Origin of the sequence: Staphylococcus sp. FSL W8-1207 (genome assembly GCF_038003745.1) — a bacterium.
Classification (GTDB): Bacteria; Bacillota; Bacilli; order Staphylococcales; family Staphylococcaceae; genus Staphylococcus; species Staphylococcus equorum.
The window spans coordinates 173,015-230,685 of the sequence record NZ_JBBOPU010000002.1; the positions used below are offsets into that span (position 1 = coordinate 173,015).

Consider the following 57,671-nt stretch of genomic DNA (forward strand, 5'->3'; position numbering starts at 1 on the left):
CACTTAACGACTCACTTTCACTTATTGATTGGCTCTCACTTAACGACTCACTTTCACTTATTGACTCACTTTCACTTATTGATTCGCTCTCGCTTAATGACTCGCTTTCGCTTAACGACTCACTTTCACTTATTGATTGGCTCTCACTTAACGACTCACTTTCACTTATTGATTCGCTCTCGCTTAATGACTCACTTTCACTTATTGATTCACTCTCGCTCACTGACTCTGAGTCACTTATTGACGTACTTTCACTCAATGATTCGCTTTCGCTGATTGACTCGCTCTCACTTAATGACTCACTTTCGCTAATTGATTCGCTCTCACTTAACGATTCGCTCTCACTCAATGATTCACTCTCACTTAACGACTCACTTTCACTTATTGATTCACTCTCGCTCACTGACTCTGAGTCACTTATTGACGTACTTTCACTCAATGATTCGCTTTCGCTGATCGACTCGCTCTCGCTTAATGACTCACTTTCGCTAATTGATTCACTCTCGCTTAATGACTCGCTTTCGCTTACTGACTCAGAGTCACTTATTGACGTACTTTCACTCAATGATTCACTTTCACTAATTGATTCTGATTCTTCTTCACCTTCGCCTTCTGCCGAATTGTCTGTTAATTTGATAAAATTATAGTAATTTACATAATTATAAACACCATATTGACTTGTAGAATACATATCTACTGACTGTATTAAATCTTTTTTAAGTGATTCATTTTCCATAGATACTACTTTAATTACATAAGAATGTCCAAATAAATTACCAAAATCAATTCCAACTGCATTAAGATATTCTGTGAATTTAAATTGATTAGTTACATCTATAAGATTTGCTTCATCATTGTAGTAACTGTCATTTAAAGTAACTCCATTTCTTACTTTATAAATTTTAATCTGCGTATTTCTATTTATTTGAGCTGAACTATCACCTAATTTATCTTTGTAACCTTTAATAAGAACTTTTGAATTATACGCTGTTTTTTTCTTAGGATTAATATAAATAGTTTGTTCATATTTTTTTGTTTCACTATTATAATGTGTAAATGCTGAGCCAATATTCGATGATGCTTGCTCTTCATAGCCACTATCATAGATAACACTTATATTTTGTGAAACAATTTTGTCACCAAATGTATAAGTAATTCTTTCATTTGAACTATTACGAACCGTATCTCTATCAATATACTGTGAAAGTTTTATATTACAGCTGATATTCTTTTTGTTGTCTGCAAAATCAGTAAAAGTATATGTATACTCTTTTGTTTTTGGATTATACACACCTAAGGCAATGATATTACCATCCTTATCTTTAATTGTTGGTGCGCTTGTATTGCCATGATTTAAATCATCACTGATGGTATTATAAGAACCTTTAAATTTAAAATAATCACCTGATTTAATTGCTGTTTTAGTTTTAAAAGAAATGGTTAATTTAAAACTTTCAGCATCAATAGGTCTAATTTTATTATTTTTTACGCTTATTGTTGTATTTGTAAAATCCACTTGATTGGTTACATCATTACCAGTGATTTTAGAATTCAAAATTTTTCTTGGTTTTGTATTTGAATCAGCTCTTTCAGTAGATCTTGCCGTTGCGATTGGTTTAGTTTTCTCTTAGAATATTATATCTCAACGCAAGCGCTAAAATTTGTTTTTTCACTTCTTCTGATGATAAATCATAGATATTTTCTGGTAAATATTTATTAAGCTTCTTTTGATCATTTTTTTCAATGTTATTCTCTATATAAAAATCATTTACTATTTTTTCATTTCTTTTAGTATTTTGAGGAATTGTTGCTTTCTTTGGTTTTAGTTGCTCTACATTAAATTGTTTGTTTTTAAGCTCTTTAGTTAATCTATTTTCCTCATTTTCATTATTTCTTGTATTGGACTGTTTTTTCAAATTCGTTTCTTCGTTCTTCTCTGATATAATTTTATCATTATATTCTGGTTGTTCTTTTGGTACTTCATTCGGAATTTCATTTGCTGAGCGTTTATCTCTTACATCATTTTTTTCTACTGGTGCTTCTTCTTTTACTTCATTTTTTTCTACTGGTGCTCCTTCTCTTACTTCACTGTTTTCTGCTGGTACTTCTTCTTTTACTTCACTGTTTTCTGTTGGTACTTCTTCTTTTACTTCACTGTTTTCTGTTGGTACTTCTTCTTTTACTTCACTGTTTTCTGTTGGTACTTCTTCTTTTACTTCACTGTTTTCTGTTGGTACTTCTTCTTTTACTTCACTGTTTTCTGTTGGTACTTCTTCTTTTACTTCACTGTTTTCTGTTGGTACTTCTTCTTTTACTTCACTGTTTTCTGTTGGTACTTCTTCTTTTACTTCACTGTTTTCTGTTGGTACTTCTTCTTTTACTTCACTGTTTTCTGTTGGTACTTCTTCTTTTACTTCGCTGTTTTCTACTTTTAATTCATTACTCATCATTTTTCGAGAAACATTAGCTACTTCACTTTCTCCACCATGCTTTAATTGAAGATTAGATTTACCTGTTTCACTAGTTTTATTAGCATTGTTGAATGATATTTCATTAGTAGTATTATTTTCCTCTGCGTCTGCTTCATGATTAACTATCCCAAAAATCAAAGTTGCTCCCAATAATATTGAAGTAGTACCCACACTCATTCTTCTTATTGAATATTTATTTTGCCTATTCGGTAAAAAATCGAACTTTTTCTTCATAAAATCCCACCTTAATATTTTATAAAATGATATTACCATAATACAAGACATTAATAAATATTTTTCATTATTTTTAGGTTATTTCATTGAACACCATATAGTTGCAATATTCTAATTAAACAGAATATTATTAGTATATATTATTCAATGTTTTATTTTACTAATCGAAATGATCATTTTGTCTTAATAATACAAAAAACCAAATGAGAAATCTTCTCTCATTTGGCTACAACTTATATTTAATTGATCATATAATAATGACCTACATAATCCTCTAATTAGAAAGTTTAAATTGTTCACATTATGGCTACATCCAAAGGTATAATTGATTGCTTATTATCTTAAGTCCACCACTTAATTGTACATTTGTTATAGTTACTTTATATATTTGATACAAAATAATACAAAAAGAATTTACTACTATTTTAAAAATAGAGTCATGTAAAGTATGTTTCGAAATAAAAAGTCGTTTAAAAATCATTAAAACATCAACCTTATATTGATAACTTACCAGAATCACATAGTATAGCTAACAGATCAATAGATAGGAGAGATCCAAATAACAGATGATAGACCTCATACTATCAACAAAGACCTAAATAACTTTAAACTGCCCTATTAGAATTATCATTTAATCATAATATCAAAGTTTTAGCCCTTTAATATACTCTTCAATTTCTGCTTTCATTCCACTGTCTTTCAAGGCAAATTCAATTGTTGTTTTAACAAATCCTATTTTTTCCCCTACATCATAACGTTCTCCTTCAAAATCATAAGAGTATACTTTATCATCTTTGTTTAAACGTTCAATAGCATCTGTAAGTTGAACTTCTCCGCCGCTACCAATTGTTTGGTTCTCTAGATAATCAAAAATACGTGGAGATAACACATACCTCCCCATAATCGCAAGATTAGATGGGGCACTACCCTGTTTCGGTTTTTCAACGAATTTTTCAACTTCATATAATGAATTTTCTTTTGATTTAGGGGAAATTATTCCATACCTATGAGTTTCACTGTCTTTAACAGTTTGCACACCTATAACAGACTTTTCCTTTTCTTCATAAATATCCATTAACTGTCGTATTGCTGGAGTTTCTGACTCGACAATATCATCACCTAATAATACTGCGAATGGTTCATTTCCTATGAATTGTTTAGCCGTATAAATTGCATGACCTAATCCTTTTTGTTCTTTTTGTCTCACATAAAAAATATTTGCTAAATCTGTTGAATATTTAACTTTATCTAGTAACTCCAATTTATTTTTTTCAAACAAATTATCTTCTAATTCTTTTTGTATATCAAAATGATCCTCAATAGCACGTTTGTGTTTCCCTGTTACGATTATTATATCTTCTATTCCAGCCTTTGCTGCTTCTTCAACAATATATTGAATTGTTGGTTTATCGAGTATTGGTAGCATTTCTTTTGGCATCGCTTTAGTAGCTGGTAAAAACCTAGTTCCTAAACCAGCTGCTGGTATTATAGCTTTTTTCACCTTGTTCATTTTATTTCTCCTTTTTATAGTTTTTGTATTTTAATTAACATTAATATTGAAATCTTTATAAAATATATTTCCATTTCTAAAAAGTATAGGTACAATTTTCAAATAATTACCGTCCAAGATAATAGTTTCATATTCAATATCCATCCATTCATCAAGTTGGTATTCTTTTAGTTGCATATACATATATTGATTTGCATCATTTTGTTTATATTTACTCTTTTGATCAAAAGATCGAACAGCAAGAATTCTTTTATCATCTAATTTTATTTTTGAGTCTATATATAATTTGAATTTTATTTTTATCGTTGTAAAAGGTGAAATATCAACAGGAATACTTGCGCATTGTTGATACTGATTATTCAAATTCCCTTCACTTTTAATATTTAAAATTCCTTTATCAAGTATTTGAACCTTATTAATAATTTGCCAATCTTTTATCCCTAAATTTTTAGATACTTCTTTTTCATTATTTTTTCTTTCATCATAGTCGTTAAGTTCACTTTTTATGATAATTTCATCTAATTTGTTTTTAAAATCAATATAGTATTGTTTTTCAAAGTGTACATAATGACTTCCCCATATATGATCTGGATCTAATTTATAATTATTTCTTTGGTCAATAAATAATACTTTATAATTATTAATAATATACTTATTCATATGATCCCATATTTCATTAAGAAAATTCACATCTTTATCTATTCCAATTTCATCTTTTATAAAATTAGTTACATTCCCTATTTTAAAACTATCAACGAATTCAGATTGATGTAGTATCAAATTAGTGTTTGGTAAATTAGTTTTAATGAAATCAAAAAAGCTATCAATTGATTCTTTCCATATTTTATAATAACTCTTTAAATTATTCTCAAATGATAAGGTTTGTCCCTTCTCTATATTATTGTTGAAAATATTTGTTCTTGAAAAAAGCCATCTTTTATTAGTTAAATAACCACCATTTATATCTTTAACGATACCAAAAAATAAATCTCCATAAAAATCGATTAATATATATTCTGGTTGATTTTCAATCAACTCATTTAATATACTTTTATTCATTTCTGTTTGAATTTGGTTAATTGAAAAATCATCCATATTTTTATATTCTGCATGCTTTTTATCATACTCAATCGGCCTACTCATTAAAGATGGAAAGGTTATTTGAGATTGATAAGATAAAACCTCGTAATTGCTTTTCCAATTTGTTACATGTTTGCTATTAAAAACATCTCTTGTTATACAACTTCCAATAATACTTAACGTTATCATCTAAATTCTCCTTATAGATTATTTAATAATAACATTATTAAAATAATCTATAATGTCATTATTATATGCATTAAAATCAAAATTTTTAAAGGGTATTTGAGCATGAATAAACTTATACATACCTATGTATATGTCATCAATATTAGTATTAATAAGCAGCCCATTTTCATTGCTAATTATTGATTTGATTCCCGTAACATCAGTAGCAATTATCGGCTTACGTAAGACTCTTGCTTCTAATAGAACCATACACTGACCTTCATAAATTGAAGGCATTATAACACAATTAGCGTCATTCATAAGTTTGAATGGATCATCTATAAAACCTAATAATAATACTTTGTACTCTAACTTCAAATCTTTGATACAGCTAATCAATTCTTCAAGTAGTGGTCCTTCGCCAATTATATATAATTTTACATTTTTATCTGATTGAATTAATTTATTAAAAGCTACGATTAACGCTTTTTGATTTTTTTCAGGTGACAACCTTCCTAAATTAATAAATGTAGTTACTTTTTTCTCTATGCTAACATTACTTTTAGTTACAAAATCATAATATACTTTCTCATGCCCTTGTGAAGCCTTTTCTAAAACATTATCTCCATCAATTATATTACTCAAAGTAAACATTTTTTTATAATCGTCAATATATGTTGGATATAAAAACTTTTTATTAACACTAGTTGCACTTTCAGAAACTGATATAATTTTATGAAATTTATTTAGGACTTCAAATGATATTTTCAAATTTGATTGGTGCTTATACTTGTTATCAATTATTTCGCCGATTGTAAAATTAAGCTAGACACATAAGAAAAGCCACTCGTGATACACTCAAAATGAATTTCCAACCAAAGAAATCATAGGAGTGATCACGAATGACCTACACCCATCTTAGCACGGATGAATTGATAATAATAGAAGCCTATTTCCATCAAAATAGCTCTGTCACAAAGATTTCAAGACAGATGGGCCGGGCCCGTCAAACAGTGCACAATGTGGTGACTTTTCTGAAAGACGGGCACACGGCACTGGATTATTACAAGCGCTATAAGCAGAACAAGAAACGCTGTGGTAGAAAACAGACTGTACTACCCGCCGATCAACATCTCTATGTTGAAGAAAAAGTCGCTCAGGGCTGGACCCCCGATGTGATTACTGGTCGCGAGGAACACCCAATTAATTGTTCGGGACGGACACTGTACCGGCTATTCAAACGTCAGCAGTTTGATATTTCTACACTGCCGATGAAAGGCAAGCGAAAACCAAACGGTCATAAGGAACGCCGGGGCAGACAGACATTCAAACGGAACATTTCTGAAAGAGAGACGGATTATCCGGCATTCAACGAAGAATTTGGTCATCTTGAAGGCGACACGATTGTCGGTGTCCACCATAAAAGTGCCATCATTACATTGGTTGAACGCCTGTCAAAAGCCATCATCACGCTAAAACCCGAAGGCAGAACAGCGAAGGATATCGAAACCACGCTCAACACATGGTGTCATCAGGTGCCCAGAAACCTGTTCAAATCCATTACATTCGATTGTGGCAAAGAATTCTCGAATTGGCGGTCAATCAGTAATCAGAATGATCTTTCCATCTATTTCGCTGATCCGGGCACCCCTTCCCAGCGCGGGTTGAATGAACATTCCAATGGGTTATTGCGGACAGATGGATTGCCTAAGGGGATGGATTTCAATCAGGTGGACCAGCGGTTTGTTTCCTCCGTCTCTACCAGAAGGAACCATATCCCCAGAAAGTCATTGAATTATCAAACCCCGTTGGAAGTATTTATGAGTTACATGGATGTAGGTAAACTGTCTAGCTTATTTTGACAAACGAAGTTTTATAAAATTCTCTCTCCATATCATTATGAAGAAATACAATTTTATTATTAACATCGGAGAATCCAATTAAACTAGTATAAAATGAGTTGTATGCCGAATAATCAATTATAGTATCTACTTCTATTTCGCCAAAAGTTCGTTTGAATTCTCTATTAAAATTCTTTTTAATTTTAACTTTATCGACAATTTTACTTCTATAACCTCTACTGAAATACATTTTTTCATTAAACATATCAAGGGCACTACTATAGGGTTTTGAAAAATTATAAAATATTTTCACATTAGAATTAAGTTTACCAATATTAGTAACTTTATCTTTAAATAAACGTTCGTTCTCTAAAATTATTACTTCATATAAATTATAATCAATATTATTACTGAGATTTAATAGAGATTTAGTAATGCCATTATTGTAAAAACCTCCACCATAAATAACTATAGTTTTTTTATTATTTTTATATAGCTTATTTTCGTTTTTTTCACCCAATATAAAATCTATTGCTCTCTCAGTCGCTCTTCCATCATCTAAATAACAATAAAGTTGCAAGAAATTAATTCTTTGCTTAATATATGTATTTTTATATTGAGTTTCCTCGATTAATATTGTATTAATTAAATCTGAAAAATCAAACGACGCATGGCCAGGTAATTTTTTAATATCAATATATATACCTCGTTTTTCAATATATTGGTTATGATTAGGTAAATAAAAATACACTGGTCTGTTAAGTGGTAAATAGTCGAACATAATACTAGAATAATCTGTGATTAACATATCGACACAAACAAGTAATTCATTTGTTTCAAACCAACTTGGTATAAGTATTTCATTATTCACATACTTTCTAATATTTTCATATAAAAAATAATGAGTTTTAAGATAAACTTTATAATCTTCCCCTAAAGTTTCTTGTATTTTTGAAACCTCTTCACTAAGCTTTAATGCATATTCTTTACCGTCCTCCAAGTTTTCTTCCCAAGTAGGGGCATAAAGCACAATTTTCTTATCTTCTTCTAATTTATATTTCTTTTGTAGATTATTTCTATCTCTATTAATCGTTAAATCCATTCTTGCGTTTCCATAGATACCAATATCTGCATTTAATATACCATTTAAATCTAAGCTATTAACAAAAGTGTCGCTCGTGAATTTATTAGGAAATATTAATTTATCAGCAGCAGCGATATTTCGTTGAATATTTTTATGGTTGTTTAAAAAATTAGATTCAATATCCTTTCCAAGTTTCTTTATTGGGGTCCCATGCCAAGTATTTACATATATTTGACTGTCCCTCTTTATAAAATAAGACATAAACGAAGTATCATTTATAAGATATTTAGATTTTGACAAAAGTTTAAAATATTTATAGCTTTCATATTTTACAAATTCCACATTTCTTTTATGTTCTTTTTCTATTTTTCTTCTTATAGGGTTATTTAAATCTTTTAGTACTATAAAATATTTGAAATCTAGATCTTTCTTCACCATGCTATTAAAAATAGAATAAATATTTCCTGTGAAATTTGATCCGTGATACGATTCAAATAAAATATATTTATCCCTAACCCTTATTTTTTCTCTCTTATTAATATAAAAAGCAATATTCCTCACTTTTTCATTTGTTAAATATAATCTAAAAATTTTATAAAAATATCTAACTATATATTTTACATTTATCAATAATATCACCTACATACATTTTATCATGTATAAAAAATATTTTATAGAATCATCTTACATTTAATTCAATATTTTAGTATAATGTTATAAGTCATAATATCATATTTATTATGTGGGTTTCATCAAAATATTATATGATTATTTTATTTAACATATTACAGTTAGTTTATGGGAGGATTTATGTTTAAATTCAGAAAGTTATTTAGGGAAAAAGTTTCATTAGAAAAAAGGGAGAAATTAAAAAAAGTCTTAAAATATAAAGGTTCTGTTCACTATTCTAAACCATATCTAAAAGGATTTTTAGAAGGTCAAAATGAGAAGATAAATAATAATGCTATATTGTTAGAAAGTCTACATGGAAAGAGTATCGATGGTCATATCTTTGCTATTGCTAAAGAACTAAATAATAGGAAAATCGATACTTATGTAGTAACAAAACATCCAGAAAAACTGAAAGTTCTTTTGCATAGTTATGGAATTAATAAGGTCAATATTATCGAACATCTATCTTACGATTATGGTTATTTACTTGCTACTTCCAAAGTACTAATTAATGACAACACTTTTTATCCATTCTTTTCAAAAAGAAACGATCAGAAATATTACAATTTTTGGCATGGTACACCGTTAAAAACTTTAGGAAAGCATATTGAAGGAGAATATATTCAATTTGGTAATATTTCACGTAACTTCATGATGGCAGATTCGTTATTTTTATCTAATGAATATACAATCGATAAACTTTTAAAAAGCTTAGATTTAGATAACGTTCTAAAATCCGATGTTTATTTGTCACCGTCTCCAAGAAATTCAAGTTTATTTAATAAAGACAGAGGCAATGAAATCAAACAGGGTTTAAACTTAGAGAATAAGAAAGTTTTTATTTATATGCCTACATGGAGAGGTAGTAAAAATGATAAAGATATCGATTTTAATGAATCTAACGTCTTAACAACTTTAGAACAAAATTTACCTGATAATATAATTGTATTTTATAAATTACATTCCATGGTTTCTAATAAATTTAAATTTTCAGGTCAAAAAATAAAACCTTTTCCAGAAGAATATGAATTATATGATTTTTTAAGTATGGTTGATGGCTTAATTACAGACTATTCTTCTATAATGTATGATTTTGCGACTCAAAATAAAAAGACTATTTTATTCACCTATGATATTGAGGAATACAGTAAATCCAGGGGTTTATATGAAGATCCAAGAAACTATCCATTTGAAATTGTTACGAATATCAACTCCTTAATGGAGTCAATAGTAGATAATACAGATGTTGATTATACTAATTTCATTAAGAAGTATGCACCATTAGATTCAATGGATGGTACTAAAAAAGTAGTAGACTTTTTGCTAAATGAAAATGAAAATGAGAGCATAATTAGATACCCTGTCTATAATAATAAGCCTAATGTCTATATGTTTGCAGGCCCGCTATGGGATACTGGTATAACAGCTGCTTTGAAAAATTTATTGCAAAATGTAAATCTAGAAAACAGAAATTATATAATATTATTTGAAAAAAACGCCTTAAATAGTAATAGTGTGGAAAATTTAAAATTATTACCTTCTAATGTGAAAATTTATCCTATCGAAGGAATTAGAATCTTATCTTCAGATGAAAAAGCATTGCACACTCAATATTCAATTGAAGGGAATTCTGCTGGATTCTCTGATAAGTTAAAAGATATCCAATACAGAGAAATCTCTAGAATTTTTGGTAATAACTTGCCTGAGTATTATATACATTATACTGGATTTGAAGCAAAATATTCAGAGTTAGTCGTATTTTTAAAAGATCTAGGGACTAATACTATGATTTATGTTCATACTGATATGTTTGAGGATTATAAAAACAAAAAGAATTATAATAAATTTTTAGTTTCAGATGCTTGGCAAAACGCCAATAATTTAGTTTTAGTTAACGATAATTTAAAAAAAGGGTTTTACAACCATTTTTCATACAATCTCAAAAATATTGTCGTGGCAAACAACTTCCTCGGATTAACAAGAATTAATGATTTAATGAATGAAAATTTTATGGATACTTTATTAAATGTTAGATTTCATTTTAGAACATTTGACACAACTCAATCTAACTTAGTACAATCATTGCCATTATTCTTTATAAATCAAGAGAGTATTAAAGATTCAGTGGTCCAGGATACTATAAATCAATTCAATAAATTACCTTTAGTTAAGTATGCTAATACAAAAGAAAAAAGACAGGTTTTAATTGAAAACGAAAATATTTTATATTTACTTTATGATCTGTATATAAAAAATGTATATACTTCTCATATCGAAGATGATTTTATAGATACTGTTCCTGATAAAATTGATAGAAGTAAATTGATTTTAAAATTATTAACAGAAGATATTAATAATGATTATTTATTAAGGAATACTGATATAGTTAGAGATTATATTAATTTTTATTCTTATGATTCTCAAACTGTTAATACTAATGATAATAGCAATAATTTAGATTTATTAAATTTACAACATTTCAAAAATACATTTGGTTTACGAAAATTACAGATCTTAAAAGAACTTGAGGATCCTAACATAAAAGTTTTCTTTAATATTGGACGCTTTGATCAACAAAAAGGACATGATCGACTAATTAAAGCATTTGAGAAAGTATATTCTGAAGATGAGAATACACGTTTATATATTTTATCTTCTTATGGTCCTATCAAAGATAAAACTCTTTCACAAATACACAACAGTAAAGCCAAAAATGCGATTACAGTTTTAGATCGGATGACTAATCCTTATTTGTTACTCAATAAAGTTGATGCTTTTGTATTATCTTCTTATTACGAAGGACTAGGTTTGGTAGTTTATGAAAGCATGTTTGTCGGAACTCCAGTCATATCAGTAGATTTAGATACAACAACTCAATTTTTAAATGATACAGATTTTATTAAAGTTGAAAATAGTGAAAATGGGATATTTATAGGTATGAAAAACTTTTTATCAGGAGAACGACCAACAACTAGATTTAATTTAGAAAAATATGAATACGATAGAATTAAAGAATTTGAAAATCTTTTTTAATTAAAATTTTATCCTCACATCAATTTTGATTAAACGTAAATATTTTTAAATTTGCCTTATTATCAAGTTTATTACAAAGAATATAAAAAGATGACTCTCATAGTTAAAGAGAGTCATCTTTTTATTTTTCATAACCTAAAATATAATCATTATATTCCAAAAATATTTTTATCAAATTGGTCTAATAACATATTTAAAATCATTAATTGCTCAGGCACACTATTTCTTGAAACATCTGGATGAATTTTAATATTATCATCTTTTAAATTTATAATACTAATATTTTCACCTGTAATCCTATTAGTTTGAGCAAAATATAGTGGCACATTCTCACTACAAATTATCACTTTTTTGCGCTTAGAACTATTTTCTAAGTTCTCATTAATACAAGGAACTAAATCATCTTTTCGAAGGTTTTTAAGAAAGCGCCTATCGTTATTTTCCAAATCCCCACCTATGTTTACAATTGGATCCACTGCCAGAGTTTTAAAGTCTAAAGCACTGCCGTGATAAATCGAACCAGCTCCTCCTTTTGAAACTCCATAAAAAACAATATTATCTTTTTTTATATTTAATTGTTGACTTAATTCAATTATAGCATCTCTAATATCTATTTCATAATTAGGATAATTAATAGTTTTAATATAATGAGATCCATGAGAAACGTTTAAGTCCATGATTCTCATTATATATACATTTTTCAGCAAATTTCTTTGTATACCATCAAAAAATTTGGGGAACATTCTATGCTGGACTAAAGAACTATCATAATGTTCCTTATCTGGCATACTAGTAAAAATAACAATTAATTTTTTGGACGTTTTAGGATTTACTTTGCGTCCTTCTGGTTTTTCCAGAGTATAAAAAACACCATTTTTTCTATATAAATCTTTCCTCAAAAATATATCTTTGAAACTTTCTCTTTTATAAAATTTAGAAATATTATCTTTATGTTGATAAAGTATATAATCATTTGATAATAATTCTTTATATTTTAGATAAGCAGTTCTTTCTTTTCTAGCTTTTTTTATCAAATTCTCACTACTGCCGGTATTTATCCAAATCTTTACCTGACACTCAAATTTTATATCATCATATAGCCCATAAATCATAATTAACTTCGTCCCCAATAATAAAATATTTTTATTTTCCATATAAGAATATCATATTTTCAATACTGTTATACTTAATTTTTAAAATGAATCTAATTAATTTAATTTTTATCGACTATTTCATTTATTCGTTTTGTTGTTTCAATAGTTTTTGATAAAAGTAATTGGCTACTACGATATCAACGATGGCTACGCCTACGGATTTGAAAATTGTAATTTCATCTTCTGATAGTCTGCCTTCTAATTTTGCAGAAACAATGTTCCCGAGTTCTCCGTATAAACCATCTGCTTTAAATACACCTTCTGCTACCGGGTTGATTAAGTCTCCTGTTTCTTCCATGGCCGCTTCTACGGCTTCTACAACAACCTTGTCTGCATCTGCAATGGTTTGAGATGGTAATTCTTGCATATCTGGTTTAAAGGAACCGACAGCATTTAAGTGAACGCCTGGCGCTAAACGCTTATGAAATACTGGTTCTGATGCATTGGTAGCAGTTACGATGACATCCGCGTCTTCTAAGGCTTCGTCGACATTATCAAACACTGCTAAATCTAGATTTGGATATTCACTTTCTACTTCTTCAGCAAAGGTCACAGCTTTTTCATACTTGCGATTGTAAAACTGTATACGATCAATTTGCCTTACAGCAAGGACTGCTTTAATAAGACCTTCCGCTTGATCTCCTGTGCCTATGACACATAATGTTTTAGCGTCTTCACGTGCAAGGTATTTCGTAGCAACACCTGATATCGCACCTGTACGTATCTTCGTTAAATAAGAGCCTTCGAGTACTGCTAGTGTTTCACCCGTTTCATAATCAGATAAAATAACAGATCCCACGATGGTTTTCTTACCGACTTTAGTATTATTTGGTGCCACGGTCACTGTCTTCAGTCCGACAATCTTCAATTCATCTGACAATGCCGGCATCACGAGATAACGGTTATCCTCGTTAAAAGGTAACGAATAGCGCAAAGGTGTATCAGTCTTGCCCTCTGAATATGCACGTAAAGATTCCGCTACTGCTTCAACAATTTCTGACATATCTAATAATTGTGCTTGTTCTTCTGCGCTTATAAAAAGCATAAAACACCTCTATTTCATATCATTTGTTTCAAGAATGTCGGTTTTCTTTTCAAATTTATTCTCAAATAGTATTAAGAGTCCAAATAAAATAACGATTATCAATAATATAAGCCACGCCAAACTATTTTTTATAAATAAAAAGTCAAAAAAGATTGCTGCCATCAGTACATAACCAATCATATCTTTAACGTATAAAATCCAATAGTCAGCTTTCACACTAATAAATGTGTTTATATTGTCATCTTGTGTTTGTATATCATATAAAGTCACTTTCAATCTACGAATTACAATAAAAATCAATATTAAAATCATAACTGCAGTAAGCATTTTATTATACAAACTATTTTCTAGTATTTCTGACATTGCAAGACAAGCAATGGTAAAAATAATAGATACCCAACTTGTATCATTTGCGTCTGGACCTTTCATCAGTAATTCACCCTCAAGTCATCAATATATTAAGTTATCTATAACGTAACATATTTTTATTGAAAATTATCACTGAATTAAGATTAAATATTATTTATATTTTTTTAATTATTGAACAGTATAACCACCATCTATTAAAATCGCTTGTCCGGTGACACTTTTAGCGCTGTCGCTACACAAGAATAATGCATAATCTGCGATATCTTTAATATCTAATAAACGTTTTTGTGGAATCAACGGATATAATACATCTTCTAACACTTGCTCTACCTCGACGCCTCTATCTTTAGCTAAATCTACCATTTGATTACGTACGAGTGGCGTATCTATGTAACCAGGACAAATCGCATTGACTGTAATGCCTTCCGACGCCGTTTCCAAAGCTGAGACTTTTGTTAAACCGATAATGCCATGTTTAGCGCTGTTATACGCTGCTTTTCCAGCAAAACCAATCACGCCATTAATTGAAGCCATATTTAAAATACGACCAAATTGTTGTTCTTTCATAATCGGCAATGCATATTTTGTACCAATAAAACTGCCAGTTAGCATGATATCAATCATTTGTCTGAACTTGTCAGTTGGGAATGATTCGATACTTTCAACATGTTGTAAGCCTGCGTTATTAAATAAAATGTCTAAACGACCATACTTTGCTACCGTTACATCTATCATATTCTTAACTGCTGCTTCGTCAGTGACATCTACTTGAACTGGCATGCAATCGTAACCTTGGTCTTTCAAATCATGTGTTTCCTGAGCTAATTTTTCATTGTTTAAATCAGCTAACACGACTTTAGCTCCATTTTCTAAAAATACTCTCGCAATCCCTAAACCGATGCCACTTGCTGCACCTGTAATAATGACTACTTTATCTTTGACCATTCTACACACCTACTTCAAATTATTTTCAAATTGTGCTTCTGTATTGGCTTCAACTTCTTCCAAAGTAACATCATCTTGTAATTCAACAAGCTTCATCACTCCGTTTTCAAATTGAAATACTGCTAAATCTGTAATTAATGTATTGACGACGCCAGCACCAGTGAGTGGTAATTCACATTGTGCTTTAATCTTAGATTCACCATGTTTATTCATGTGATCCATAATTACGACGACCTTTTGTGCGCCGACGACTAAATCCATCGCGCCACCCATACCTTTGACTAATTTACCTGGAATCATGTAATTGGCTAAATCTCCTGTTTGTGAGACTTCCATGCCACCAAGGATTGCTAAGTCGATATGTCCACCACGAATCATAGCGAAGGATTCCGCATTATCAAAATACGACGCACCTTTCGCAGCAGTTACTGTTTCTTTACCTGCATTGATTAAATCAGGATCCACTTCGGCGTCTGTTGGATAAGGTCCGATACCTAGCAATCCATTTTCAGATTGGAAAAAGACATTCTCTACATGGTCATTGATTTCATTCGCCACAAGCGTAGGCATACCGATACCTAAATTAATTACCATATCGCTTTTAATTTCTTGTGCGGCACGTTGAATAATCTTCTTACGTTGTAATTGTTTATCCATGATTAGCCTCCTTTACAGTGCGTTTCTCAATGCGTTTTTCAAAATGCTTTCCTAAATAAATATAGTCGATGTAAACGCCTGACATATGTACTTCATCCGGATCAATTTCGCCAACTTCAACTAATTCTTCAACTTCAACGACAGTCGTTGTGGCAGCCATTGCACATAATGGATTGAAATTACGCGCAGTTTTTTCAAAAACTAAGTTACCAAAGGTATCTGCTTTCTGTGCTTTTACAATACCTAAATCACCCTTAATCGCACGTTCCATGACATACGTTTCACCATCAAATTCACGCGTTTCTTTACCTTCAGCGATTAACGTACCGACACCTGTTTTCGTATAAAAAGCAGGTATACCTGCGCCACCTGAACGTAATTTCTCAGCTAATGTACCCTGTGGTGTTAATTCTACATCTAATTCACCATTAATTAATTGTTGTTCAAATATTTTATTTTCACCCACGTAGGAACTAATCATTTTATCAATTTGTTTTTTCTCTAATAAACGGCCTAAACCAAAATCATCTACACCACAGTTATTACTTACTACTGTTAAAGCTTTCGTACCCTTCGTACGGATTGCTTCGATAGCATGTTCTGGTATGCCACATAACCCAAAGCCACCAGCAAGTACAGTCATGCCATCCTCTAATCCATCGAATGCTGTATGTATATCATTAATTACTTTCGACATAAATAAACCTCATTTCTATCTATTGTTTTAATACCTAGTACTAAAAACGATTATACTTGAAACTGCTAGTGAAGTCTTTTATTTATGTTTGCGGTTACATTAATTGTTAATTTAAAGCTTATAGTATTATAAATCAAAAAAAGTTGTCAGCACGTCGGCTGACAACTTTAAATCCCACATTTTTATTATTATGCTATCTCAATTTGGAAACGGCGTATTACTGTACCATCATCTAACGTGGATGGTTCGATTTCTTCGCCACCGTTGTGCTTAATTACTGCTACGGAAACTTCATTATCTTGATCACAAGTAATTAAAGCTTCTTGAACACCAATTCTTGATAAGTAGTCTAAAGATTTCTTCAACAACTTGTTGCCAAAACCTTTGCCACGGTATTTTTTGCGAATGCCGTAGCCAACATGGCCACCGACTTTTTTCAGTCTATCGTTTAAGTTATGACGAATATTGGCAGCACCGATGATTTCATCATCATCTATTAAAAACAATGTCGTATTATCTACAGTTTGATCGTGTGATTTGTTATCTGCTAATTCGTGAACTATTTCTTCAAAATTACTATATTTTGTAATATTTGTAATCTCGGGTACTACCTTTTCATCATGATCAATCCATTCTCTCATATAATCACAATATAATGCTTCGTCACCCATTGTTAATTCTCTAAATTCAACCATGTTGACACTCCTTCCTTTTAAGTTATTACTCATCTATGATTTCGTTGTGTGTATTTAAATAGTACACATAATGATCTGTCCATTCGCCATTCTCAAATATGAAACCTTTGCGCACACATTCAAATTGAAAGCCCACTTTTTCAATCAAACCAATTGAGGGCACATTATCTATATTGATATGTGCTTCAAGTCTGTGAAAATGCAGTGTATCTCGTGCTTGCTTAACTAATTCTGTCACTGCTTCATAAGCAAAGCCTTGATTCCAATACTGATTGTGAATAAAATAACCAATTTCAGCCCACTGAAAATTGTCGCGGCTCAAGTTCTTAATATCAAGCATGCCTAAATGATTCATCTCTTTATCAAAAATCCCAAAGATATATAAATCATCTGCTTCAATAGCTTGTTGTTGCCTTACTATAAGCGCTGCAAACCACGGTTCAGTCGATTCTGACATGTCTACTTGACCTTTATCATATTTAAATTGAGACGGCTTGCGGTTTACAAAACCACGCAACCATGTTTCGTAATCATTTTCTTCCAACGGTCTAATGATAAGGCGTTGTGTAGTAAAATGCAACCCTAAATTTTTCGTCATCTAAAATCCCCTTCATACCGCCATCTGTTATCTAAACTATAACATTTTTCACCATGAAAGCGTATCTTTCACTACGCTTTATACCTTAGTGATTGTTCTGATATTAGCTTTATAGTTCGTTGTCTATTATTTTGATCATGATATTTGAAAAACATCGCACTTCTTCTTAAGTAAAACTTGCTCATTTTGAAGTTATTTTTTCTAACTTTAACAACTTCTTTTACTAATGAAGTTACATCATAAGTTACAGGACCAAACCCATTTTGTACATAGTTGAAATAGCCTGGAGTATACACTGAATATGTATAAATTTCATCAATATCAAATTGATAATAAATGATTGGTTTTCTTAAATAAGCAATATCAAATGCGATAGACGATACATCTGTTATTAATAAGTTAGTATTGCTAATGATATCTTTATAACTAAAGTGATTAGGGATGTTGATATATGTAATATGCTTAAAAAATTTCGAAAATCGGTCTTGCATTCTCGGATGTAAGCATAAATTAATTTTATTGTTTTTATGTTTGGCTATTTGTTGAATCTTAGGATGAGTTAAAAATGCATAAATGGATTTATAAAAATGACTTGCTACGAATTGTTTATCACTTACTTCAAGTAGATGAGGTCTCCAAGTAGACATGACGGTGATCACTTGCTCAGTACTTTTATTATTGTGACTTAATAAATCGAACCTAGATAATCCTGAAAGTATCACTTCTTGCTCGCTAAAACCGTATTTTTCTATAATTTCTCTTTTCTCTGCTTCAGCACTTGTAATAAAATAATCTATTGGTTTGTTCCGTTTATGTAATAACGTAGATAAGTCATTTTGAATGACACCATGTTGTAAAAATATGAATTCAAAGTCTAAAAGCTCTCTGATAAATTTCCCATTGATGCCACCAAACGGATTAAACAGATATGCTTCTGAGTGTGATGTAAAAAGTTTATTTGTTTTAAACATGAGTATATGCTGTCTTTTACTATTAAATGCAACAATCTTATCTCCATATTTTTCACGTAACTTTACAAAGTCTGGGCTAGAAGGATAAATAAGAAAATATGCTTTAACGTCAGGTTTGTTTTTTACCACAAAATCAAATAATGCTTCTGCGTTATCGCCTGCCTTATCTAATCTATCAACGAATAACCATACTTTGTCATTGCTTCTTTTTTTATTAATAATGCCTATAATTTTATATATAGCTGACTTTCTCGTTTTTTTATTTTTAAGTAATCCAAGTATATTTTTCCATATAATAAACCGCTTCTTTTTGATATTGAGAATCTTCTTATTATCTTCAATTCTTAACGTTCTATTAGCATATTGTTTAAATGGAATCCTCGTATTACTAAAATTCGTATGCCTTGTTTTACTGACTTGGTTAATCTTTTCTAAGCTGCTATGATTCACAAGATATTTCAATTCTATCTGCTTAATATCGTCATTTAAACTTATATCAAATCTGTAAAATTTATTATAACTGATGTTTTTATTCAAAAATTTTTGTGATGTTATTATCGATTCTTGAACAGGTCGAACAATTTCTTCTTTATTAATTATTGCTACTGGTATAACATCAATATTCATATTAATATTTGGTAGGCTATATCCGCACTTTAATAGTTTATTTTTTTCATAAAGATATTCTGTCTTTAAATACATATCACTCACATTTTTAATGAAAATCTGGTTTGAATATATTTTATATTCTCCGTTTTCATGCTTTATGTTTAAATTTGTCCCTTCATATTTCACTGATAAAATAGCGATTTGATACACAGCATTAATTTGTTTTAGATGCGCATTAGAGATTACGTCATCATCCATTCGTTTAAGTAACTGAATGATTTGGTTTGTATATTTTTCTAGTTGTTTACTGTTCAGGGTTGAAAGCGTAATATTTTGATAACTTAATCTATATTGTAAATCATATAAAATCATCATTTGTACGTACCTAGGAATATTATTGTCACGGTTGTCATTGATTAAGTAATTATGAAATTTTTCGATGGTTGGACTATAAAACGTTGGGTTAGATAATGCTTTATCTATAGCTGATGATTCGTCTCTTCTTTTCCTATACCAATAACAACCTTGCGTGTAACTCATTAAACCAATTTTAAAAGTTTGTTTGATGACATTGTAAACAAATTTAGCATCTTCACCATATTTTAATGAAGTATCAAAAGTTACACCTTTAATAGCTGACGTTCTAAAAAATACAGAAGCAACATTCATTTGAATATGATCATAATCTTGTTTTAAATCTACGACTTTATTTACTTTATTTTCATATTTGAAATTTAAGGGATGTTCTCCAACAATATTGTCAAAAAACCTTAACCTTGTAGAAATAACGTTAAGCGTAGGATTCATCTCAAAATAATTATATACATGCTTTAAAGTTGTAAGTCCCCATTTGTCATCCGAATCAAGAAAGTTTACATATTTACCTCTTACAAACTTTAAACCTGTATTTCTAGCGATAGAAACCCCTTCATTTTGTTTATTTATATAATAAATATTATTAGGATACCTATTTCTATATTTGGTTAATATAGCCTCTGAATTATCTGTCGATCCATCATTTACAAGAATAATCTGTATATCCTCTAAATTCATATTTTGTTTAATAATACTTTCTAATGTTTCTTCAATGTATTGCTCTGTATTATATACAGGTATTACAATACTCATTTTAAAATCATATCTTTCATATAAAAGTTCATTTAAGCTTATAATTTGAAAATCTTCAGTTTCAAATATAGCCAAGTCACTTAAATTTTTATATTTTAGTACGAGGTCAATACCATGACTGTTTTCAATATCAGCTTGTATCATAGATTTTATATGATAAGCTATAATAATTTTTTTATATTCATCTCTACAATGTGTTACGATTTCATCAACTTCATTCATTGATGAAAAACTGCCATAAACCACTAATTTCTTCATATTTTAGCCGCTCCTGAAAATTCGACAATTGCTCCAATATTTGATAATAGCACTTTAACAAATCATCATTAAGTAGAGCGCAGTCTAATACAATATATTACAATTATATTAAGAAAAATATGTGTGGAGGTAAATATAAATTCATTAATATTTTTGTCTAAAAATCGACTCATTAATGCTAAAAGTATAGTTTTATTAATTATATTGAGAGTGATTCTTAAAAATTAATATTTAAAAAGTACTTTTCTGTTATTAGAAAGACCATTAATCTATGGTGTAAAAATACTATTTTATGGGTATATGAGTAAGTGAAAGCATTGGATGAATTATATTGTGCTTAGCCATTTAGAATTACCTCTAGTAAAAAACACATCTCTTAACTATAAGATGACATGGGTTTGGTATCTTAAGGAGGTTGTTACTATGACTCATAATAGATCTAAAAAATTATTTCTGTTGTTTGGTGTACTGTCATGGTTATCAGTAATGATTTTATTCATTCTGCCAATCTTAGCGCCCTATCAAAATTTTATTGAATCTGATACTGGTTTGGCGCTCGGTTGGATTATTGTACTACTTGCCTTTATCACTCTATTTTATGTGGCTATTGTCATACTAGATATATATAGCCCTATCGCAACACAAGTATTACAATTTGTACTGTTAACTGTAGTGATTATTTGTGCAGTACCGTCTATCACTGCGTTTATCTTGGCATCATTCGTTATAGATATTAGTATAGTTGAAATATTTATTCCAATTGTACTTGTTATATTAGCAAGTATGCTTCATATCTTATGGTTCACAATTCCATTTATCCAAAATAAACAAACACGTAAACGTTTAAAGTCTAAAGCAGGACTTTAAACAACAGTGAAAACCCTGCTCATTTTAACATAATTATGTTTAATAGCCATGTTACTAAAAAGTAGCATGGCTATTTTAATTATTTTCTATTTCTTCCCTTTCTGGTCATAAAAAATAGGAGTGGAAAAGAAATCAAATTTTGATTTCATCTTCCAACTCCCATAATGATTGAGTCTGAGACAAGTATTGATGCGTCAGACTCAAGTTTAAATCCTTACTATTTAATTGTTCCTAGTTCTTTGCCTACTTTTTCATAAGCAGCTAGTGCTTGGTCTAACATTTCTTTCGTATGCGCAGCTGTTGGCATGTTACGCACACGTCCTGTGCCTTTAGGAACTGTTGGGAAGACAATTGACTTCACATAGATGCCTTCATCTTTCAAACGGCTACTGAACGCTTGTGTTTCCTTCTCATCGCCAATAATAACAGGCGTGATTGGTGTTGCTGAGTTACCAATATTAAATCCTAGTTCTTTCAATCCAGCTTTTAAATAATTACCATTATCCCAAAGTTTATCGTGTAACTCTGTAGATGCCATTAATTTTTTCACTGATTCAGTGATTGCTTTCGTATCTCCAGGCGCTAGTGATGTTGAGAATAAGAATGGTCTTGATTGTACTTTTAACCAATCAATTAATGATTGTGTACCAGCTACATAACCACCTACAACACCTATCGCTTTTGATAACGTACCCATTTGGAAATCAATCTTGTCTTGTAAGCCAAAATGTTTTACTGTGCCTGCACCTTTACCCATAACGCCTGAACCATGTGCGTCATCAACATAAGTAATTAAGCCAAATTCTTCAGCGATTTCAACGATTTCTGGCAGTTTTGCAACATCACCGTCCATACTGAATACACCATCAGTAATGTACATAACTTTATTATATTGACCTGACTCCACTGCTTCTTTTGCTTTTGCGCGTAAGTCTTCCATATCTGAGTGGTTTACACGAATAATTTTCGCTTTAGATAAACGACAGCCATCTATAATAGATGCGTGATTTAATTCATCTGAAAGTATCGCATCATGTTTATTCATAACAGCAGAAATTGCTGCCATATTACAGTTGAAACCTGATTGATACGCTACTGCTGCTTCTGTCCCTTTAAATTCAGCTAATTTTGCTTCTAATTCATCATGTAAATCTAATGTCCCATTAATCGAACGTACTGCACCCGCACCAACACCATGTGTGTCAATTGCATCTTTCGCAGCTTGCTTTAAATCTTCATCTGTTGCTAGTCCTAAATAATTGTTCGAAGATAAGTTAACGTAATTCTTTCCCTTGATATTAATTTCAGGCCCATTCGCACCTTCAATTGTATCGATTTCATTGTATAAACCGTTATCCTTTAAATACTGAATATTTTCATCTAAAAAGCCATGTAGTGATTGTACCACTGCAAGTCCCCCTTTGGATTGTCTTTGTGTTTAAGTTAATCATAACCTATTTTTAAAATACATGGAAGTAGAATAATAATTAAAAAGAAAGCGTTTTCTACAATTGAATTTGTCCGTTAATAATTGGTGGTACAGTTAAGTTATTTTAAATGGTATACTGGATAAAAATGACTAAGGAAGAAGGGTTGAAGTTGTTTGATTGGTTTCAACTAGCGCAAGAAAAAGAAAGTAAAATGATACAAGTACGTCGTTACTTACATCAATATCCTGAATTATCGTTCGAAGAGTATCATACTCATGATTATATCCAAAATCAATTGAGTCAATTGTCATGTGAAATACGTACACCCGTAGGTCGCAATGGTATCGTGGCGACTTTTAAAGGTCGTGGCGACGGACCCACTGTAGCATTACGTGCAGACTTCGATGCACTACCTATAGATGAACTTACAGAAGTCGATTACAAATCTAAAAATCCTGGTGCCATGCACGCATGTGGTCATGATGGTCACACCGCAACTTTATTAGGCGTGGCGGAAATTATAGAGCATCATCTACAATTTTTAAATGGTAACGTGGTGCTCATCTTCCAATATGGCGAAGAAGTAATGCCAGGTGGCTCTCAAGAAATGATAGACGATGGTTGTTTACAAGACGTAGACAAAATATACGCTAACCATTTATGGAGCGGTTATCCTACAGGTACGATTTATTCCCGTGCTGGTGCAATGATGGCTTCACCGGATGAATTCAACATTACAATTCAAGGTAAAGGCGGACATGGTGCCAAACCACACGAAACCATTGATCCCGTAGTAATCATGGCTGAATTTATTATGAGTGCACAAAAAATCGTTTCAAGAACGATTGATCCTGTCAAACAGGCAGTGATAAGTTTTGGTATGGTCCAAGCAGGATCTGCAGATAATATCATCCCTGACACTGCATTTTGTAAAGGCACTGTACGTACATTCGATACAGAAGTTCAAACTCATGTTATGACTAAAATGGATAAACTCTTACAAGGTCTTGCTGTGGCAAACGACATCACATATACAATGGATTACATTAAGGGCTATCTACCTGTCCACAACAATCCAAATAGCTATGAAGTTGTTAAAAAAGCAGCAAACGATATTAACTTAAGATTCAACGAGTCAGAATTAATGATGATTGGTGAAGACTTCTCTCATTACTTAAAAGTCCGTCCAGGTGCTTTATTCCTAACAGGATGCGGTAATCCAGAAAAAGATACAACACACCCACATCACAGTCCAAACTTCAATATTGATGAAAAAGCAATGAAATACACCGTTAGCCAATTCCTCAAAATTCTAGAACTCGAAAATGTGATTGTTAGCGCCACTTAGGGATGAAATGAGTTAGTGGCGCTTATGCATGCGTGTCAACGCAGGCGTTCCTCTCCCACTTCGTAATTTTATTACGTTAGTGGTTTTTATGCATGAGCTTTAGCTCAGGTAATCCTTTACCACTTAGGAATGAAATGAGTTAGTGGCGCTTATGCATGAGCTTTAGCTCAGGCGAACCCTAGACTAGTAACTCTGTTACTTTAGTGGCGCTTATGCATGCGTGTCAACGCAGGCGTTCCTCTTCCACTTCGTAATTTTATTACGTTAGTGGTTTTTATGCATAAAGACTTACTTTCCAATTCATTTGGATTAGTAAGTCTTACGCATATGCTTCAGCATATGTGATCTACTACAACAGCTCAGACGTCCTATTATTACTTATATGAAATATTGACTATGTAATAACTTTTCTATCTACCTATATAAACAAGCACAATGTCATTTTGGCATTGTGCTTGTTTGTTTTCATTATTATTTTTATTTTCATTAATTCAATTATACTATTTGCTTAAAACTGCAGTTATTTGCTCCCACACCTGCGGGAAGACTACAAGATGAAGACTACAAGCTAGAGCGATGTCCGCGTATATAATGATAAAAAGTGCTAAAGACAATTATATTAAGAAGCCCTAATCCATTTCAGGTTTCTGTAGTTTACAATAGCTTTGCTATTGCATTAAGAAGCCCTAATCACTTGTTGTGATAAGGGCTTCTATATAAAAAAAGAGCCTCCATAAAGGAGACTCCTAAAATATCTATCAAAGATAGAAATTATTTATTATTTAATAATTGAAGTTACAACGCCTGATCCAACAGTACGTCCACCTTCACGGATAGAGAAACGAGTACCATCTTCGATAGCGATTGGTGAAATCAATTCAACTTGCATTTCAACGTTATCGCCAGGCATAACCATTTCAGTACCTTCTGGTAAAGTAACAACGCCTGTTACGTCAGTAGTACGGAAATAGAATTGCGGACGGTAGTTAGTGAAGAATGGAGTATGACGTCCACCTTCTTCTTTTGATAAAACATAAACGTCTGCTTTGAAGTTAGTATGCGGTGTAATAGTACCAGGCGCAGCTAAAACTTGTCCACGAGAAATGTCATCACGTGATACACCACGTAATAAAGCACCAATGTTGTCGCCAGCTTCAGCGTAGTCTAGTAATTTACGGAACATTTCAACACCTGTAACAGTTGTCTTAGTTGATTCCTCTTGCATACCGATGATTTCAATTTCAGCACCGACTTTGATTTGACCACGTTCAACACGGCCTGTAGCAACAGTACCACGACCAGTGATTGAGAATACGTCCTCAACTGGCATCATGAATGGTTTGTCAGAATCACGTTCTGGTGTTGGGATAAATTCATCAACAGCGTCCATTAATTCTAAGATTTTGTTTTCATATTCTTCAACGCCTTCAAGCGCTTTTAATGCTGAACCAGCGATTACAGGAACGTCGTCGCCAGGGAAGTCATATTCGCTTAATAAGTCACGAACTTCCATTTCAACTAATTCTAATAATTCTTCATCGTCAACCATGTCAACTTTGTTTAAGAATACAACTAATGCTGGAACACCAACGTTACGTGATAACAAGATATGTTCACGAGTTTGAGGCATTGGACCATCAGCAGCAGATACTACTAAGATACCGCCGTCCATTTGAGCAGCACCAGTGATCATGTTTTTCACATAGTCAGCGTGACCTGGGCAGTCAACGTGAGCATAGTGACGAGAATTAGTTTGGTACTCGATATGAGAAGTATTAATTGTAATACCACGTTCTTTTTCTTCTGGAGCGTTATCAATCATGTCATATGATTGAGCTACAGTGTCACCATTTTTTGCCATTACAGTTGCAATTGCAGCTGTTAAAGTAGTTTTACCATGGTCAACGTGTCCGATAGTACCAATATTGGCATGGGTTTTTGAGCGGTCAAATTTTTCTTTAGCCATTATAAAATCTCTCCTATTCGTTAGAAAATTAATTTTTAAAATTTATCTCTCATGACAGTTACTCACTGTCACGAGAAGAATATTTGTTACTTGTAATAAAGGACTATATAGTACCTTTATAATGCATTTCAGCTAAAAAATCAATTGATAAAACTGTAAGCTACATAATTAAGCATTACATGTAATTAACAGATAGACTGTTATCTTACAAAATAAATTTAATTACTCAGCTGAATTACCACTGTTTTTCTTGATAATTGCTTCAGCAACTGATTTTGGAACTTCTGCATAGTGGTCAAAGTACATAGTATACGTACCGCGACCTTGAGTGTTAGAACGTAATGATGTTGCATAACCGAACATTTCTGAAAGTGGTACAAAAGCGTTAACAACTTGTGCATTACCACGAGGTTCCATACCATCAACACGTCCACGACGAGATGTTACGTCACCCATGATGTCACCCATGTACTCTTCAGGCATTTCGATTGTTACTTTCATCATTGGTTCTAAGATAACTGGATCACATTTTTTAGCAGCTTCTTTAAGCGCTAATGATGCAGCAATTTTGAAGGCCATTTCTGATGAATCGACATCATGGTATGAACCGTCATATAATTTAGCTTTAACATCAATTAAAGGATAACCAGCTAATACACCGTTTTCCATTGAATCTTTAAGTCCTGCTTCAACTGATGGAATGTATTCACGAGGAACTACACCACCAACGATAGCGTTTTCGAATTCAAAACCGCCACCAGTTTCGTTAGGCGCGAATTCAATCTTAACGTCACCATATTGACCACGACCACCAGATTGACGAGCGAATTTACCTTGAACTTGAGCTGATTGCTTAAATGTTTCACGGTATGAAACCATTGGAGCACCAACGTTACATTCAACGTTAAATTCTTTCTTCATACGGTCTACTAAGATATCTAAGTGAAGTTCACCCATACCACCAATGATAACTTGTCCAGTTTCATCGTCTGTGTGTGCATGGAATGTTGGATCTTCTTCTTGTAACTTAACTAAAGCTGTAGTCATCTTGTCTTGGTCAGCTTTAGATTTTGGTTCAACAGATAAGTGAATAACAGGTTCTGGGAAATCCATAGATTCCAAGATAATGTCATTCTTCTCACCACATAAAGTATCACCAGTAGCAGTATCTTTAAGACCTACCGCAGCAGCGATATCTCCTGAGTATACTGTGTTAAGCTCTTGACGAGAGTTAGCGTGCATTTGTAGTAAACGACCTACACGTTCACGTTTGCTCTTTGTAGAATTCTTAACGTATGAACCAGATGAAAGCGTTCCTGAATAAACACGGAAGAATGTTAACTTACCAACATAAGGGTCAGTCATTACTTTGAACGCTAAAGCAGCGAACTCAGCATCGTCATCAGCTTTTGCGATAACTTCTTCTTCTGGGTCATCAGCACGATGTCCAACAATTGGTTTAACGTCTAATGGTGATGGTAGGTAATCAATTACTGCGTCAAGCAATAACTGAACACCTTTGTTTTTGAACGCTGTACCAACAAGAACTGGATAAAATTCAATATCATTTGTTGCTTGACGGATAGCGTCTTTTAATTCAGCGACAGTGATTGCTTCGTCAGCTAAATATTTTTCCATTAATTCATCATTACTTTCAGCAACTGCTTCAATTAATGCTGAACGAGCTTCGTCAGCTCTTTCTTTATGATCCTCAGGAATTTCAATTTCTTCAATATCAGTTCCTTCATTATTGTTATATTTGAAACATTTCATTTCAACTAAGTCAATGATTGCTTCAAATTGATCTTCAGCACCAATTGGTAATTGAATTGGTTGTGCATTAGCTTGTAAACGGTCATGAATAGTGCTAACTGCATATTCAAAGTTAGCGCCCATTTTGTCCATTTTGTTTACGAAGACAATACGAGGTACACTGTAATTTGTTGCTTGACGCCAAACTGTTTCAGTTTGAGGCTCAACACCTGATTGTGCATCAAGTACTGTTACTGCGCCATCAAGCACACGTAAAGAACGTTCAACTTCAACAGTGAAGTCTACGTGTCCTGGTGTATCGATGATATTTACACGGTGGTCATCCCATTGTGCTGTTGTTGCAGCAGATGTGATTGTGATACCACGATCTTGCTCCTGTTCCATCCAGTCCATTTGTGAAGCTCCTTCATGAGTTTCACCAATTTTGTGGATACGTCCAGTATAGTAAAGAATACGTTCTGTCGTAGTTGTTTTACCAGCATCGATGTGGGCCATGATACCGATATTACGAGTTCTGTCTAAACTAAAATCTCTAGCCATGTATTTTTCTCCTTCCAGTATAACTGCGAATAAATACTATAAATATGGCGATGCCCTAAGCATGCGCCTTCGATAGTAAACTATCAATGTGGAACATGCTCAGGGATAAAGCTACTATCCTACCAACGATAGTGAGCGAAGGCTTTGTTAGCTTCAGCCATTTTGTGAGTGTCTTCACGTTTCTTAACTGCGCCACCTGTATTGTTGGCTGCATCTAAGATTTCGTTAGCTAAACGCTCTTCCATAGTTTTTTCACCACGGTGACGCGAATAATTAACTAACCAACGAAGTCCTAAAGTCGTACGACGTTCTGGACGAACTTCAACTGGTACTTGATAGTTAGAACCACCTACACGGCGAGCTTTAACTTCTAATACTGGCATGATATTGTCGATAGCTTCATCGAATACTTCAACAGCTTCACGACCACTACGTTCTTGAACTAAGTCGAAAGCAGAATAAAGAATTCTTTGAGCTGTCCCACGTTTACCATCTAACATGATTTTGTTGATCAATTTTGTAACTAATTTAGAGTTGTGGATTGGATCCGGTAATACGTCTCTTTTTGGTACTGATCCTTTACGAGGCATAATGTAAATCCTCCCTTCCTATTATAGTATATTTTTAAAATTTATTGCGAAAATTTACGGAATCTTAAACTTATTTTTTAGGTTTTTTAGCTCCGTATTTTGAACGGCTCTTTCTACGTCCATCTACGCCTGAAGTATCAAGCGCACCACGTACAACGTGATAACGTACACCCGGTAAATCTTTTACACGTCCACCACGTACAAGTACAACACTGTGTTCTTGTAAGTTATGTCCGATACCAGGGATATACGCATTAATTTCGATACTGTTTGACAAACGTACACGGGCATATTTACGTAACGCGGAGTTAGGTTTTTTAGGAGCCATAGTACCTACACGAGTACAAACACCACGTTTTTGTGGAGAGTTTAAACTAGTGTATTTTTTCTTTTTGCTGTTAAAGTTTCTGTTCAAAGCTGGTGAACCGTATGTTTTCGATTTGCTTTGTCTAGGTTTACGTACCAATTGATTAATAGTTGGCATTGAATGTTTCCTCCTCTCATCATTTATAATCCCACACATCCAGGTGGTTCATTTCAAGGGCAAATAAAATTTAGTAAGAATAATTCTTACTAATCTCATTTTAATAACGCAACAATTGTTGCATTAACGTTAATACCTACATATTCTCCTAAAGCTTGCTTGCTTTTGAAAAATGAAACAGGTATTTGTTTATGATTGATTTGACTTAACACGCGAGTCAGTAAATGAACTTCAACGTCTTCAGCAATAATCAATGATGTAACTTGGTTCTTATCCAAAGCCTTAAGCGTTTGTTTAAGCCCAATAACATGATGTTGTTTGTTAAAGCGTGCAACTTTTTCATTAGACATTAAAATATCCTCCAAAGTTCTGCTTGCATCAACCTTAATAATAATAACATCTTAGCTACTGTTGAGTCAACTTTAAATACGATAAATTCTTCAAAAAACATAAAAAACAAGTGATCGAAATATAATATCTCGATCACCTTGTTTATTCAGTAAAAAGAATTATATCTTAGTTGTCTCTGATTCTTCTGAAACTGTTGCATTTGGTGCAACTGTGTCGTATTTAACGTCTCTGTAACGTCTCATACCAGTACCAGCTGGAATTAATTTACCGATGATAACATTCTCTTTAAGACCAAGTAAGTTATCGCGTTTACCTTTAATTGCAGCATCTGTAAGTACACGTGTTGTTTCTTGGAACGAAGCTGCTGATAAGAAGCTTTCTGTTTCAAGAGACGCTTTCGTAATACCTAGTAAGACTGGTTTAGCTGTTGCTGGACGTTTACGTTCTTTAAATGCGTCACGGTTTGCATCAGTAAAGCTGTGAATATCTACTAATGAACCTGGAAGTAACTTAGTATCTCCAGCTTCGATAATGCGTACTTTACGTAGCATTTGTCTAACCATAACTTCAACGTGTTTATCATCAATTTCTACACCTTGCATACGGTAAACTTTTTGAACTTCTTTTAATAGATAGCTTTCTGTTGCATTTAAACCTGATACAGATAAATAGTTCTTAGGCTCGATTGAACCTTCAGTTAGAACTTCACCACGTTCAACGCTTTGACCAACCTCAACTTTCAATCTTGAAGTACCTGAAGCTAAATATGATTTAGATTCGTTCGCACCTTTAATAACGATTTCTTGTTGACGGTCTTTCGCAATCTTGATGTCATCAACGACACCTTCGATTTCTGTAATCACGGCTTGACCTTTAGGATTACGTGCTTCGAAGATCTCTTGAATACGTGGAAGACCTTGCGTGATATCACTACCTGCTACACCACCTGTATGGAATGTACGCATTGTAAGCTGTGTACCTGGTTCACCAATTGATTGTGCAGCAATTGTACCAACTGCTTCACCAACTTCAACTTTTTCACCAGTAGCAAGGTTTTTACCGTAACATTTTTCACAAACACCGTGACGTGTATTACATGTAAATGCTGAACGTATATACATTGATTCAATACCAGCGTCTGTAATTTGTTTAGCAATGTCTGCAGTTACTAATTGATCTGGTTTTACAATTACTTCATCAGTCTCTGGATGACGGACAGTTTCTTTAGAATAACGTCCTTCGATACGTTCGATGAATGGTTCGATCATTTCTGTACCTTCTTTGATATCAGAAACAAGTAGACCACGGTCAGTGCCACAATCTTCATCACGAACAATAACATCTTGAGCAACGTCAACAAGACGACGAGTAAGGTAACCTGAATCGGCTGTTTTAAGTGCTGTATCGGCAAGACCTTTACGCGCACCATGGGTAGAGATAAAGTACTCTAACACTGTTAAACCTTCACGGAATGAAGAAGTGATTGGTAATTCAATAATCTTACCTGATGGTGCAGCCATAAGTCCACGCATACCTGCTAACTGTGTAAAGTTAGATGCGTTACCACGGGCACCAGAGTCACTCATCATAAAGATTGGGTTTGTTTTATCAAGTGAGCCCATTAATTTTTGCTGAATTTGGTCTTTAGCGTCAGTCCAAATTTCAACAACAGCGTTATAACGTTCAAATTCAGTGATTAAACCACGATTAAATTGTTTCGTAATTCTCTCAACTAATTTTTCGTGTTCATCTAAAATTTCTTGTTTATCTGGTAATACTACGATATCAGATACACCAACAGTGATACCTGCTTTAGTTGAGAATTTGAATCCTAAGTCTTTCATTCTGTCTAACATCATAGAAGTATCTGTGATGCTGAAACGATTGAAGACTTCTGCAATAATATTTCCTAAGAAATTCTTATTGAAAGGTTCAATTAATTCTTGGTTATCGAAGTATTCTTTTAATCCGCCTTCTCCTAATTCAGTAGCTGATACGAAATATCTAGCTGGTGTTTTATTTTCTAAATTAGTTTGTGTTGGTTCGTTAATATATGCAAATGAATCCGGAATGATTTCATTGAATATAACTTTACCAACTGAAGTTAACAAGATTTTTTTGTTTTGTTCTTCAGTAAATGTTGGATTATTAAATGATTTAGCATGTACACCAATACGTGAATGTAAGTGTACGTAGCCATTCGCATAAGCTTTTAACACTTCATTTGTATCATTGAAAATCGCACCAGTATTCACTGATTCTTTACGCTCTAAAGTTAAGTAATAGTTACCTAGCACCATATCTTGTGAAGGTGTTACAACTGGTTTACCATCTTTAGGGTTTAAGATATTTTGTGCTGCAAGCATTAACATACGTGCTTCTGCTTGAGCTTCTTTAGATAATGGTACGTGAACTGCCATTTGGTCACCATCAAAGTCAGCGTTGTAAGCTGTTGTAGCAAGTGGATGCAGACGAATTGCACGGCCTTCAACTAATGTAGGTTCAAATGCTTGAATACCTAATCTGTGAAGTGTTGGTGCACGGTTTAAAAGTACTGGGTGTTCTTTGATAACATCTTCCAATACGTCCCAAACTTCATCATCCATGCGTTCAATCTTACTTTTCGCATTTTTAATGTTTGTAGCAATTTCACGTTGAACTAATTCTTTCATGATGAAAGGTTTGAACAATTCTAATGCCATCTCTTTAGGTAGTCCACATTGATACATTTTCAAGCTAGGTCCAACTGCAATAACTGAACGACCTGAATAGTCAACACGCTTACCTAATAAGTTTTGACGGAAACGTCCTTGTTTACCTTTTAACATATGAGAAAGAGATTTTAATGGGCGGTTACCTGGTCCAGTAACTGGACGGCCACGACGACCATTATCGATAAGTGCATCAACAGCTTCTTGTAACATACGTTTTTCGTTTTGGACGATGATGCCTGGAGCACCTAAGTCTAATAAACGTTTCAAACGGTTGTTACGGTTGATAACACGACGATACAAATCATTAAGATCACTTGTAGCAAAACGTCCACCATCTAATTGAACCATTGGTCTGATTTCTGGTGGGATAATTGGAAGTACGTCTAACACCATCCATGCTGGATTATTACCAGAATGTCTGAATGATTCAACTACTTCTAAACGTTTAATTGCACGTGTAAGTCTTTGACCTGTTGCTGATTCTAACTCATCTCTTAGTTGTTTAAGTTCAGCGTCTAAGTCGATTTCTTGTAGTAATTCTTTGATACCTTCAGCACCCATTTTGGCGTTGAATTTACCTGGGAATTTATCATAGTACTCTCTGAATTCTGCTTCAGATAATAATGTCTTTTGCTCTAAACCAGTTGGACCTGGGTTAACAACAACATAAGAAGCGAAGTAAATAACTTCTTCTAACGCTCTTGGCGACATATCTAATAAAAGACCCATACGACTTGGAATACCTTTGAAGTACCAAATGTGTGATACAGGCGCAGCTAATTCAATATGGCCCATTCTTTCACGGCGCACTTTTGACTTAGTTACTTCTACTCCACATCTGTCACAAACCATACCTTTATAACGTACACGTTTGTATTTACCACAACTACATTCCCAGTCTTTCGAAGGTCCAAATATTCTCTCACAGAATAGACCATCTTTTTCTGGTTTTAAAGTACGATAGTTAATTGTTTCTGGCTTTTTAACCTCACCAAAAGACCATGAACGGATTTTTTCGGGTGAAGCAAGTCCTATTTTCATATAATGGAAATTATTTACATCAATCAAGGAGCCTACCTCCTTCAATTTAGATTAGCTGTGCAAATTGATTGATTGCTCTATATCAATAATGGAATAACCAAGATTAAGGCAAATACGAACATGTATTGTACCTTAACTTGGTGTATTCTTTTATAAACTTAAATGCAATTAGTCTGTAATTTCTTTCTGTGATTGTGGCGCTTCTTTTTGTTGAAGATCCACTTTACGTTCAACGACATCATCATCTTCATTGTCTTGCATGTCAATTTCATTGTCATGCTCGTCCATAATCTTAACGTCTAACCCTAAACTTTGTAATTCTTTCATCAATACTCTGAATGATTCAGGAACACCTGGTTTAGTGATGTTTTCACCTTTAACAATAGATTCATATGTTTTCACACGACCTACTGTATCATCGGATTTGTAAGTTAAGATTTCTTGAAGTGTATATGCAGCACCGTATGCTTCAAGTGCCCATACTTCCATCTCACCGAAACGTTGTCCACCAAATTGTGCTTTACCACCAAGTGGTTGTTGCGTAACAAGTGAGTAAGGTCCTGTTGAACGTGCGTGTAATTTATCGTCAACCATGTGAGCAAGTTTCAGCATGTACATTACACCAACTGAAATTCTGTTATCAAATGGTTCACCTGTACGTCCGTCATATAATACCGTCTTACCGTCACGAGCCATACCAGCTTCTTCAATTGTTGACCATACATCATCATCACTCGCACCATCAAATACTGGTGAAGCAACGTGAATACCTAAGTTTTTAGCAGCCATACCTAAGTGTAGCTCTAATACTTGTCCGATATTCATACGTGATGGAACACCAAGTGGGTTCAACATGATATCGATTGGCGTGCCGTCTGGTAAATAAGGCATATCTTCTTCTGGAACAAGTTTAGAAATTACACCCTTGTTACCATGTCGACCACACATTTTGTCACCAACGTGTATTTTACGTTTTTGAACGATATACACACGAACTAATTGGTTAACACCTGGAGATAATGTGTCGTCTCCTTCTTCACGGTTAAAGACTTTAACATCTAGAACAATACCACCTGCACCATGAGGTACGCGTAATGATGTATCGCGAACTTCACGTGCTTTTTCACCGAAGATTGCATGTAGTAAACGTTCTTCTGCAGTTAATTCTGTTACACCTTTAGGCGTTACTTTACCGACTAAGATGTCACCATCATTAACTTCAGCACCTACGTATACAATACCGCGGTCATCTAAGTTTTTAAGTGCACTATCTGAAACGTTAGGAATATCACGAGTGATTTCTTCAGGTCCTAGTTTTGTATCACGTGCTTCAGATTCATACTCTTCAATATGAATAGAAGTGTATACGTCATCTTTAACTAGACGTTCACTCATGATTACAGCATCCTCGTAGTTATAACCGTCCCAAGTCATGAAACCAACAACTAAGTTTCTACCTAATGCCATTTCACCAAGTTCCATTGAAGGACCGTCAGCTAAAATTTCGCCTTTAGTCACTACATCGCCAGTAGCAATGATAGGTCTTTGGTTATAACATGTACCAGTATTTGAACGTTTGAATTTAGCTAATGGATAGCGATCTAATTCGCCTTCATATTCTTGACCATCTTCTTCAATAAGTCGACGTACAAGAATTTCATTAGATTCAACGTGTTCAACACGGCCTTTATGTTTTGCAACAATTGCTGCACCAGAGTCACGTGCTGCCACGTGCTCCATACCAGTTCCTACGAATGGTGATTCAGGATTCATCAATGGCACTGCTTGACGTTGCATGTTTGCACCCATCAATGCACGGTTAGAGTCATCGTTTTCTAAGAAAGGAATACATGCTGTCGCAGCAGAAACAACTTGTTTAGGTGAAACATCCATGTAGTCCATTTTTTCTTTAGCCATAACTGTGTTATTACCACGGAAACGACAAACAACTTCGTCTTCTACGAAACGACCATTTTCATCTAATACAGAGTTTGCTTGAGCTACTACATAGCTGTCTTCTTCGTCAGCTGTTAAGTAGTCAATTTGGTCTGTGATTGAATGTGTTTCAAGATCTACTTTACGGTAAGGTGTTTCAATGAAACCAAATTCATTCACACGCGCATAACTAGATAGTGAGTTGATAAGTCCGATATTCGGACCCTCTGGTGTTTCGATTGGACACATACGACCATAGTGAGAATAGTGAACGTCACGTACTTCCATTTGAGCACGTTCACGTGTTAAACCGCCGGGTCCTAATGCTGATAAACGACGTTTATGTGTTAACTCGGCTAATGGGTTAGCTTGGTCCATGAATTGTGATAATTGAGAGCTACCAAAGAATTCTTTAATAGATGCAATAACAGGACGAATATTGATTAATTGTTGAGGCGTAACAGAATCAGTGTCTTGGATAGACATTCTTTCACGTACAACACGTTCCATTCTTGATAAACCAATACGGAATTGATTTTGTAATAGTTCCCCTACTGAACGTAGACGACGATTACCTAAATGGTCAATATCATCTGTAAAGCCAATACCACTTAACAAGTTAAAGAAGTATGACATTGATGCAATAATATCTGCTGGTGTAATACATTTCACTTCTGAATCAGGGAAAGCATTACCAATCACTGTAGTTGTACGTCCTTCTTCATCGTTCGGAACGTATACTTTGATTGATTGAATCTCAACAGGTTCATCAATAACAGTACCTTCTAATTCAAAGACTTCACTGTTTGCATTTGCTTCTAGTACATCCATAACCTCATCTAAGTTACGACGATCTAAGACTGTACCTTCTTCAGCTACAATTTCACCTGTTTCAGTATTAACAATTGGTTCAGCTAATTTCTGATTGAATAAACGGTGTTTCAAATGAAGTTTTTTATTCGCTTTGTAACGACCTACACTAGCTAAGTCATAACGTTTCGGATCAAAGAAACGAGAATATAATAAGCTCTTAGCATTTTCAACTGTAGGCGGTTCGCCAGGGCGTAAGCGCTCATAAATTTCTAATAATGCTTGATCAGTATTTTCAGTACCATCTTTTTCTAAAGTATTACGTAAGTACTCGTTTTCACCTAAAAGATCAACAATTTCTTGATCAGTTGAGAAACCTAAAGCACGTAATAATACTGTTAATGGTAATTTTCTTGTTCTATCAATACGTACATAAACAACATCTTTCGCATCAGTTTCATATTCTAACCATGCACCACGGTTAGGAATGATTGTTGCATCGAAGTTTGTACGACCATTTTTATCTAGTTTTTCATTGAAGTATACGGATGGTGAACGAACTAATTGTGAAACGATTACACGTTCAGCACCATTTATTACGAATGTACCTGTATCTGTCATTAATGGGAAATCGCCCATAAATACTTCTTGCTCTTTCACTTCGCCAGTTTCTTTGATGATTAGACGTACTTTTACACGTAGAGGTGCAGAATACGTTGTATCACGGTTTTTTGATTCTTCTAAATCATATTTCGGTTCTCCGAGTCTATAATCTACAAACTCTAAAGAAAGATTGCCTGTGAAATCTTCAATCGGAGAAATGTCTCTAAACATTTCTAATAAACCTTCTTCTAAGAACCACTCGTAAGACTCAGTCTGAATCTCAATTAAATTCGGTAATTCTAATACCTCTGAAATTCTCGCATAGTTTCTACGTTTACGATGTCTTCCATATTGGACAAATTGACCTGCCAAACAGATTCACCCCTCAAAAATTGCGTGTTTACTTTTACTAAATGAGCCAATATAATGAGATAAAAAGAAAACGGTAGCATACCAAATGACACCATTTTCCATTTTACCTCATATACATTGTTCATTTACACGTAAAAGTACACACTTATTGAACATAAATTTTTACATTCTATTACTATATCAGATTGATACTTTTAAATCAAGCTTTCGTGCTTCTTAAAATGTAGTAACCTTTGTCTTTTGCTAAGACTTCTACATTGTTAAAAGTGTCTTGCATTTTTTGCTTTGCTGATGGCATGCCTTGTTTTTTTTGAATTACGACATACAGCGCGCCATCTTGCTTTAATACCTTATATGCGTCTTCTAAAATGCTGTGAACGACTTTTTTTCCTGCTCTAATCGGTGGATTAGTCAGCATAAAATCATAAGCGCCGACTTCTACCTGCGATAAACCATCACTTTCTTTGATTTCCACGTTTTCTATACGGTTCTTTTTTCTGTTTTTTCTTGATAATGATAGTGCACGCTGATTAACATCAACCATCGTCACTTCATGATGCGGGGAAGTTTTTGCAATCATTAAACCGATAGGGCCATAACCACAACCAACATCCAAGATGCGTTTAGTAGGGCCAGGAGGATATGCTTTCAAAAAAGTTTTTACTAATAAATCTGATCCAAAGTCAATCTTTCCTTTTGAAAAGACGCCTGAATCTGTTACTAGCTCTAATTTACAGTTATCGTAGGAGTACGTAAAAAGCAACTCATCACTTTCTACTTCAGGATTTTCATCATAATAATGACTCATGACTACACCTCTTTTAATCTAATTCTTCTTAGATTAATACTATACCCATGTTATATGTCACATTGTGGTCGAACCACAGTAACGACCATAGATATAGATCAAATAAGATAAAACCCCGTTATACTAATAACGGGGTTTTCATTTCTCAAAGATTTCAGATAAAATACATTTCACTTAAAATCAGCGTACCGAAGTAGCGATGCATTAAGCTGCTTGTATCATCTTCACTATATAATTATTAACTGTTAGACAGCAAAAATTATTTGATTTCTACTGTAGCGCCAGCTTCTTCTAAAGTTGCTTTAAGTTCTTCAGCGTCTTCTTTAGCTAGTCCTTCTTTGATTACTTTAGGAGCATCGTCAACTAAACCTTTAGCGTCTTTTAATCCAAGACCAGTTGCTTCTTTAACAGCTTTAACAACTTTGATTTTAGATGATCCAGCTGATGTTAATTCAACGTTGAATTCAGTTTGTTCAGCTTCAGCGTCTCCGCCACCTGCTGCGCCTGCTGCTGCTACTGGAGCTGCTGCAGTTACACCAAATTCTTCTTCAATTGCTTTTACTAAGTCGTTTAATTCTAAAACTGACATTTCTTTGATTGCTTCAATGATTTGTTCTTGATTAGCCATTTTAATATTCCTCCATTAATTGTTATTAGTTTATGCGCAATTATTCAGCGCTTTCTTCTTTTCCTTCTTGTTCTTCTCCAATTGCTTTAACCGCATAAGCGAAGTTGCGTACTGGAGCTTGTAATACTGATAAAAGCATAGAAACAAGACCGTCGTGTGATGGTAATGTACCAACAGTGTTAACTTGCTCTGCTGAGATAACATTGCCTTCCATAACACCTGTTTTAACTTCTAATGCTTTATGTTCTTTAGCGAATCCCGCGATTACTTTCGCTGGAGCAACTACATCTTCAGTTGAAGTTGCGATTGCTGTAGGACCTACTAAGAATTCGTTTAACCCGTCAATACCAGCTTGTTCAGCTGCACGGCGAACCATAGTGTTTTTGTAAACTTTATACTCAACACCAGCTTCACGTAATTGCGAACGTAATTCAGTTACTTCAGCAACGCTTAGACCACGATAGTCAACGATAACTGTAGATACTGAGTTTTTAAGTTGTTCTGCAATGATATCAACTTGTTGTTGTTTTGCATCGATGATAGCAGACATTTAGACACCTCCATAGATTTAGTTTGGTGCTTTTTATCTTGAGTTATTGTCCTTATAAACATTACTCAATAAAAAAAGCACTTTCTACCCGTGGCAAAAAGTGCTTGAAAGATCTAAATTCTTCACGTTCAAGTCAATTTTAGCCTCGGCAGGATATAATTTTAAGTTATCACTAACTCCTACTGTCTTAGGTAAAATAATACATTAACCAATATAACTGGTTTCATGTGTTATGTCAATATTTATTTAAGGCTGAAAGCAAGACTTTCAGCCTTAAAATATTTTATGTTAAAAATTATAGTTTAAAGCCTGATGTGTCAACTTTAACTCCAGGACCCATTGTTGTTGTTACAGCAACAGATTTGAAGTAAGTACCTTTAGCTGATGCAGGTTTTAATTTAGTTAAAACGTCTTGTAAAGTTCTGAAGTTTTCAACTAATTTTTCAGTATCAAATGATGTTTTACCAATTGATGCATGAACGATACCTGATTTTTCAGCACGGTATTCAACTTTACCAGCTTTGATTTCTTCAACTGCTTTAGTAACATCCATAGTTACTGTTCCAGTTTTAGGGTTTGGCATTAAACCTTTAGGTCCTAATACGCGACCAAGTTTACCAACTTCGCCCATCATGTCTGGTGTAGCTACTACTACGTCGAAATCAAACCAACCTTGTTGGATTTTTTCTACGTATTCACCTTCACCAACGAAATCAGCACCTGCTGCTTCTGCTTCAGCTGCTTTTTCGCCTTTTGCGAATACTAATACACTTTGTGATTTACCAGTACCGTTTGGAAGCACTACTGCTCCACGGATTTGTTGATCATTTTTACGTGTATCAATACCTAAACGGAATGCTACTTCAACTGATGCGTCAAAGTTAGCAATGCTTGTTTCTTTAGCTAATGCAATCGCTTCTTCAACACTGTAGTGTTTTTCACGATCAATTTTGCTAGCTACTTCTTGATATCTTTTGCTTTTTTTAGCCATTTCATGTTCCTCCTTCAGTGGTTTTAGCGGAATTCCCTCCCACATTTACTTGTTTTCACAAGTTAAGAGCAGATAACAGAGAGGTTTAATTGTATTTTATCGTTGGAATGAACTTCCTTAATAAATGACATTTATTCCTCATATTACGACAATATTGAATGCTGTCATCATGTTTGTCTTTTCTGTCATCTGCTTCTATCGTCAATCTATGTTTTCATTACTAATTTTTAATTATTGAACTGTAATACCCATACTACGAGCAGTACCTTCGATAATACGCATAGCTGCTTCTTCGTCTGCAGCGTTTAAATCTTGCATTTTTTGGTTTGCAATTTCACGTACTTGATCTTTAGTTACTGTTGCTACTTTGTTTTTATTAGGTTCGCCTGAACCTTTTTCAACGCCAGCAGCTTTTTTAAGTAGTACTGGAGCCGGTGGTGTTTTTGTAATAAATGTAAATGAACGATCTTCATAAACACTAATTTCTACCGGTATGATTAAACCTACGTCTTCTTGTGTACGTGCGTTGAATTCCTTACAGAATCCCATAATATTCACACCTGCTTGACCTAATGCCGGACCAACTGGTGGTGCTGGATTTGCTTTACCTGCAGGAATTTGTAATTTAACTACTTTTTCTACTTTTTTAGCCACGATGTGCACCTCCTTGATATCGTGATGTGGTCACAGGACTCAATTTTGTCCTCCCACTCTTCTACATTTCGTGACGAAATGAACGCTCTATGAGCGCGACCACAGTATTATACCATTAACCCGTTTGATAACGCAATGGTAAAGTGTAACTTTTTTAAACAATATCTTATCACTTTAGTGATTAGATATTGTTATGCATGAGCTTTAGCTCAGGTAATCCTCAAAACTTTCATCACTTTAGTGATTAGAGGTTCTTAATGCATGTAAAGTGGCTCTTCTCGCTTTAGCGAGATTAGTGCCACTTATGCAAGTGCCTTAGCACTTGTAATCATTTACAGTTTTTCAACTTGATCAAATTCTACTTCTACTGGTGTTTCTCTACCAAACATGTCTACGAGAACAGTAAGTTTGAATTTATCAGCCTCAATTTCTTGAACTTCGCCAACTTGATTAGCGAATGGACCTGATTTAACTCTCACTTGTTCACCTAAATCTAATTGAACATCAATTGTTTTCTCTTTCATGCCCATTTGTTTAAGGATGAAACGTGCTTCATCTGGAAGCAATGGGTTAGGTTTAGATCCAGATCCAGCTGAACCAACAAATCCTGTTACGCCAGGTGTATTTCTCACAATATACCATGACTCATCTGTCATCACTAATTCAACTAATACATAACCAGGAAATGTTTTTTTAGTTAATGTTTTGGCTTTACCATCTTTAACTTGTGTTTCTTCCTCTTCCGGTATAACTACTCTGAATATTTTTTCTGTCATATTCATAGATTCAACACGTTTTTCTAAATTCTTTTTAACTTTATTCTCATAACCAGAATAAGTATGCACAGCATACCAACGCTTTGCGTCAACTTCTTCAGACATGTCGTCACTCCTATCTATTTAATTAACTCTATAATTCTACCAATTCCTAAGTCTAAGGCATAGAAGAACACTAAGAAAAATACTACTGTAGCTACAACAATGACTGTGTACTTAAATAATTCTTCTTTCGTTGGCCAACTTGTCTTTTCCATTTCTGACTTTACGCCTTGGAAGAAATTTTCTTTTTTAGCCATTAACAAGACCTCCGTATTATTTCGTTATTCCTTATTTGCTTATTCCATATAACAAATCAAGCAAATACAATACTCTCAACTTAGTTGGAAAGATATATTCACTCAACTGATTACTTAATATGTCATCTTATTATTTTGATTCCTTGTGCATCGTATGTGCATTACATCTCGGACAATGTTTTTTTAATGTCATTCTAGATGTAAGGTTACTTTGTTTCGGAACATTATAATTTCTACTGCCACAGACTTCACAATTCAGTGGTACTTTTTTCATTAGACTTCACCTTACTCATTATAATACCAATCTACTATACAGAACTTCTGAGTCAATTGTCAATTGTCAGCAATCCACTCAAACATGCTATTTTCGTGATACTGGCACTACATACAACTTGGTTTCAATACATATTTTCATTTTTCCAAACAACGTCTTATCTTTATTTTACAACGATGTATGGCATTGTAAACTACTTTGGTGTTTAAATTTAAAATTTGTGCAATTTCCTGTGGTTTATAGTCTATTAAAATATAACTTATAATACGTTGTTCTAAATCGGTTAGTCTTTTCAAGCACTGCTTTAATTGCGAAGATATTTCCCGTGCAATGATGTATCTTTCTATAGGTTGTTCAGATTTTGAATTATTATAAGTAACTATAAATTCATTCACAAGCACTTCTTGACGGCGTTGTGTATACATTTTTTTGCGTATATAATCATTTTTTACATTTTTTATGACGCAATTGACATAATGTTCTAAAGGCGTCACTTCTGTAAAATCAAAACGGCTTAATACACTATACAATTTCAAAAGTACTTCTTGGCATAAATCTTCTTTGTCACTCGGGTGAACTGAAAAATGATTTAATCTTTTATTAATCAATGGTGTCATTTCATCAATAATTTGTTCCACATCAATTTCATTTTGTAATCGATTCTTCGAATAAGTTGTACATTCTTTGTTGTGAATTCTATCAAACATGTCCGTAATCCTTTCCTTAAAGTAAGCATAGGATACAGAGTTTGCTATAAAAAAATCAAGATGCAAAATAGTTATTTGTGATTATCTCCGCGTCTTAATTTTTCAAATTCTTTAAGAATCTCATGAGAGAGCTCGATTCGTGTTCGTGGCTTTTGTTCGTTGAAGCCATCGAGCTCTTTAGATACAGATACTTCGTTCTCTCTTAAGTCTCTCCACATCTCTCTTGAAGATATACGATAAGCTCCCGCACCGAATATCGCATGTTGTTCACTCATATCACTTGTGACAACCGTAATATGTCTAGTATGTTTCTCGTATAAATCATAGACATAACGTTCTATATAACTGTCTGCCGTTTCTTTTTCTTTTGTGAATATCGTTTTAACCCCGTGGTACATATATTCTGTAGGTGGGCCGGATTGTTCATAAGCATCAAAAACGCAGACAACTTCATCAGCTATTACAGCATTGTAATTCGCTATAGCTGTAAGTAATTGATCACGTGCTTCCTCGAGATTGTCTTTTGCTATTCGACTTAAGTCCTGCGATTGCCCTATCATATTATAACCATCAATGATTAAGTAACGATCCTTCATCTCTTATCTCCAATCTGATGACGTTTGCGGTAAACCTCATACATCATCAGACTTGCTGCTACTGACGCATTTAAACTATTAACATGACCAACCATAGGAATATTGATATAGAAGTCACATTTATCTTTTACTAAACGGCTCATACCTTGTCCTTCGCTTCCAATCACAATCGCTAAAGGCATAGCTGCATCCATTTCTCTATAATCCGTTGAATTCTCCGCTTCAGTACCAACAACCCAATAACCATTGTCTTTTAAAGTATCAATCGTATTAGCTAAGTTCGTAACACGAATAACAGGTATGTGCTCTATTGCACCTGTAGAGGCTTTAGCTACCGTTTGTGTTAGTGCAACTGAACGTCTCTTCGGAATGATAACTGCATCCACACCTGAGGCATCAGCCGTTCTTAAAATCGATCCTAAATTATGCGGATCTTCTAAACCATCTAGTATAAGTACTGTAGATAATTTGTCTTGTGCTTTTTGCGTAACTAAAAATTCATCGAAATCTGCATATTCATATGGTGCAATATATGCTGCAATCCCTTGATGAGGTGACTCTGACAATCCGTCTATTTTAGATTTCGGCACTGTTTGTACAATGATTTTTTGGCTATTTGCTTTTTTTAAAATTTCATTTATTTGACCTTTTTTGATAGTATCTTGAATTAAAATCTTATTAATTGTATGTCCTGAGACAATCGCTTCTTTAACTGCATGGCGACCGACTATAACTATCTCTTCCACAGTACCACTACCTTTCATCTACATTTTTTACGATACATTCTAACAATGATGTTAAACGTTCATGTTCTTTTTCTAGATATAAAAAACCAATGACGGCTTCTAATCCTGAACTTTTACGATATGTTTGTATATCTGTATTCTTCGCTTTTGTATAACTTTTAGCATTTCTACCGCGACGCACAATATCTTGTTCACTTTCAGTAAACCAATTGTTTTCCATTAAAAACTCAAGTGTCTCTGCCTGACTCTTAGCAGACACATAGCGTTTTGCTTCTTGATGTAATCGGTTAGGTTTAGCTTTCAATTTCAACACGATATATTCTCTCACGTGTTGATCTAAAACAGCATCGCCCATATATGCCAACGTCAAAGGATTCAATAATTTGTTATCCATATTAGCCACGTTTAAATCTCACACCCTGCGCTGTATCTTCTAAAATAATATTTTGTGCTTTTAAGTCATCACGAATTTCGTCTGCACGCGCAAAGTCTTTATTTTGTCTCGCCTTGTTTCTTTCTTCTATTAACGCTTCGACTTGTTCATCTAAAAGCATGTCGCTCTCTTTACCTTTAAGTGGCACACCAAGTACGTCGCTGAAAATTTCATATACTTGTTTAAAGCGTTCAATTACTGTTGTAGAAGTTGTGTTTTCTAAGATGTATTTATTAGCTAGTTTTGCTAAATCATACCATGCAGTAATTGCGTTGGCTGTATTAAAATCATCATTCATTACTGTTTCAAATTGTTTTAAAATATCATCAATTGCTTCTACATATGCAGATTGATCTTCAATATTTGTCGCAATCGCTTCACGTTCTTCAATCGCTTGATAACTGTTACGTACACGCTCTAACCCACTCTTAGCTGCTTCAACAAGTTCAACATTATAATTAATTGGACTTCTATAATGTACACTAATCATAAAGAAACGTAATACATCAGGGTCAATTTGTTTTATAATATCGTGAACAAGCACGAAATTACCTAACGACTTACTCATTTTTTCATTGTCAATATTGATAAATCCATTATGCATCCAATAGTTAGCAAACGGTGCATGGTTATGTGCTTCTGATTGTGCAATTTCATTCTCATGGTGAGGGAATTGTAAATCTGTGCCACCCGCATGAATATCAATTGTTGCCCCTAGTTCATGATATGCCATTACAGAACATTCAATGTGCCAGCCTGGTCTACCTTTACCAAATGGACTATCCCAGCTTATTTCTTCTGGTTTTGCTTGTTTCCATAATGTGAAATCCAAAGCGTCTTCTTTTTGTTCACCTTGTTCTATACGAGCGCCTACCTTCAAATCATTCAATGATTGATGACTTAATTTACCGTAGTCTTCAAATTTACGTGTTCTGAAGTATACATCGCCACCACTTTCATAAGCATTGCCTTGATCTACTAGTTCTTTAATAAACTTAATAATATCATCCATATGGTTCATGACACGTGGATTAGATGTTGCTTTTTTAACGTTTAGTGCACCTACATCTTCGTAAAAGGCATCGATATAACGATCCGCTATCGTTTCTACAGATTCACCTAATTCTTTAGAACGCTTGATTAATTTATCGTCAACGTCAGTAAAGTTCGACACATATACCACTTCGTATCCTTGATATTCAAAATATCTTCTAACTACATCGTAATTAATTGCAGGTCTTGCATTACCAATATGAATATAATTATATACTGTTGGTCCACAAACATACATTTTAACCTTACCTGGTTCAATAGGCTCAAACGTCTCTTTTTGACGTGTTAACGTATTATATAATGTAATCATCTTGTATCTCTCCATTTCTTGTTTTCTCAAGTTGTTTTTCTAATTCTTTCAATTGTTCATAAACAGGATCTGGTAAGTTACGGTGATCGAACGTTTTACCAATGCGTCTACCATCTTGCTTAACGATATGACCCGGTATACCTACGACTGTTGAATAACTTGGTACAGAATTTAACACAACTGAGTTTGCTCCTATGTTCACATTCGAATCAATTTTAATATCACCTAGTACTTTGGCGCCCGCAGCTATTAATACATTGTCCCCTATATCAGGGTGACGTTTACCTCGTTCTTTACCAGTACCGCCTAATGTAACACCTTGATAAATCGTGACATTATTTCCTATATTACATGTTTCTCCAATAACAACACCCATACCGTGGTCAATAAATAAACGTTTGCCTATTTTAGCCCCAGGATGTATTTCAATACCTGTGAAAAAGCGTGCAACTTGCGAAATTAATCTTGCTAATATATATTTCTTCTTTTTATATAATTCATGCGCAATCAAATGACTCCACACTGCATGTATACCTGCATAAGAAGTGACAACTTCCAATGTAGTGCGCGCAGCTGGGTCTTGTTCAAACACCATGTTTACATCATCTTTTATTCTTTTCAATATCTTAAACAAGGTTGCTACCTCCTTATTAAAAAAAGCACCTCTAACTGACTTGTTAGAGGTGCTTTGCACGGTTCCACTCTTATTTTTAAATATAAGTTGATTACCTTAACCATAAGTATGGTTAAAAATATAAAACAACTTATCTTCACTCATTAAAGTTTATTTAGTTCATTAACACAAAGGTGCATTCAGCAATTTCAGTGGTGTGCTCACAGCAACCGCACACTCTCTTGACACATTTCATCGCTTACTAATCCTAAGGCCATTTCAATTTTAATAATAGGTGGTTCGATGTAATTTTTCAAGTATTTTCACCTTGAGACAATATCATCGCACGCAACCCTCTTTATTTAACGTAGTTTTTCAAACGTAGTAACACTTTTTCTTTACCTAATACTTCAATTGTATTTGGTAATTCTGGTCCATGCATTTGGCCTGTTACAGCAACACGAATTGGCATGAATAGTTGTTTACCTTTAATACCAGTTTCTTTTTGAACTTCTTTGATTGTTTTTTTAATTTCTGCCGCTTCAAATGGTTCAAGTGCTTCTAACTTTCCATATAAGTGGTTCATTAGTTCTGGTACTTGTTCACCTTCGATGATTTCTTGTTCATCGTCACCTAAAATTTGTTCGTCACGGAAGAATAGCTCAGATAAAGGAACGATTTCTCCAGCATAACTCATTTCTTTTTGATAAAGCGCAACAAGTTTACGACCCCATTCCAAATCTGCTTCGTTTGGATTTTCAGGTAGTAATTCTGCTTTGATAAGGTGTGGTAAAGCTAATTCGAATACTGTTTCAGTATCTTTTTGTTTCATATATTGGTTATTCACCCATGCTAATTTTTGCTTGTCGAAAAATGCAGGTGATTTAGATAAACGTTTTTCATCGAAGATTTTAATGAATTCTTCTTTAGAATAAACTTCTTCTTCGCCTTCTGGTGACCAGCCTAACAATGTAATAAAGTTAAATAATGCTTCCGGTAAATAACCTAAATCACGATATTGTTCGATGAATTGTAGGATTTGTCCGTCACGTTTACTTAATTTTTTACGTTCTTCATTAACGATAAGTGACATATGCGCAAATCTAGGCGCTTCCCAACCAAACGTTTCATAAATCATTAATTGTTTTGGTGTATTAGAAATATGATCATCGCCGCGAATAACATCTGAAATTTCCATGTAGTGATCATCAATAGCTACTGCAAAATTGTACGTAGGTACACCATCTTTTTTAACAATAACCCAGTCACCCATATTATCTGAATCAAATGAAATTTCACCTTTAACCATATCTTCAAAAGTGAACGTTGTGTCTTTAGGAACACGGAAACGAATGGCAGGTTGACGACCTTCTACTTCGAATTGTTGACGCTCTTCTTCAGTTAAGTGTGCATGTTTCCCACCATAACGTGGCATTTCTCCACGTTTGATTTGTTGTTCACGCTCAGCTTCAAGTTCTTTTTCAGTCATATAACATTTATACGCTTTGTCTTCATCTAATAATTGCTGAATAAGCGGATTATAGATCTCGCCACGTTCTGATTGGCGATAAGGGCCATAACCTTTATCTTTATCGACAGATTCGTCCCAATCGATGCCTAACCATTTTAAATTATCAAATTGTGAAGATTCGCCATCAGTTAGATTACGTTTACTGTCCGTATCTTCTATACGAATTACAAAATCTCCATCATAATGTTTAGCAAATAAATAGTTGAATAATGCAGTTCTTGCATTACCGATATGCAAATAACCTGTTGGACTTGGGGCATATCTAACTCTTACACGATCACTCATTATGTTCACTCCCGTTTTTAATATTAATTAGTAATGTTTTTATAGCGCTTTATGTTTCATCACTTGTTACACTCATACACACATCAAAAAAGCTGAACGTGTATCAACTTAACTTTATGTCGTTAACAATAATAATGACGCTCAACCATTAATAAGTTTGTTATTCTACGCTTATTAATAATACCATAGCTTATAATTTTTAAAAGTATCACTATCCAAAAAACTGTGTACTTTCACACACATGCTACACACTCGTCATTCCTTTTATAGTAATACAATTTCGCTATCTATTGTAGCACTTTAAAGCTTAATATGAAATCACTGTGCTTAAATCCAAAGTGATCAGCACACAATTTTTATAAAAATTATATTCAACTATCAAAAAAAGGTTTCATGTGAAACTGTAACAATTTTAGCTACATTTCATATAAAACCTTTAGTAATTTATTTAATTAATCTTTTTTGCAAAAATAATTCTTCCTGATGACGTTTGTAATAAACTGATTACTTCTAAATCAATATACTCACCGATATGTTTCTTGGCATTATCTACAACAACCATTGTTCCATCATCTAAGTATCCAACTGCTTGTCCTGATTCTTTACCCATTTTAGTAAGTAATAAGTTAAAACGGTCACCTTGATGTACTGAAGGTTTAATCGCTTCGGATAAATCATTAACATTTAACGCTTGAATACCTTGCACATGACACACTTTATTGAGGTTGAAATCAGTAGTGATAATATGTGCTCTGTAGTGCTGTGCTAACTTAATTAACATTGCATCGATGTCACTATGAGACTTCGTCGGATGAATAATACGCGTAGGATGATTAGTATCATATAGTGAATTCAAAATATCTAACCCTCGTTGACCCTTTTCACGCTTCACACTGTCATTTGCATCAGCAACAACTTGCAATTCATTGATGACACCTTGTGGTATGAGTATTTCACCATCAATAAAACCACACTCTATAATATCTAAAATGCGACCATCTATAATAGCACTTGTATCAATAATTTTTGGCACTGCATTACGTGCGTTAATAGACATCGAGCGCGCCATATTTTCCGGGAAGAACAATAACATTTCATCACGTTTGCGTAAGCCAAATTGAAAACCGAAATAACCTAAAATAATTGTAACAATGATTGGCACAAAATGATTCAACACATTATTACCTATAATTTGAAAAATAAATGATATCATAACAGAAATAACTAAACCGATCATCAGTCCAATTGTAGCAAACAAAATTTCTACAGCACTTTGACGCATTATAGTTTGTTCTAATTCTTTCAACGATAATGTCGCTTTTTTAATAAACCAACCAAAAATTAAAAAGAAAATAACAATACCAAGTAGTCCATTGAAATAGTTATTAGTTAATAACATATAATCACTTAATCCAGTATCCACAGCAATTTCTGGAATAAGATATACGCCTAAACTAGCGCCTAAAATAACATAACACAAAATAACAATGATTCTTATCATGTTCAAGTTCTAACACCCCTTTCTCTATAAAGTTATACAGATTAAATGTTTTCTCATCTGTAGATTTTGGGAATTTAATTTATTGTTTTGTCAAAGCGTATTTTAAGGCTTCGTGAACACTTTTCACGCCAATGACCTTAATATCACTAGGGAATTGCCAGCCGCCAATATTGGATTCTGGAATAATAATACGTTTAAATCCGAGTTTCTCTGCTTCCTGTACACGTTGCTCTATACGAGATACGCGTCTCACTTCTCCAGTCAGTCCAACTTCTCCTATAAAGCAATCTAAACCATCTACTGTTAGATCTTTAAAGCTTGAAGCAGTTGCCACAATGATACCTAAATCAACAGCAGGTTCTGTTAATCTTACACCACCTGCAACTTTAATATACGCATCTTGTTGTTGCAGTAAATAATTTTCTTTTTTCTCCAAGACTGCCATCAACAGACTCAAACGATTGTGATCAATACCCGTTGCCATCCGTCTAGGATTATTAAATGTCGTTGGCGTAACAAGAGCTTGAACTTCTATGAGTAAGGGTCTCGTGCCTTCCATTGTAGAGACGATAGTCGAGCCAGGCACATTTGTCGAACGTTCTTCTAAAAACATCTCGGATGGGTTTTTAACACCTTTCAATCCGCTTTGTTTCATTTCAAAAATACCCATTTCATTTGTAGAACCAAAACGGTTTTTCACCGCTCTCAAAATACGATATGCATGGTGTTCGTCACCTTCGAAATAAAGTACTGTATCTACCATGTGTTCTAATAAACGTGGACCAGCAATTTGACCTTCTTTTGTTACATGTCCCACAATAAATGTTGCAATATTCATTTGTTTAGCAATGTTCATTAAGCTTTGTGTACTTTCTCTTACTTGAGACACTGAGCCTGGTGCTGAACTAATTTCCGGATGGAATATCGTTTGGATTGAGTCAACTACAAGTAAATCCGGTTTTAATTGTTTTACTGTTTCGTGAATGACTTCTAAATCAGTTTCTGCAAATACATTAAGTTCGCTTGAATCTTCATCCAATCTTTCAGCTCTTAGCTTAGTTTGATTTAATGATTCCTCACCTGTTATGTATAAGACGTTATGCGATTGTGATAGTGCCGCACATATTTGTAATAGTAATGTTGATTTCCCTATACCAGGGTCTCCACCAATCAATACGAGCGAACCATTAACGATACCTCCGCCGAGCACACGATTAAATTCGTCTGACTTGGTTTTAACACGTGGTGTCGTTTCTTGTTTAATTTCATTTAACTTCTGTACTTTTGAAACGTTGTCGCGATCACGACTGCGCACGCCATGTTTTGGACTTGCCGCCTTTTGCTCAACAATTTCTTCCATTTGGTTCCAGCCACCACAATTTGGACATTTGCCCATCCATTTTGCGGACTGATAACCACATGCCATACATTCAAAAACAACTTTCTTCTTGGCCACTATTGCACCTCCATCTTTCATTGAACAAATCTATTTTATACCTCAACCTGTTTAAAAACAAATTTTAATCTTATTTAACTCACTGCGGTCTTTACGATTAGTCTTTTCAATTACATTTGCTCATACCTGTCTCTAACTTCACTTACATTAAAGCTGTTTTTATAAAATACCATGCATAGATATATACTACCAATAATATTATAAATTTATCGAATGAAAATGATATCCTAGTTTTTAAAGAATGATTTAAATTTTCTATTATTAAATAAAAAGCGCCTCTCAAAGGCGAACTAACACATTTGAGAGGCGCTATAATCTAAAAAGCTCACTTTTAGTGATTAAACTTATGATTCTGTTGTTTCTTTATCTTTCTTTTTTTCTTTTCTATCTTGAATATTATATTTAAATTCTTTGCCATCATGATCAATTTCGACTTTTTTACCTTCAATTTGATTACCGTCTAAAATTAATTCACTTAGGTTATCTTCTACTGTTTTTTGAATTGCACGAATTAATGGTCTAGCACCATACTCTGGATCGTAGCCTTCTTCAGCAATTTTTTCTTTTGCGGCATCTGTAACTTCGATGTTGATATCTTGTTCAGATAGACGATCTGTTAGTTTGTTAATCATCATTGTTACAATTTCTTTCAATTCTTCTTTAGAAAGTTTGTGGAATACAATAGTATCATCAACACGGTTTAAGAATTCTGGACGGAAAGCATTTTTCAATTCTTTCATCATTGTGTTACGAATTGTTTCGTAATCTTGGCCTTCTGATGCGCCACCGAAACCTGCAAAGCGTTGATCTTGTAATTCTTGTGCACCAACGTTTGATGTCATAATAATTACTGTATTACGGAAATCTACACGACGTCCTTTTGTATCAGTAAGATGTCCATCATCAAGCACTTGTAACAAGATGTTAAATACATCTGGATGTGCTTTTTCAATTTCATCAAATAAGATAACTGAATAAGGTTTACGTCTTACTTTTTCAGTCAATTGACCACCATCATCATGTCCTACATAACCTGGAGGCGCACCAACTAAACGACTGACTGCATGTTTCTCCATAAATTCACTCATATCCACACGAATCATTGCGTCATCTTCACCAAACATAGACTCTGCTAAAGCACGAGCTAATTCAGTTTTACCTACACCTGTAGGACCTAAGAAGATAAAGCTACCGATAGGACGTTTAGGATCTTTCAATCCAGCTCTCGCACGTCTAACTGCTTTACTGATAGACGTTACAGCAGCTTTTTGTCCAATAACTCTGTTATGAAGTGTATCTTCTAAGTTTAATAAACGATCTGATTCAGTTTCATTAATTTTCGTTAATGGAATACCAGTCCAGCCAGCGATAACTTCTCCGATATCTTCTTCTGATAAAGAAGTATTGTCGCCATTTTGTGCGTTCTTCCAATTATTATTAGCTTCTTCGTATTGTTTTTCTAATTTCGTTTGTTTATCACGAAGATTTGCTGCATTTTCAAATTCTTGTGAATGTACTGCAGCATCTTTTTCATTTTTAACTTGCTCAATTTCTTGTTCTAATTCTTTCAAGTTCGGTGGTGTAGTATGACTTCTAAGTCTAACTTTAGAACTTGCTTCATCAATTAAGTCGATTGCTTTATCAGGTAAGAAACGATCTGAAACATAACGGTGACTTAAAGTAGCTGCTGAAATTACCGCTTCATCAGAAATGTTAATACGGTGATGTGCTTCATAACGATCACGTAATCCTTTTAAGATTTCAATTGTATCTTCAACTGTTGGTTCATCGACTTGAACTGGTTGGAAACGACGTTCAAGCGCCGCATCTTTTTCAATGTTTTTACGGTATTCATCTAATGTCGTTGCGCCGATACATTGTAGTTCTCCTCGTGCAAGTGCAGGTTTCAAGATGTTTGATGCATCAATAGCACCTTCCGCACCGCCTGCGCCAACTAATGTGTGTAATTCATCGATGAATAGTATAACGTCACCTGCTTGATGAATTTCTTCCATTACTTTTTTCAAACGCTCTTCAAATTCGCCTCGATATTTCGTGCCAGCTACAACTGTTCCCATATCAAGTGACATTACGCGTTTGCCTTTAAGTGTCTCAGGCACTTCATTTTTAATAATCGATTGAGCCAGGCCTTCTGCAATTGCAGTTTTACCTACACCTGGTTCACCAATCAGTACTGGGTTATTTTTAGTACGACGACTTAAAACTTCAATTACTCTTGTAATTTCTTTGTCTCTACCAATAACTGGATCTAGTGTGCCATCTTTTGCAATAACAGTTAAGTCACGTGCAAGGCTATCTAAGGTTGGTGTGTTATTAGATTTATTAGCTTGTGCATTTTTATTACTTAACTCTGGACTACCTAATGCTTTAACAACTTGTGCACGTGCTTTAGTTATATTTAAGTCTAAGTTTGCAAATACACGTGCTGCTACACCTTCATTTTCTCTAATTAAACCAAGTAAAATGTGTTCTGTTCCCACGAAATTATGGTGTAATTTTCTCGCTTCATCCATTGATAATTCAATGACTTTTTTCGCACGAGGTGTGTAGTGTAAAGCGCCCATTTGTTCTTGACCATGGCCGATTAATTTTTCTACTTCTTCTACTACTTTTTCTTCAGTAATTTCAAATGATTCTAATACTTTAGCTGCAATACCTTCAGGCTCTTTCATCAACCCTAAAAGTAAATGTTCTGTTCCAATATTTGAATGATTTAAGCGAATTGCTTCTTCTTGAGCATGTGCTAATACACGCTGTGCACGTTCTGTCAGTCTACCAAATAGCATAGCATGACCTCCTAATTTATATGTTCTCTTAATATATCTGCTCTTTTTTCATTTACTACTCTGTCATCTTCATCATCTAATAAGAATGGCGATTGTATTGCTACCATTAACTCATTAAATTTGAAGTTTTCTAGTTCAATATAGCCTAAATCAATACCGAGTTTCACTTCACTTAATCTCAGTGATGCTTCCTCCATAGATATCAGTCTACTATATTTTAATATTCCTAACGAACGATATACTCGGTCCAATGTTTCAATGTGATTGTGACGGTTCATACGTTCGCGAATTTGCATTTCTTCATTAATGATTTGTTGTACAACTTCAGTTAAACTTTCGATGATTTCTTCTTCCGTTTTTCCTAAAGTCAGTTGATTTGAAATTTGATAAATATGGCCATAAACTTGCGAACTTTCACCAAATATTCCTCTTATCGTAAAACCAAATCTGTTAATCGTTTGAGCGATGCGATTCATACGCTTCATAATTGTTAAACCAGGTAAATGAAGCATCACGCTCGCACGCATGCCAGTTCCAATGTTTGTCGGACAAGTTGTTAAATAACCTAATGTTTCATCAAAACTTACATCCAACTCACTATCAAGTGTATCATCTATAGTAGAAGCATTCTCGTACAATGTTTGCAGTGATAAATCATTTCCCATAGCTTGAATTCGAATATGATCTTCTTCATTCACCATGATACTCAATGATTCATCATCGTTGAGCAACACTGCTGAGGCAGGTTGTCTGATTAATTCAGGACTTATGAGATGTTTCGCAACAAGTTTATACTTGCTTTGCTGATCCATAGTATCTAAGCGTTGCATAAACAAGTCAGGAAGCGCATCCTGTACCTCATTAATCACTCTATAACCATCCTGCTCTGACGGAAACATTAATGGATGGACATGATTTTCTAAGTTTCTAGCCAATCGGATTCTTGAAGACATCACGACAGGGCTTTCTTCTTTATCGCGCATCCATTCACTCATGTATGCACTAATATCATTATCACTCATCATGTTTCACCTCGCCATCGTCTTTCAATGCTTTAATTTCATCCCGAACAATTGCAGCTTCTTCAAAATTCTGATCTTCAATAAGCTGATTTAAATATGAATTTTTTTCTTCAATTTGTTTTTTTAGTGCTAATTTTCTATGCGAAGATCGAGGTGTTTTTCCTGTATGTTCTATTTGACCACCCTGCACACGACGCACAATGTCGACAATGTCATCTTTAAAAGTTGCATAGCAGTTTGCACAACCAAATTTACCAACATGTGCAATATCTTTTAACGTCATATGACAAGTAGGACATCTTTTTTCTTCTTTAAAAGCAATTTCATCAAAATCAATACCATGTTTAGCTGCTAAGTGCTGTAAAATTTGTTTTACCACAAATGCGCCTTCAATATCATCTTGGGATTGTAACTGTTGATTTTGTGTCCAAGGATTGCCACCCTGAGCACATGTCGAACAAACCCATTTTTCATTTACACCGTCTTGTCCTTTTACTGCTAATTTAACTTCTGCTTCGTTTAAATGACAATTTTCGCATAGCACGACTAAACACCTCGCTTTAGTAATAATTTATTACAGGTAATAAACGTTTAATAATATTAGCCCGTATAATATCTCTCGATAATACATCCATTTTTAATGTTTCTCTATCAATGACAGCATAAATCATTTTTGCTTCACGTTCATTGATATATTTTTTATCTAATAAACCATCTATAATGTAATATGCTTGTTGCTGAGAAATGGATGGTCCTATTAATTGAAGTAAGTGATTAATGTAACCTGTTTCATCTTTATTTTCAATTTTGGTGATTCGGATGTACCCACCGCCACCCCTTTTACTTTCAATTTCATAACCATGTTCATTTGTAAAACGTGTTTTAATTACATAATTCAGTTGAGAAGGCACGCAGTCAAAGCGCTGTGCAATATTTGCACGTTGAAGTTCTACAACGTCTTTATTGGTGTCTTCAAATAATTTCTTAATGTACTGTTCTATGATGTCAGACATATTGTGCATGATTATCACCTCTTTTGACCTTCTTTGACTATATTATATGACCAACTTTGACCTTTTTCAACCAATATGATTAAAAAATATTAGTTTAAGGATGTAAGTGCTCTCACTTTTATTGTATTATAGGTAGTAAGAAAAAATAAAAGGGATGAAAAATATGCATATTATTATCGGTTTAATTGGGATTGTAGTATTTCTTGGGTTAGCCTTTCTTTTCAGCTCCGACAGAAAAAATGTTCGCTGGCAATATGTTGGGTTATTACTTGTAATACAACTTATCATGGCGTTTATTTTGTTAAAAACACAATTTGGGATTACAGTCATTAGTGGTATTTCAGCAGGCTTTAATTACTTATTAGCACAAGCAGCAGAAGGTGTAAATTTCGTATTTGGTGGATTTGAATACATAGATCCAGAGAATCCTCCATTCTTCTTTAACGTATTATTACCAATTGTTTTCATATCAGCATTAATTGGTATTTTACAATATACTCGTATTTTACCTGTAATTATTAATGTCTTAGGTTTAGTTATATCTAAAATTAATGGTATGGGTCGTTTAGAATCAT

The 57,671-nt window shown here is 33.7% G+C and carries 48 protein-coding genes, 1 pseudogene and 1 other annotated feature (2 of these 50 running past the window's edge); of the genes and pseudogenes, 5 read left to right on the top strand and 44 right to left on the bottom strand.

Translation table 11 applies throughout. The features are described 5' to 3' along the window. From NSR03_RS10530 to NSR03_RS10550, 5 genes and pseudogenes are all read right to left on the bottom strand, one after another. Positions 1 to 1,555, bottom strand: partial view of a fibrinogen-binding adhesin SdrG C-terminal domain-containing protein gene (locus tag NSR03_RS10530; protein ID WP_340719231.1) — the 5' portion only. It extends 74 nt beyond the left edge of the window; only the first 1,555 of its 1,629 coding nucleotides appear in the window; the start codon lies at positions 1,553 to 1,555; its stop codon lies off the left edge, out of view. 961 nt (positions 1,556 to 2,516) lie between these two features. Further along, a pseudogene (locus tag NSR03_RS14480) lies at positions 2,517 to 2,705 on the bottom strand (YSIRK-type signal peptide-containing protein); the annotation flags it as partial. A gap of 643 nt (positions 2,706 to 3,348) precedes the next feature. Further along, the gene (gene galU, locus NSR03_RS10540) at positions 3,349 to 4,215 is read right to left on the bottom strand and encodes a UTP--glucose-1-phosphate uridylyltransferase GalU (RefSeq protein WP_069821231.1); all 867 of its coding nucleotides are present in this window, start codon (positions 4,213 to 4,215) and stop codon (positions 3,349 to 3,351) included. 30 nt (positions 4,216 to 4,245) lie between these two features. Then, a complete protein-coding gene (locus NSR03_RS10545; RefSeq protein ID WP_069821232.1) occupies positions 4,246 to 5,484 on the bottom strand; it encodes a DUF6270 domain-containing protein in 1,239 nt (412 codons plus the stop codon). A gap of 18 nt (positions 5,485 to 5,502) precedes the next feature. Then, complete coding sequence (locus tag NSR03_RS10550) at positions 5,503 to 6,234, bottom strand: glycosyltransferase (RefSeq protein ID WP_141714507.1); 732 nt, start codon at positions 6,232 to 6,234, stop codon at positions 5,503 to 5,505. A 131-nt stretch (positions 6,235 to 6,365) separates the two neighbouring features. Here NSR03_RS10550 and NSR03_RS10555 point away from each other — a divergent pair, with 131 nt between their 5' ends. Next, the gene (locus NSR03_RS10555; RefSeq protein WP_040762886.1) at positions 6,366 to 7,325 is read left to right on the top strand and encodes an IS30 family transposase; all 960 of its coding nucleotides are present in this window, start codon (positions 6,366 to 6,368) and stop codon (positions 7,323 to 7,325) included. Here NSR03_RS10555 and NSR03_RS10560 read toward each other — a convergent pair. Further along, positions 7,312 to 9,018, bottom strand: coding sequence for a CDP-glycerol glycerophosphotransferase family protein (locus tag NSR03_RS10560; RefSeq protein ID WP_340719233.1), 1,707 nt, complete (start codon positions 9,016 to 9,018; stop codon positions 7,312 to 7,314). The two genes, NSR03_RS10555 and NSR03_RS10560, sit on opposite strands and share 14 nt — an antisense overlap. 180 nt (positions 9,019 to 9,198) lie before the next feature. Here NSR03_RS10560 and NSR03_RS10565 point away from each other — a divergent pair, with 180 nt between their 5' ends. Beyond that, on the top strand, positions 9,199 to 12,093 hold the full coding sequence (locus NSR03_RS10565; RefSeq protein WP_069821065.1) for a CDP-glycerol glycerophosphotransferase family protein: 2,895 nt from the start codon (positions 9,199 to 9,201) through the stop codon (positions 12,091 to 12,093). A 149-nt stretch (positions 12,094 to 12,242) separates the two neighbouring features. Here the strand turns inward: NSR03_RS10565 and NSR03_RS10570 are convergent, their stop codons facing one another. The 9 genes from NSR03_RS10570 to NSR03_RS10610 form a co-directional block, all read right to left on the bottom strand. Beyond that, positions 12,243 to 13,247, bottom strand: a complete 1,005-nt coding sequence (locus NSR03_RS10570) for an accessory Sec system protein Asp2 (protein ID WP_081333678.1) — start codon at positions 13,245 to 13,247, stop codon at positions 12,243 to 12,245. A gap of 82 nt (positions 13,248 to 13,329) precedes the next feature. Beyond that, positions 13,330 to 14,292, bottom strand: coding sequence for an ornithine cyclodeaminase family protein (locus tag NSR03_RS10575; protein ID WP_069821066.1), 963 nt, complete (start codon positions 14,290 to 14,292; stop codon positions 13,330 to 13,332). A gap of 9 nt (positions 14,293 to 14,301) precedes the next feature. Beyond that, the gene (locus NSR03_RS10580) at positions 14,302 to 14,721 is read right to left on the bottom strand and encodes a hypothetical protein (RefSeq protein WP_069821067.1); all 420 of its coding nucleotides are present in this window, start codon (positions 14,719 to 14,721) and stop codon (positions 14,302 to 14,304) included. Positions 14,722 to 14,829: 108 nt separating this feature from the next. Beyond that, on the bottom strand, positions 14,830 to 15,606 hold the full coding sequence (locus tag NSR03_RS10585; protein ID WP_069821068.1) for a 3-hydroxybutyrate dehydrogenase: 777 nt from the start codon (positions 15,604 to 15,606) through the stop codon (positions 14,830 to 14,832). 9 nt (positions 15,607 to 15,615) lie between these two features. Beyond that, positions 15,616 to 16,263 carry a 3-oxoacid CoA-transferase subunit B gene (locus tag NSR03_RS10590; RefSeq protein WP_069821069.1) on the bottom strand — a complete coding sequence of 216 codons (648 nt, stop codon included), beginning with the start codon at positions 16,261 to 16,263 and terminating at the stop codon, positions 15,616 to 15,618. Beyond that, on the bottom strand, positions 16,256 to 16,960 hold the full coding sequence (locus NSR03_RS10595) for a CoA transferase subunit A (protein WP_069821070.1): 705 nt from the start codon (positions 16,958 to 16,960) through the stop codon (positions 16,256 to 16,258). The genes NSR03_RS10590 and NSR03_RS10595 overlap by 8 nt, the downstream gene beginning before the upstream one ends. Positions 16,961 to 17,148: 188 nt before the next feature. After that, entirely contained in the window at positions 17,149 to 17,655 is a 507-nt protein-coding gene (locus NSR03_RS10600) for a GNAT family N-acetyltransferase (protein ID WP_056935259.1), read from the bottom strand. A 25-nt stretch (positions 17,656 to 17,680) separates the two neighbouring features. Next, positions 17,681 to 18,253, bottom strand: coding sequence for a GNAT family N-acetyltransferase (locus tag NSR03_RS10605; RefSeq protein WP_064783197.1), 573 nt, complete (start codon positions 18,251 to 18,253; stop codon positions 17,681 to 17,683). A 71-nt stretch (positions 18,254 to 18,324) separates the two neighbouring features. After that, complete coding sequence (locus NSR03_RS10610) at positions 18,325 to 21,219, bottom strand: CDP-glycerol:glycerophosphate glycerophosphotransferase (protein WP_069821071.1); 2,895 nt, start codon at positions 21,217 to 21,219, stop codon at positions 18,325 to 18,327. Positions 21,220 to 21,642: 423 nt separating this feature from the next. Here NSR03_RS10610 and NSR03_RS10615 point away from each other — a divergent pair, with 423 nt between their 5' ends. Continuing rightward, positions 21,643 to 22,086, top strand: coding sequence for a hypothetical protein (locus tag NSR03_RS10615; RefSeq protein ID WP_069821072.1), 444 nt, complete (start codon positions 21,643 to 21,645; stop codon positions 22,084 to 22,086). Between the two features lie 217 nt (positions 22,087 to 22,303). Here the strand turns inward: NSR03_RS10615 and NSR03_RS10620 are convergent, their stop codons facing one another. Next, entirely contained in the window at positions 22,304 to 23,494 is a 1,191-nt protein-coding gene (locus NSR03_RS10620) for a glycine C-acetyltransferase (RefSeq protein ID WP_069821073.1), read from the bottom strand. Between the two features lie 191 nt (positions 23,495 to 23,685). Here NSR03_RS10620 and NSR03_RS10625 point away from each other — a divergent pair, with 191 nt between their 5' ends. Then, positions 23,686 to 24,864, top strand: coding sequence for a M20 family metallopeptidase (locus NSR03_RS10625; protein ID WP_002511360.1), 1,179 nt, complete (start codon positions 23,686 to 23,688; stop codon positions 24,862 to 24,864). 778 nt (positions 24,865 to 25,642) lie between these two features. On the opposite strand, the gene tuf is transcribed toward NSR03_RS10625, so the two are convergent. The 28 genes from tuf to NSR03_RS10765 all read right to left on the bottom strand — a co-directional run bounded on the left by tuf (position 25,643) and on the right by NSR03_RS10765 (position 57,105). Then, a complete protein-coding gene (tuf, locus tag NSR03_RS10630) occupies positions 25,643 to 26,830 on the bottom strand; it encodes an elongation factor Tu (RefSeq protein WP_002508563.1) in 1,188 nt (395 codons plus the stop codon). A gap of 222 nt (positions 26,831 to 27,052) precedes the next feature. Beyond that, the gene (gene fusA, locus NSR03_RS10635; protein WP_002511359.1) at positions 27,053 to 29,143 is read right to left on the bottom strand and encodes an elongation factor G; all 2,091 of its coding nucleotides are present in this window, start codon (positions 29,141 to 29,143) and stop codon (positions 27,053 to 27,055) included. A 119-nt stretch (positions 29,144 to 29,262) separates the two neighbouring features. Beyond that, a complete protein-coding gene (gene rpsG / locus NSR03_RS10640) occupies positions 29,263 to 29,733 on the bottom strand; it encodes a 30S ribosomal protein S7 (RefSeq protein WP_002508565.1) in 471 nt (156 codons plus the stop codon). A 70-nt stretch (positions 29,734 to 29,803) separates the two neighbouring features. Further along, positions 29,804 to 30,217 (bottom strand): 30S ribosomal protein S12, encoded by a 414-nt coding sequence (gene rpsL / locus NSR03_RS10645; protein WP_002508566.1) that lies wholly within the window; start codon positions 30,215 to 30,217, stop codon positions 29,804 to 29,806. Between the two features lie 95 nt (positions 30,218 to 30,312). Continuing rightward, entirely contained in the window at positions 30,313 to 30,567 is a 255-nt protein-coding gene (locus NSR03_RS10650) for a ribosomal L7Ae/L30e/S12e/Gadd45 family protein (protein WP_002508567.1), read from the bottom strand. A 159-nt stretch (positions 30,568 to 30,726) separates the two neighbouring features. Then, on the bottom strand, positions 30,727 to 34,323 hold the full coding sequence (gene rpoC, locus NSR03_RS10655; RefSeq protein ID WP_162129936.1) for a DNA-directed RNA polymerase subunit beta': 3,597 nt from the start codon (positions 34,321 to 34,323) through the stop codon (positions 30,727 to 30,729). Positions 34,324 to 34,491: 168 nt separating this feature from the next. After that, positions 34,492 to 38,043, bottom strand: coding sequence for a DNA-directed RNA polymerase subunit beta (rpoB, locus tag NSR03_RS10660; protein ID WP_002508569.1), 3,552 nt, complete (start codon positions 38,041 to 38,043; stop codon positions 34,492 to 34,494). Between the two features lie 199 nt (positions 38,044 to 38,242). Then, a complete protein-coding gene (locus NSR03_RS10665) occupies positions 38,243 to 38,851 on the bottom strand; it encodes a class I SAM-dependent methyltransferase (protein ID WP_002511358.1) in 609 nt (202 codons plus the stop codon). A gap of 259 nt (positions 38,852 to 39,110) precedes the next feature. Beyond that, positions 39,111 to 39,479, bottom strand: coding sequence for a 50S ribosomal protein L7/L12 (rplL, locus tag NSR03_RS10670; protein ID WP_002508571.1), 369 nt, complete (start codon positions 39,477 to 39,479; stop codon positions 39,111 to 39,113). A gap of 40 nt (positions 39,480 to 39,519) precedes the next feature. Beyond that, on the bottom strand, positions 39,520 to 40,029 hold the full coding sequence (gene rplJ / locus NSR03_RS10675) for a 50S ribosomal protein L10 (RefSeq protein ID WP_002508572.1): 510 nt from the start codon (positions 40,027 to 40,029) through the stop codon (positions 39,520 to 39,522). 62 nt (positions 40,030 to 40,091) lie between these two features. Beyond that, positions 40,092 to 40,239: a sequence feature (ribosomal protein L10 leader region), on the bottom strand. Between the two features lie 85 nt (positions 40,240 to 40,324). Then, a complete protein-coding gene (gene rplA / locus NSR03_RS10680) occupies positions 40,325 to 41,020 on the bottom strand; it encodes a 50S ribosomal protein L1 (RefSeq protein ID WP_002508573.1) in 696 nt (231 codons plus the stop codon). Positions 41,021 to 41,251: 231 nt separating this feature from the next. Then, positions 41,252 to 41,674 (bottom strand): 50S ribosomal protein L11, encoded by a 423-nt coding sequence (rplK, locus tag NSR03_RS10685; protein ID WP_002508574.1) that lies wholly within the window; start codon positions 41,672 to 41,674, stop codon positions 41,252 to 41,254. Between the two features lie 332 nt (positions 41,675 to 42,006). Continuing rightward, the gene (gene nusG / locus NSR03_RS10690; protein ID WP_002508575.1) at positions 42,007 to 42,555 is read right to left on the bottom strand and encodes a transcription termination/antitermination protein NusG; all 549 of its coding nucleotides are present in this window, start codon (positions 42,553 to 42,555) and stop codon (positions 42,007 to 42,009) included. A 14-nt stretch (positions 42,556 to 42,569) separates the two neighbouring features. After that, on the bottom strand, positions 42,570 to 42,749 hold the full coding sequence (secE, locus tag NSR03_RS10695) for a preprotein translocase subunit SecE (protein ID WP_002484168.1): 180 nt from the start codon (positions 42,747 to 42,749) through the stop codon (positions 42,570 to 42,572). Positions 42,750 to 42,879: 130 nt separating this feature from the next. Next, a complete protein-coding gene (gene rpmG / locus NSR03_RS10700) occupies positions 42,880 to 43,023 on the bottom strand; it encodes a 50S ribosomal protein L33 (RefSeq protein WP_002508576.1) in 144 nt (47 codons plus the stop codon). Between the two features lie 137 nt (positions 43,024 to 43,160). Then, on the bottom strand, positions 43,161 to 43,730 hold the full coding sequence (locus tag NSR03_RS10705) for a sigma-70 family RNA polymerase sigma factor (protein WP_069821074.1): 570 nt from the start codon (positions 43,728 to 43,730) through the stop codon (positions 43,161 to 43,163). Between the two features lie 71 nt (positions 43,731 to 43,801). Then, positions 43,802 to 44,326, bottom strand: coding sequence for an NYN domain-containing protein (locus NSR03_RS10710; protein ID WP_002508578.1), 525 nt, complete (start codon positions 44,324 to 44,326; stop codon positions 43,802 to 43,804). After that, positions 44,323 to 45,072 (bottom strand): 23S rRNA (guanosine(2251)-2'-O)-methyltransferase RlmB, encoded by a 750-nt coding sequence (gene rlmB / locus NSR03_RS10715; protein WP_002508579.1) that lies wholly within the window; start codon positions 45,070 to 45,072, stop codon positions 44,323 to 44,325. The genes NSR03_RS10710 and rlmB overlap by 4 nt, the downstream gene beginning before the upstream one ends. A 7-nt stretch (positions 45,073 to 45,079) precedes the next feature. Beyond that, on the bottom strand, positions 45,080 to 45,466 hold the full coding sequence (locus tag NSR03_RS10720) for a Mini-ribonuclease 3 (protein WP_002508580.1): 387 nt from the start codon (positions 45,464 to 45,466) through the stop codon (positions 45,080 to 45,082). Between the two features lies 1 nt (position 45,467). Continuing rightward, the gene (cysS, locus tag NSR03_RS10725) at positions 45,468 to 46,868 is read right to left on the bottom strand and encodes a cysteine--tRNA ligase (protein ID WP_002508581.1); all 1,401 of its coding nucleotides are present in this window, start codon (positions 46,866 to 46,868) and stop codon (positions 45,468 to 45,470) included. After that, positions 46,852 to 47,493, bottom strand: a complete 642-nt coding sequence (gene cysE / locus NSR03_RS10730; protein ID WP_031266086.1) for a serine O-acetyltransferase — start codon at positions 47,491 to 47,493, stop codon at positions 46,852 to 46,854. Before cysE ends, cysS begins: the two co-directional genes overlap by 17 nt. A 346-nt stretch (positions 47,494 to 47,839) precedes the next feature. Beyond that, on the bottom strand, positions 47,840 to 49,297 hold the full coding sequence (gene gltX / locus NSR03_RS10735) for a glutamate--tRNA ligase (protein ID WP_069821075.1): 1,458 nt from the start codon (positions 49,295 to 49,297) through the stop codon (positions 47,840 to 47,842). A gap of 448 nt (positions 49,298 to 49,745) precedes the next feature. Beyond that, positions 49,746 to 50,804: a PIN/TRAM domain-containing protein gene (locus tag NSR03_RS10740; RefSeq protein ID WP_021339719.1), complete on the bottom strand. Its 1,059-nt coding sequence runs from the start codon at positions 50,802 to 50,804 to the stop codon at positions 49,746 to 49,748. A 73-nt stretch (positions 50,805 to 50,877) separates the two neighbouring features. Continuing rightward, a complete protein-coding gene (gene radA, locus NSR03_RS10745) occupies positions 50,878 to 52,254 on the bottom strand; it encodes a DNA repair protein RadA (RefSeq protein WP_002508585.1) in 1,377 nt (458 codons plus the stop codon). Positions 52,255 to 52,598: 344 nt separating this feature from the next. Continuing rightward, complete coding sequence (locus NSR03_RS10750) at positions 52,599 to 55,061, bottom strand: ATP-dependent Clp protease ATP-binding subunit (RefSeq protein WP_046464994.1); 2,463 nt, start codon at positions 55,059 to 55,061, stop codon at positions 52,599 to 52,601. Positions 55,062 to 55,072: 11 nt separating this feature from the next. Further along, positions 55,073 to 56,083, bottom strand: coding sequence for a protein arginine kinase (locus NSR03_RS10755; protein ID WP_021339720.1), 1,011 nt, complete (start codon positions 56,081 to 56,083; stop codon positions 55,073 to 55,075). Beyond that, on the bottom strand, positions 56,076 to 56,627 hold the full coding sequence (locus NSR03_RS10760; protein WP_002511349.1) for a UvrB/UvrC motif-containing protein: 552 nt from the start codon (positions 56,625 to 56,627) through the stop codon (positions 56,076 to 56,078). The genes NSR03_RS10755 and NSR03_RS10760 overlap by 8 nt, the downstream gene beginning before the upstream one ends. A 16-nt stretch (positions 56,628 to 56,643) precedes the next feature. Further along, entirely contained in the window at positions 56,644 to 57,105 is a 462-nt protein-coding gene (locus NSR03_RS10765) for a CtsR family transcriptional regulator (RefSeq protein ID WP_002508589.1), read from the bottom strand. 154 nt (positions 57,106 to 57,259) lie between these two features. Here NSR03_RS10765 and NSR03_RS10770 point away from each other — a divergent pair, with 154 nt between their 5' ends. Next, positions 57,260 to 57,671, top strand: the beginning of a protein-coding gene (locus tag NSR03_RS10770; protein WP_002511348.1) for a NupC/NupG family nucleoside CNT transporter. Its footprint extends 803 nt past the window's final position; 412 of the gene's 1,215 nt are visible here — the first part of the coding sequence; its start codon is at positions 57,260 to 57,262; its stop codon lies off the right edge, out of view.

Excerpts from the sequence above, each read along its gene's own strand:
- galU (WP_069821231.1), bottom strand. The coding sequence starts at position 4,215 with ATGAACAAGGTGAAAAAAGCTATAATACCAGCAGCTGGTTTAGGAACT.
- NSR03_RS10545 (WP_069821232.1), bottom strand. The coding sequence starts at position 5,484 with ATGATAACGTTAAGTATTATTGGAAGTTGTATAACAAGAGATGTTTTT.
- NSR03_RS10555 (WP_040762886.1), top strand. The coding sequence starts at position 6,366 with ATGACCTACACCCATCTTAGCACGGATGAATTGATAATAATAGAAGCC.
- NSR03_RS10565 (WP_069821065.1), top strand. The coding sequence starts at position 9,199 with ATGTTTAAATTCAGAAAGTTATTTAGGGAAAAAGTTTCATTAGAAAAA.
- NSR03_RS10570 (WP_081333678.1), bottom strand. The coding sequence starts at position 13,247 with ATGGAAAATAAAAATATTTTATTATTGGGGACGAAGTTAATTATGATT.
- NSR03_RS10575 (WP_069821066.1), bottom strand. The coding sequence starts at position 14,292 with ATGCTTTTTATAAGCGCAGAAGAACAAGCACAATTATTAGATATGTCA.
- NSR03_RS10580 (WP_069821067.1), bottom strand. The coding sequence starts at position 14,721 with ATGAAAGGTCCAGACGCAAATGATACAAGTTGGGTATCTATTATTTTT.
- NSR03_RS10585 (WP_069821068.1), bottom strand. The coding sequence starts at position 15,606 with ATGGTCAAAGATAAAGTAGTCATTATTACAGGTGCAGCAAGTGGCATC.
- NSR03_RS10590 (WP_069821069.1), bottom strand. The coding sequence starts at position 16,263 with ATGGATAAACAATTACAACGTAAGAAGATTATTCAACGTGCCGCACAA.
- NSR03_RS10595 (WP_069821070.1), bottom strand. The coding sequence starts at position 16,960 with ATGTCGAAAGTAATTAATGATATACATACAGCATTCGATGGATTAGAG.
- NSR03_RS10600 (WP_056935259.1), bottom strand. The coding sequence starts at position 17,655 with ATGGTTGAATTTAGAGAATTAACAATGGGTGACGAAGCATTATATTGT.
- NSR03_RS10605 (WP_064783197.1), bottom strand. The coding sequence starts at position 18,253 with ATGACGAAAAATTTAGGGTTGCATTTTACTACACAACGCCTTATCATT.
- NSR03_RS10610 (WP_069821071.1), bottom strand. The coding sequence starts at position 21,219 with ATGAAGAAATTAGTGGTTTATGGCAGTTTTTCATCAATGAATGAAGTT.
- NSR03_RS10615 (WP_069821072.1), top strand. The coding sequence starts at position 21,643 with ATGACTCATAATAGATCTAAAAAATTATTTCTGTTGTTTGGTGTACTG.
- tuf (WP_002508563.1), bottom strand. The coding sequence starts at position 26,830 with ATGGCTAAAGAAAAATTTGACCGCTCAAAAACCCATGCCAATATTGGT.
- fusA (WP_002511359.1), bottom strand. The coding sequence starts at position 29,143 with ATGGCTAGAGATTTTAGTTTAGACAGAACTCGTAATATCGGTATCATG.
- rpsG (WP_002508565.1), bottom strand. The coding sequence starts at position 29,733 with ATGCCTCGTAAAGGATCAGTACCAAAAAGAGACGTATTACCGGATCCA.
- rpsL (WP_002508566.1), bottom strand. The coding sequence starts at position 30,217 with ATGCCAACTATTAATCAATTGGTACGTAAACCTAGACAAAGCAAATCG.
- NSR03_RS10650 (WP_002508567.1), bottom strand. The coding sequence starts at position 30,567 with ATGTCTAATGAAAAAGTTGCACGCTTTAACAAACAACATCATGTTATT.
- rpoC (WP_162129936.1), bottom strand. The coding sequence starts at position 34,323 with ATGAAAATAGGACTTGCTTCACCCGAAAAAATCCGTTCATGGTCTTTT.
- NSR03_RS10665 (WP_002511358.1), bottom strand. The coding sequence starts at position 38,851 with ATGAGTCATTATTATGATGAAAATCCTGAAGTAGAAAGTGATGAGTTG.
- rplL (WP_002508571.1), bottom strand. The coding sequence starts at position 39,479 with ATGGCTAATCAAGAACAAATCATTGAAGCAATCAAAGAAATGTCAGTT.
- rplJ (WP_002508572.1), bottom strand. The coding sequence starts at position 40,029 with ATGTCTGCTATCATCGATGCAAAACAACAACAAGTTGATATCATTGCA.
- rplA (WP_002508573.1), bottom strand. The coding sequence starts at position 41,020 with ATGGCTAAAAAAAGCAAAAGATATCAAGAAGTAGCTAGCAAAATTGAT.
- nusG (WP_002508575.1), bottom strand. The coding sequence starts at position 42,555 with ATGTCTGAAGAAGTTGACGCAAAGCGTTGGTATGCTGTGCATACTTAT.
- secE (WP_002484168.1), bottom strand. The coding sequence starts at position 42,749 with ATGGCTAAAAAAGAAAATTTCTTCCAAGGCGTAAAGTCAGAAATGGAA.
- rpmG (WP_002508576.1), bottom strand. The coding sequence starts at position 43,023 with ATGAAAAAAGTACCACTGAATTGTGAAGTCTGTGGCAGTAGAAATTAT.
- NSR03_RS10705 (WP_069821074.1), bottom strand. The coding sequence starts at position 43,730 with ATGTTTGATAGAATTCACAACAAAGAATGTACAACTTATTCGAAGAAT.
- NSR03_RS10710 (WP_002508578.1), bottom strand. The coding sequence starts at position 44,326 with ATGAAGGATCGTTACTTAATCATTGATGGTTATAATATGATAGGGCAA.
- NSR03_RS10720 (WP_002508580.1), bottom strand. The coding sequence starts at position 45,466 with ATGGATAACAAATTATTGAATCCTTTGACGTTGGCATATATGGGCGAT.
- cysS (WP_002508581.1), bottom strand. The coding sequence starts at position 46,868 with ATGATTACATTATATAATACGTTAACACGTCAAAAAGAGACGTTTGAG.
- gltX (WP_069821075.1), bottom strand. The coding sequence starts at position 49,297 with ATGAGTGATCGTGTAAGAGTTAGATATGCCCCAAGTCCAACAGGTTAT.
- NSR03_RS10750 (WP_046464994.1), bottom strand. The coding sequence starts at position 55,061 with ATGCTATTTGGTAGACTGACAGAACGTGCACAGCGTGTATTAGCACAT.
- NSR03_RS10755 (WP_021339720.1), bottom strand. The coding sequence starts at position 56,083 with ATGAGTGATAATGATATTAGTGCATACATGAGTGAATGGATGCGCGAT.
- NSR03_RS10765 (WP_002508589.1), bottom strand. The coding sequence starts at position 57,105 with ATGCACAATATGTCTGACATCATAGAACAGTACATTAAGAAATTATTT.